Origin of the sequence: Flavobacterium pokkalii, assembly GCF_014596575.1 — a bacterium.
GTDB classification, from domain to species: domain Bacteria; phylum Bacteroidota; class Bacteroidia; order Flavobacteriales; family Flavobacteriaceae; genus Flavobacterium; species Flavobacterium pokkalii.
The window spans coordinates 173,015-230,685 of the sequence record NZ_NASZ01000001.1 but is presented as its reverse complement, the minus strand read 5'-3'; the positions used below and the strand labels follow the sequence as shown (position 1 = coordinate 230,685).

Genomic DNA, 57,671 nt, shown 5'->3' with positions numbered 1-57,671 from the left:
CACGAATAGTGATTCGGTTTGTATTTAATGCGCCTTGTTGCATATACAAACCGGGAATAGTGTTCAAAATTGGAGTCAAAATCACGCCGTTATTTTTGGTAAGATCGTTTTGACTTACTATCGCAACTGCCGATGCTGTATTTTGAATCGTAGTTTGAATAGGAGAAGTTTGGATTGGTAAATCCGAAAGCGTGATCGTATCTTTCTGAATTTGTCCATAAAGACTTGTCTTTAGTAAAAAGAGCAAACAAAGCGCCTGATAGCGGACAAATTTCTTGAGATTCATAGCTTTTGAATAAAAAATAAAGATATTCATTTGTATTTAAAAGGACAAAATCTACAGGCAAATGAAAGACTGCTTTTTATAAAAACATAATTTCCAATACTATCGGGCAAATCATTAAATTTGTAGCCTTATTTAAAGACATGTTAGAAAAAGAAGTAATCAATTTTGAGAAATCGGTCATTGTAGGTATTGTGACCCAAAACCAGAGTGAAGAAAAACTCAATGAATATTTGGATGAATTGGAGTTTTTAACCTTTACTGCCGGCGGACAGGTAGTGAAGCGTTTTTCGCAAAAAATGGACAAACCTAATCCTAAAACCTTTTTAGGAACCGGAAAAATAGATGAGATTAATTATTATGTGAAGGAAAACGGAATCTCGACCATTATTTTTGATGACGAATTAACACCTTCCCAACAAAAGAATATTTCCAAAATTATCGATTGTAAAATCCTCGACAGAACCAATTTGATTCTGGATATTTTTGCTCAAAGAGCCGAGACTTCCTATGCGCGAACACAGGTCGAATTGGCACAATGCCAATATTTGCTGCCAAGACTTTCCGGATTATGGACGCACTTAGAACGTCAAAAAGGGGGAATCGGGATGCGTGGTCCGGGGGAAACTGAGATTGAAACCGACCGTCGTATTGTGCGCGACCGAATTTCGTTATTAAAAGACAAAATCAAAACCATCGACAAGCAAATGGGCGTACAGCGCAGTAACCGCGGTGCAATGGTACGTGTGGCTTTGGTAGGTTATACCAATGTGGGAAAATCTACGCTGATGAATACCATTGGAAAAAGTGATGTTTTTGTCGAAAATAAATTGTTCGCGACTTTAGATACTACCGTTCGAAAAGTGGTAATCAAAAATTTACCATTTCTGTTGTCGGATACGGTTGGATTCATTCGAAAATTACCTACACAATTGGTAGAATCGTTTAAAAGTACACTGGATGAAGTTCGCGAAGCCGATTTATTATTACATGTCGTTGATATTTCACATCCTGATTTTGAAGATCATATTGCTTCGGTAAATCAGATTTTGGTAGACATCAAAGCCAGTGACAAACCTACTTTGATGGTGTTTAACAAAATCGATGCGTATCGTCATTTAACTATTGATGAAGATGATTTAATGACCGAAAAAACAACCAAACATTATACGCTTGACGAATGGAAATCGACCTGGATGAACCGCGTGGGAGAGCAAAATGCTTTGTTTATTTCGGCGGCACAAAAGCAAAATTTCGAAGAATTCAGAGAACGAGTTTATGAAGCCGTTCGTCAAATTCATATTACACGTTTCCCATACAACAAATTCCTGTATCCGGATTATAAAGACGCTTTTGACAAGGAGGACGAATAACATTGGTCTTAAATCATAAAAAATCCCTTTTTAGAACTGATTCTTAAAAGGGATTTTTATTTTGGAAAAAAAACTAAAAACCATAATTGATTCCCAGTCCGAATATTTCTTTCACCTGAAAAGCTTTGATGGCATTGTCATCGTAAATGGTTTGCACATTAATATTAGCCGAAAGGTATTTGTTGATTTTCATTACCAAATTCATTTGGTAGTTGATATCTACATTTTGAGCATCTTCTAAATAGTTAGAATACAAATTCAGAATATTTTCAATGGATACATTAGTTATAGGGCTAACTTTATAGTAAGCCGAAACACTGGCTCCTAATTCAAAACGGGTATTATCTCCCTGTAAAACTCCGAAAGAAGGACCTAAATCAGTGAAATGTTTGTGCACCAAAATCAATTTTCCGGCAGCCGGAGCAATATTGATACTTAGATTATTGTCTTTTTTCCATAAAAAACCAGGACCAAACTGAAAATAAGCCGGAGAGAAAAAATGAGATATTTTTAAACCATCTTTGTCTAAACCGGTATCCATTTGTGATTTGAAATTAAAAAACATGGAATAGTACCAGTTTTTAACCGTAGATTTTTTTCCCCAAAGTGAATTCAGTTCAATACGGTCATCAGTTTTAGCCATTCTTTCGTTACCTTTTATTTTACTCAGTCCGTAAGCCAGAATGAATTTGTTATCCCAAACAACATTCCCTTTTTTGTAATTGAAATCATAGTTTAAATTAAAATTTCCCGCCACGTTAGAAGTTCCGCCACCCAGCCATTCTTTGTTGTATGCCGACTGACTTAGTAATAAAGAGGCATTACCTTTAGTTGTCCAGATTTTTGTGGTGTCTTTTTGCGTTTCCTGAGCGTTTATGGAAAGGACAGCAAACGTAAATACGATGAGTAGAAATAGTTTTTTCATAACTTTCAAATGATTGATGAATAGTAAATATAAAAAAAATGCTACTTAAAAAGTAGCATTTGATTTAATAAATATGTGGTTAATTGCTTTTAGGCGCTTTGTATAATGGCACTGCCGAGCAGGCTTCGCCATACATAATACTTCGGGCAAAAGGCTGTAAATAATGAGCCGCCAGAATATAAGCCCGCATTGGAACAGGTTTTTTAGAGCAGCCTTTGATAATTACAGGCTTGTTTACGTAAACGCTGTAATCAATTTTTGGAAGCAATTCTTCATAGAGTGCCGCATCCATATCTTCATTTTTCCCATTAATGATTTTTTTGGCAAAAGGGGCTAAATGAACCGCTACCAAAATAGATGCCCAAGCCGGAACTATCGCATCGGTACTACAAAAAACAGATACATATTGATCCTGATATTGCGTCCAATCGTGATTTTTTAGCTGTTCGCGAAAGTCTTTTTCTTTTAACAATAAACCTTCCAGAAGCCATTGCGAAATATCAATTTGTGCGCGAATTCCTTTTGGATAGTAATCTTCTAAATCGAAAACTTCCAAAACGCTGTTGGCTACTTTGTTTACTATTTCTTCCATTTTTTCAGTATTCAGTAATCAGTGTTTAGTAATCAGTGCAGACGCTGGTATTTTAGACTGCTAACTGCTCGCTCACTGAATACTAATTAAAGCATTCCCAATTCTAATTTAGCTTCTTCGCTCATTAAATCTTTGCTCCAAGGCGGATCGAAAGTAATTTCTACTTCGGCTCCTTTTACATTTGGAATAGATTTAATTTTTTCTTCAACTTCTCTTGGTAAACTCTCCGCTACCGGACAGTTTGGCGAAGTCAATGTCATTAAGATTCTTACTTCATAATCCGTATTTATCATTACATCATAAATCAAACCTAATTCGTAAATATCTACAGGAATTTCAGGATCGTAGATGGTTTTTAATTTCATTACGATTGCTTCTCCTAATTCGTTAGTGTCTATTTCTTGTTCCATTTTGTTTTATTTTGAGTTTAATACATGCTTTTTAAAAACATATAAGTCATGTAAGTTTTTTAAATTTATTAAGTCTAATATAAGTTCATTTAAGTTGTTTTACTTAAATAACTTAATCATCAAGTTTATTATAAAAATCATTTACCAAAGTTTTTTGCCCTTCATAGAAAATGTTTTTCACATTAAAATTAATCAACAACCCAATTGGAGCTTTCAATAAATTCATGTAAGTGAGTAATTGTGCTTCACAAATTGGATTCATCTCATTAACAGATTTTAATTCAACTACCAGACAATTTTCTACAAATAAATCACATCTGAGTTTTGAATCTAAGTCGTATCCTTTGTATTGGAGCGGAATTGATAATTCAGATGAGAAATTGATGTTTCTTAATTCTAATTCTTTTTTAAAACATTGATGATATACACTTTCCAAAAGTCCGGGACCAATACTTTTATGTACCTCAATAGCTGCACCATTAACCTGATAAACTAAATCTTTGAGATAACTTCTTGAAATAATCATCTTTAAAAAATTAGAATTACTTATATCACTTCTTTCCTTGCTTTAACAATTTAGTAAAAAACTTATATGACTTATATGTTTAAAATATTAAAAAAATTATTTCTTAGCATCAAATGCTAAAGCATACATTTTAATATTCTTAATCATCGAAACCAAACCATTGGCTCTGGTTGGTGATAAATGCTCTTTTAATCCTATTTCATCTATAAAATCCATTTCGGCATCAATGATGTCTTTTGGAGTTTGGTTTGAAAAAACGCGAATTAATATCGCAATAATTCCTTTGGTTAAAATGGCGTCACTATCGGCTGTAAAAACTATTTTGTCGTTGTCTTTTTCGCCTTGAAGCCAAACTTTAGATTGACATCCTTTAATCAAATTTTCATCAACTTTGTATTCTTCTTTGATAAGCGGAAGATTTTTTCCTAATTCGATGATGTATTCATAACGTTGCATCCAATCGTCAAACATCGAAAATTCGTCCACTATTTCGTCTTGTATATCTTTAATTGTCATTGTCTTATTTTGCAAATGCATTGATTTTAGTCACTATTTTTTTTATTGCTTCGGGAGGAAAACCATGGTCAAAACTTTGGGACTCATAGTTTTTTCCGTCATAATTTATTTTTAGTTGCGCTATGGCAGCGCCGTCATAAAAACGTTTTTCGGTAGGTGATTTTAAGTTTTTTATTTCGTCTAAATTCACTTCCTGAAAAAGCTGTACCAATTCTTTCCAGTCGGCATCGGAAATTTTTGACTGAACGGCTTTACGTTTTCGGTCTTTTTTTATACTTAGCTTATGATTTTCAATTACTATTTCCTGAAAAAAACCTCTGGAATTGGCAGTGTAAATCAGTTGCGCCGTTTCCATTTTCTTTTGCGCTTCACTTTCGCAACTTTTACCCAAAAACAAAGTCAATATAAATAAAGCCAGTACTTTCATTTTTAAGACAGCATCATTTTAGCTTTTTTAACCGCTTCTACAAGAGCGTCAATTTCTTCTTTGGTATTATAAAAAGAGAAAGAAGCTCTTATGGTTCCCGGAATACCAAAGAAATTCATAATCGGTTGCGCACAATGATGTCCGGTTCTTACAGCAATACCTAATTTATCAATAATAGTACCGATGTCATAAGGATGAATGCCTTCAATATTAAACGAAATTACCGATGTTTTGTTTTTTGAATTTCCATAAATACGCAAACCTTCAATTTCCGATAAACGCTCGGTAGCATAAGCTAATAATTCTAATTCCTGTTTTTGAATGTTTTCAAAACCTACTGAATTCAGATAATCGATTGCTGTCCCAAGCACAATTCCACCGGCAATGTGCGGAGTTCCGGCTTCAAATTTATGAGGCAAATCAGCGTAAGTGGTTTTTTCAAAAGTTACTTCCTTTATCATTTCGCCACCACCCTGATAAGGAGGTAATTTATGCAACCATTCTTCTTTTCCATACAAAACTCCGGTTCCTGTCGGACCGCACATTTTATGTCCTGAAAATGCATAAAAATCGCAATCCAATGCCTGAACATCCGGTTTTAAATGTGGTACCGATTGCGCTCCGTCAATCAGGATTGCTGCTCCTACTTCATGCGCTTTATCAATCATGTATTTCACCGGATTGATGATTCCTAAAGCATTCGAGATATGATTTACTGCTACGATTTTAGTTTTTCCCGAAAGTAATTTGTCATATTCCGTCATAATCAACTCGCCATTTTCACTCATTGGAATGACTTTTAGCGTAGCTCCGGTTTTCTCGCAAAGCATCTGCCAAGGCACAATATTACTATGATGTTCCAAATGGGAAACAATCACTTCATCACCCGGTTTTAAAATGGCCGCAAAACCATTGGCAACCAAATTAATCCCAAAAGTAGTCCCCGAAGTAAAAAGTACTTCGTGGGCGTGCTTGGCATTAATATGATGTTGTACTTTGCCACGAGCTACTTCGTAAGCATCTGTTGCCAGTTGGCTCAAAGTGTGTACGCCACGGTGAATGTTGGCATTGATTTCCTGATAATATTTTGAAATGGCATCAATAACCACTTGTGGTTTTTGTGATGTTGCCCCGTTGTCGAAATATACTAATGGTTTTCCGTTTACTTTTTGATTTAAAATAGGAAAATCAGCTCTTATCTTTTGAATGTCTAGCATAACTATTTAGAAAAATTCTATTTTACAAAAGTACTAAAACTAAAATTGTTTTTTGTTCTTTATTTAACCGAAGTGCTTTTGTAGAATTTAGTTTTAACAGAAAATTATATTGTTGGTTTTAAAATCACAAAGGGCACAATGTTACCGGAATAAACTTTGTGCCCTTTGTAGTAAATAGTTTTGAAAACTATAAGTCAAATCCTAATTTCACTCCTAATTTGTTAGCAATGATTTTTGTGATTCTTTGTTTCAATTCTGGTATTTTGATGTTTTCGATAACGGCATTTGAAAAGGCATACATCAACAAAGCTTTGGCTTCTTTTTTAGGGATTCCGCGTTGTTGCATGTAGAATAAAGCTGTTTCGTCCAATTGTCCTACGGTACATCCATGCGAACATTTTACATCATCAGCAAAGATTTCCAATTGCGGTTTTGCATTGATACTGGCTTTATCGCTCAACACAATGTTGTTGCTTTGTTGGAACGCATTGGTTTTTTGAGCTTCTTTTTCCACGAAAACTTTTCCGTTGAAAACTCCTGTAGAACGGTCAGAGAAAATCCCTTTGTAATCCTGGAAACTCTCGCAATTTGGCTGCGCGTGATTTACTAAAGTATAGTGGTCTACGTGTTGTTTTTCACCAATGATAGTGATACCGTTCAAAGTACTGGTCAATCTTTCTCCAAAGTGGTAATAGTTCAGGTTGTTACGAGTTAAATTTCCACCGAATGAAAAAGTATGTACCGAAGCATGACTTTCTTTTTGTTGTGAAACATAAGTGTTGTCAATCAAATTGGCTTCGTGATTGTCATTTTGGATTTTGTAATAATCTACAATCGCACGTTTTTGAGCAAAAATCTCAGTTACGGCATTGGTCAAAACCGGATTATCGCTTAAACTTTGGTGACGCTCAATAATTTGTACGTGTGAATTTTCACCTACAATTACTAAGTTTCTTGGTTGCACCATCAAAGCAGCTTCGTTACCGGTTGAGAAATACATGATTTCAATAGGTTTGTCGGCTACTTTACTTTTTGGGATATTGATATAAGCTCCTTCGCTGGCAAAAGCAGTATTTAAAGTTGTTAAACTTTCGTCTTTGCTGGCAATTTTGTTGAAATAAGCATCAATTACCATTTTGTATTTAGGCTTGGTTAATGCCGCAGACATTAAGCAAACATCAATTCCATCATGAGTTGTTGACGAAAGGTTCGAACTGAAAATTCCATCTACAAATACAACTTTGTAAGTATCAATTTCATGAAGAAAGTATTTTTTTACCTGGCTAAATTCGATTGCGTTTTCTTTTTTAGGAAAAACGGTAAAGTCATTCTTAAGAATCGCATTCAAAGAAGTATATTTCCAAGCTTCTTCTTTTTTTGTTGGGAAACCTTTTTCTTCAAAGTTCTTTAAAGCCGAAGTTCTAACGTCGTGAAGTTCGGTTTGAACATCTACGCGCTCTTCAAAGGCCATGAACGATGAGATTAATTTTTCTTTTAATTCCATTTGTCTTTTTAGTTATGAGTTGTGAGTTATGAGTTATGAGTTTTGTAAACTGCTAACTGTAAACTGCAAACTAATTATACTTCTTGTTCTTGTTTAATCCAGTCGTATCCTTTTTCTTCTAATTCTAAAGCCAGGCTAGCGTCACCGGATTTTACAATTTTTCCGTTGTATAATACGTGAACAAAATCAGGAACTATATAATCTAATAATCTTTGGTAATGCGTGATTACAATAATCGCGTTTTTGTCGCTTTTTAATTTGTTTACTCCATTGGCAACAATTCTTAAAGCATCGATATCCAAACCAGAATCGGTTTCGTCCAAAATAGCCAATTTAGGCTCTAACATGGCCATTTGGAAAATCTCGTTACGTTTTTTCTCTCCTCCTGAGAAACCTTCGTTCAAAGAACGCGATAAAAATTTACGGTCAATTTCTAATAATTCTGATTTTTCACGAATTACTTTCAACATTTCGTTCGCCGGCATTTCTTCTTGTCCGTTTGCTTTACGAGTTTCGTTGATTGCCGTTTTCATGAAATTAGTTACCGAAACACCTGGAATTTCAACAGGATATTGGAACGAAAGAAAAACTCCTTTGTGCGCTCTTTCTTCAGGAGCTAATTCAGAAATATCTTCATCTTGTAAAAGGATTTCTCCTTCTGTTACTTCATAATTTTCGTTTCCGGCAATAATGGCAGAAAGAGTACTTTTTCCGGCTCCATTTGGTCCCATTATCGCGTGAACCTCTCCTGCTTTTATTTCAAGGTTAATCCCTTTAAGGATTTCTTTATCGCCTACCGTGGCGTGTAGATTTTTTATGCTTAACATTTTTCGAATGTGTTATTTTACTTTAATTTATGACTATCCTACTGAACCTTCTAATGAGATTTCCAACAACTTCTGAGCTTCAACGGCAAATTCCATTGGTAATTTGTTCAATACATCTTTACTGAAACCGTTTACGATTAAGGCAATCGCTTTTTCAGTTGGAATACCGCGTTGGTTACAATAGAAAACCTGATCTTCACCAATTTTGGAAGTCGTCGCTTCGTGCTCGATTTTAGCCGATGGATTTTTACTTTCGATATAAGGAAAAGTATGAGCCCCACAATTGTTACCCATTAATAAGGAATCACATTGCGAGAAGTTACGAGCGTTTTCGGCTCTTGGAGAAATCTGTACCAATCCTCTATAGCTGTTTTGTGATTTTCCTGCCGAAATACCTTTAGAAATAATAGTCGATTTAGTGTTTTTACCTAAATGAATCATTTTAGTTCCGGTATCCGCTTGTTGGAAATTATTAGTTACCGCAATCGAATAAAACTCACCTACCGAATTGTCTCCTTTTAAGACACAGGAAGGATATTTCCAGGTTACAGCCGAACCGGTTTCAACCTGAGTCCAGGAAATTTTAGCGTTGGTTTCACACAAACCTCTTTTGGTTACAAAATTGAAAACCCCACCTTTTCCTTCTTTATTTCCAGGAAACCAGTTTTGAACCGTAGAATATTTAATTTCAGCATCGTCCAAAGCGATTAATTCCACTACCGCTGCGTGTAATTGATTTTCGTCACGACTTGGTGCTGTACAACCTTCAAGGTAAGAAACATAACTTCCTTCATCGGCAATAACTAAGGTTCTTTCAAACTGACCTGTTCCCGCCTGATTGATACGGAAATAAGTTGAAAGTTCCATAGGACATTTTACGCCTTTTGGAATATAACAGAATGAACCGTCAGAGAAAACAGCTGAGTTCAAAGCCGCATAAAAGTTGTCTTTTTGCGGAACAACAGTTCCTAAATATTTACGCACTAAGTCCGGGTGTTCTTTGATAGCTTCAGAAATACTCATAAAGATAATTCCTTTCTCAGCTAATGTTTTTTGGAAGGTAGTAGCCACAGAAACAGAATCCACAACAATATCCATCGCAATGTTGTTCATCTTTTTTTGCTCATCAACAGAAATTCCTAACTTTTTGTACATTTCTAAAAGTTCCGGATCTACATCGTTCAAAGTTTTATTTGGATCCACTTTTTTAGGAGCCGAATAATACGATATTGCCTGAAAATCCGGTTTGGCATATTTTACATTAGCCCATTCCGGTTCTGTCATTTCTTCCCAGGCTTTGAAGGATTCAATGCGCCAGTCGGTCATCCATTGTGGTTCTCCTTTTTTTTGTGAAATGGCACGAACAATGTCTTCATTTAACCCAACAGGAAACGTCTCCGATTCTAAATTGGTGTAAAATCCGTACTCGTACTCTTTCGTTTCGAGTTCGATTTTTAAATCGTCTTCTGTATATTTACTCATTTTGTTTATTTAAAATTGAAAAATTAAAGAGAGAAACTTTCCCCGCAGCCACAGGTTCTGCTTGCATTTGGATTGTTAAAAACAAATCCTTTACCGTTTAATCCTCCGGAAAATTCCAAAATTGTTCCGGCCAGATATAAAAATGATTTTTTTTCTACAGCAATTGTTATGTCATTGTCTATAAAAATCTTATCATCTTCTCCTGTGTTTTTGTCGAACTTTAATTCATAAGATAAGCCCGAGCATCCGCCGCTTTTAACACCTACTCTTACATAATCTGTAGCGGCATCAAAACCATCCTCTTTCATCAAATCGATGATTTTCTTTTTGGCAGTATCAGAAACCTTTATCATTGTGTGTTGATTTTGTCTAAATTAACTGCAAAGATAAGGCATAAAAATGGTATTCCATAGCGGATAACATTTTTATAACTAATATAGAAATAGATATTATTTATTTTTTCTGTTTAGTAAAAAAAATATTATATTTTTATAGCCTATTTTTTAACCGGAAAATCTTAATAATTATGGAAAAGTCTTTAGAAAAGAGAGTAGAGTATGCTTTAAATTATAACGGAAAAGGAAGCGATTACTTTGGAATTATTATTGTTAATTGGCTATTAACGGTAGTTACTTTAGGAATTTATTATCCTTGGGCCAAAGCCAAACAGCTACAATACATTTACAATTCAACCTCATTAAACGATGATTCCTTTGAATTTCACGGAACCGGAAAGGAAATGTTCAAGGGTTTTCTCAAGGCAATATTAATATTCTTAGTTTTATATGGTGTTTTAGGGCTTTTCATCTATTTAAAAATGCCAATAACAGCGCTTTTATTGTTTTACGTGTTGTTAATTGCAATTTTCCCTATTGCCATTCACGGTTCTTATCGTTATCGAATGTCACGCAGCTCCTGGAGAGGAATTCGTTTTGGATACCGAGGCGACAGAAAAGAATTCACCCTGTTATTTTTTAAATGGATTTTCTTTACCATTATTACTTTAGGAATTTATGGTCCCTGGATGGCTATGAATATGCGAAATTATTTATTAGGAAATGTTCGTTTTGGCGATGTAGAATTTGAATATGACGGTGACGGAACTGATTATTTTGCACTTAATATTAAAGGCTATTTATTAACAATTGTTACTTTGGGTATTTATGGTTTCTGGTGGCAAAAAGATTTGTTTGAATATTATGTAAACAATTTAAGTTTAACCCGGGAAGATGGAAAAATTCGTTTTAATTCAACTGCAACTGGTGGAGATTTTTTTAAATTAATCACATTAAATCTTTTAATTTTAATTTTCACACTAGGGTTAGGTTACGCATGGGTGGTTACCCGAACGCTAAAATTTGTTTTCGAACATGTTGAAGCCGAAGGAAATATCAACTTAGACGCTTTGACTCAAACAGAGGAAAATTACAAAGATGCAACAGGTGAAGATTTAAGCGATTTCTTAAACTTAGACAGTGTAATGTAAAAGTGATGAATAATAAAACTACAGCCGTTTTTTATGATGGCAACTCATCGGTTCCGCAACAAATAGAGTTGTCGTTGAATAAATTAAATGCAACTTTAGAGTTTCAAATATCTGATGGTACACATTGTAAATGGCTCGTTAAAGATGTTTTTTTTGACAAAAGAGCAACAGGACTCCACTTAAAGTACGGTTCTGAAGTCATACAGCATATCAAAATTAAAGATGACCATTTTATCAATATTATTCATCATTTCAGGAGAGAAAACGGCCATATAAGTTGGTATCAAAAATTGCTGGATTTAGGATTTCCCGCTCATTTTGGTATTGCTGTAGTAATTTTGGGGATTATTGGCTTGTGTTATGTTTATGTGATTCCCTGGGCAGCCGAGCAATCGGTAAATTTGATTCCTGAGGAATATGATAACAAATTAGGCAACTCAGCCTGGGCAGGAAATGAGTATTTCATGAATGTCGACTCGAAGAAAACAAAATTATTGAATGATTTTGCCAAACAACTAAATCTTAAAAACACTAAAAATCTTAAGTTTATTGTTGTAAAGTCGGATGAAATCAACGCTTTTGCTTTGCCAGACGGAAGGATAGTTGTTTTTACGGGCATTCTCGAAGAAATGAAAAATTATGATGAACTCGTGGGATTATTAGGTCACGAGGCTTCGCATGTTAATAATCGGCATTCGATGAAAATGCTTTGTCGTAGTTTGTCTGGTTATTTGTTTATCTCGGTAATTTTAGGAGATGCCAATGGAATTATGGCAACAATTGGCGACAATATAAATAGTTTCCAGTCTTTATCTTTTTCAAGAGAGTTTGAACATCAGGCTGATGTTGATGGTTATAAAATATTGTTAGCAAATAAGGTAAATCCTCAGGGAATGTCTAATTTGTTTAAACGATTGCAAAAACATCAAAGCATTTCGATTCCGGAGTTTTTAAGTTCGCATCCGGTAACAGAAAATAGAATTGAGTATATTGATAAAATGATTAAAAATCAAAAATTTACAAATACAAACCATCCTCAATTAGAAATTTTATTTGCTAAATTGAAGCAATAATAATTTTTGGATTAAGATTTACAACAAAAAAATCATACTGATTCAACAATGAAACTACAATTATTTAGTAGTTTTATTGTTGAATTTTTTATTTTACAATTTAATGAAATTATATCCCATCGAAACAGGAAATTTTAAATTGGACGGAGGCGCCATGTTTGGTGTAGTTCCCAAAAGCATTTGGAACAAAACCAATCCGGCCGACGCCAATAATTTAATTGATATGGCAGCCCGAAGTTTGCTGATTGAAGACGGTAATCGGCTGATATTAATTGATACCGGAATGGGAAACAAGCAATCGGAAAAGTTTTTTGGCTATTATTCGCTTTGGGGGTCGCATTCTTTAGACACTTCATTGGCAAAATACGGTTTTCATCGCGATGATATTACTGATGTTTTTTTAACGCATTTGCATTTTGATCATTGCGGAGGTGTTATTCAGTGGAATAAAGACAAAACAGGCTACGAACCGGCTTTTAAAAATGCTAAATTTTGGACGAATGAAAATCACTGGCAATGGGCAACCGAACCCAATTCCAGAGAAAAAGCGTCTTTCCTGACCGAAAATATTTTGCCTATGCAACAAAGTGGCCAACTTCATTTTATCCCGAAAAATGACAGTGATTTTTTGGAAAAATCAGCACTGGATTTCGGGATTTTCTTTGTGGATGGTCATACCGAAAAACAAATGATTCCGCATATTCAATACAAAGGAAAAACCATTGTTTTTTGCGCCGATTTATTACCCACCGCCGGACACATTCCGATTCCTTATGTTATGGGTTATGATACGAGACCACTTTTGACCATGGATGAAAAAACAAAATTCATGCATGCTGCCGCCGACAATAATTACTATCTGTTTTTAGAGCATGATGCGCATAACGAAATTATAACAGTACAACACACCGAAAAAGGAGTGCGATTGAATGAAGTTTTTAGCTGTGCGGACATTTTATAAAATAAAAGAGTTCCTGAAACAGGAACTCTTCATATTAAAAAAAAATTAGCTTTATACTAATTTTCGAATTGCCATAATCACACCTATATGAAGTCCTTCGTGGAAATTATTAAATTCCATCGAATCCTGATTGCTTTTTAATACAAATCCGGTAGAAGTTGGATATTCGTTGAAATTTTGGAACAAATTATTTTCAATATCTTTCTCGGTTTGCGCAACCGTAGCATGCAACAAAGACAGAATTTCGTCAACTTCTTCCTGAGAAGCCTGATTTTCCGTTTTTGTCCCTTTTCTATATTTTTCAACTAATTCTTCCGAAATCATCATTGGCAAACCCGCCAATTTATAAACCAACAACTGCTGTGTCACAATGATATGCGCCACGTTCCAAATCAAATTGTTATTAAAACCTTCAGGAACTTTGTTCAACTGCTCTAAAGTGTAACCCTGAATCAATTTAGAAACCATGTTTCTACTAGTTTTAGTAATCTCTAAAATCTCTTTCATTGTATTGCTTTTGTAAAATTTTGCGTAAAAATACGCATTTAAGCTCGCAAATGATTTTTCTTTGCATAAAAGAATCAATATTATGACAAATAAAGTATACCATCTTTCCTCTTGCGACACTTGTCGAAAAATTATCAAATCTTTACCTGAGAATCACAGTTTGGAATTGCATGACATCAAACAAAATCCGATCACCACAGAACAATTAGAAGAAATGCACCAACTTTCAGGGAGCTACGAAGCCCTTTTTAGCAAAAAAGCGCAGCTGTATAAATCATTGGGATTAAAAGACCAAAATTTAACTGAAGCTGATTTTAAGAAATATATTTTAGAACATTATACTTTCCTGAGCCGACCTGTTTTTATTATTGAGAACAAAATTTACATTGGCAACAGCAAACAAAATGTGGAAAATGTAATTCAGGCACTAAACCGATAGCATTTTCAATTTTGAAACCAAAATGAAATTCACCATTAAGAAATTAAGGTATTTTAAGCTTAATATACTTAATCTCTTAATGGTTAAACAATCCATTAATCTCTCTTAAAGTTGAAATTTTTCACTTGAAAAACTGAAAACTGACTACTGCGAACTTTTTCCTATCTTTGACCACTTTTTAGAAAATGATATGATACAATCAATGACCGGTTTTGGTAAGGCTACTTTGCAGTTACCAACCAAGAAAATTACCGTTGAAGTTAAATCTTTAAACAGCAAAGGCTTAGACCTAAACGTTAGAATCCCTTCCTTATATCGTGAAATGGAATTAGGTTTACGCACCCAAATTGCCGCCGCACTGGAAAGAGGAAAAGTAGATTTTTCAATTTATATCGAAAATACTGCCGAGCAAACTTCAACAAAAGTCAATGTACCTATCGTAAAAGCTTACATCGCTCAACTTAGAGAAATTTATGCTGATGCTGATGAAACCGAATTGATAAAAATGGCCGTTCGAATGCCGGACACCCTAAAAGTGGAAAGAGAAGAAATTGACTTAAACGAATGGGCTCAGATAAAAAAAAGCATCGATGAAAGTCTGAACAACATTCGCTCTTTTAGAAAAGATGAAGGACTTTCACTGGAAAAAGAGTTCCAATTGCGTATTGCCAATATCCGTCAATACATGAATGACACACTGGCTTTAGATCCGGAGCGCATTCAAAATATCAAAGACCGTTTGCAAACTGCAATTTCAGAATTAGAAGCCAACGTTGACCAAAACCGTTTCGAACAGGAATTAATCTATTATTTAGAAAAATTAGACATTACTGAAGAAAAAGTACGTTTGACAAACCATTTGGATTATTTTCTGGAAACCTTAAACGGAACAGAAGCCAATGGTAGAAAACTGGGTTTCATCACCCAGGAAATGGGTCGCGAAATCAACACTATGGGTTCTAAATCCAATCACGCACAAATGCAAAAATTAGTCGTGATGATGAAAGACGAATTGGAAAAAATAAAAGAGCAAGTCTTGAATGTTTTATAAAAGTTTTTAGTACCTAGTCCTTAGTCCCTAGCAATGAAAACAACTAAGGACTAAGGACTAAAAGCTAAGGACTAATACTAAAAAAATGAAAAAAGGAAAATTAATCGTATTCTCGGCACCATCTGGTTCCGGAAAAACAACTATAGTTAGACATTTACTAAAACAAGCCGACTTAAATCTGGAGTTTTCTATCTCGGCAGCAACACGCGCAGCCAGAGGTGAGGAAGTAAACGGTAAGGATTATTATTTTATCTCTTTGGAGGAATTCAAAAACCACATCAAAAACGAAGATTTCGTAGAATGGGAAGAAGTGTACAGAGATAACTTTTACGGAACTTTAAAAAGCGAAGTAGAACGTATTTGGGCCATGGGAAAAAACGTCATTTTTGATATTGATGTTGCCGGAGGATTGCGTATCAAGCACAAATTCCCTGAAGAAACATTGGCTGTTTTTGTAAAACCTCCAAGTGTGGACGAATTGAAACGTCGCTTAAAAGAACGCTCTACCGAAAGTGAAGACAAAATCAACATGCGAATAGCCAAAGCTCACGTAGAACTGGCAACTGCTCCACAATTTGATGTGATTATTAAAAATTATGATTTAAGCGTAGCTTTGGAAGAAGCAACTGAATTGGTTAGGAATTTTGTAAATAATTAAAAAAGTGAAAAGATTTAAAGATTGAAGAATTCTAAAACAAACCAATCTTTAAATCATTTCATTTTTAAATCTTTAATCACAAAAATGAAAATCGGACTCTATTTCGGTACTTTTAACCCCATTCACGTGGGGCATTTGATTATTGCTAATCACATGGCAGAACATACCGATTTAGACCAAATTTGGCTGGTGGTTACACCACACAATCCTTTAAAGAAAAAAAGCACTTTACTGGACGACTACCACCGCCTGCAAATGGTTTTTCTCGCTACGGAAGATTATCCAAAACTCAAACCTTCAGACATCGAATTCAAACTTTCGCAGCCAAACTATACCGTGAACACGCTGGTGCATTTGGAAGAGAAATATCCCAGTCACGAATTTTCCCTGATTATGGGCGAAGACAATCTGAAATCGTTTCACAAATGGAAAAACTACGAAGCCATTTTAGAACATCATAACATTTATGTGTATCCGCGTATTTCGTCAGAAGTCGAAAATGTTGAACTTAAAAATCACCCAAAAGTACATCTTATCGATGCTCCTGTCGTAGAGATTTCTTCGACTTTTATTCGAAACAACATCAAATCAGGCAAAAATATTCGTCCGTTATTAACCGAAAAAGTCTGGGAATACATCGACCACAATTTGTTTTACAAGAAATAACTAAGCTAAAGATTCTTTTAATTCGTTAGAAATTATTTCAAAAAAAGAATTCAGATTATTATTTTTTGCTGTTAATAAAAACACATCTACATCCGGCATCTTTTCATTTTCCCACAACAATTTTAATTTATTTTCTTTGATAAATTGATTCGCATTACAATTCCAGGTGATTGCAATACCGGAATTTTTCGATAATATTTCAAGCATTTCGTAAACAGAAGGAATAATATAATTAGCAACCATAGATGGTCTTTTTTTATTAAATGCATGCAACCAAAACAATTTAATATGAGGTATTCTTGCATCATGGCTGTACCATTTTTGTTCATTTAACCATTGCTCTATTTCGATGAGATTATCTGATTTTAATTTTTCATGAAATGTAGCTACATCCTGTTGTAGAGAAGTTACCATAACTAATTTAATTTTTCCTACCAATTCATAAACGGTATCGAAAGTATCAAATCGTTTGGAAACAATTGCAAAATCAAGCTTTTTAGAATCTATCAATTCAAAAAGCGTCTCATTTTCAGAAAATGTAAAGTCGATAAAATCAAATTTTGAAATCAAACTATTTCCTAAACTGCTAAACAGGTTTTTTGAAATTCCAACAGAGATTAGCCGTTTTGAATTCTGAGCCTTAGATCTAAATCCATTTTCAACATTTTCCAAACGATCCAATGCGTCAATAATTAAGTTGTTGAGTAACTTGGCATATTCTGTCGCCTCAACTCCTTTTGATTTTCGATTAAATAATTTATATCCCACATGTGCTTCCAACATTGATATTTGTTGACTAACTGCCGGCTGGCTAATAAACAACTCTTTAGCAGCCACTGAAAAATTTCCGTTTTTATACACCGATTTAAAAGTCCTGTACCATTCTAAATTCACCATGATATAAATATTTTTATCACAAACATAGTTTAATTTATTTTTACAAATATCACTTTGGTCGTAAATTCGCCTAAAAATAAATCTTATGAAAAAAATAACATTCTTTGTAATTATAGCATTTACAATATTCAACAGTTCAGCTTTTGCTCAAAAAAAAGTATTATTTGTCCTTACCAGTCATGACAAATTAGGAAACACAGGAGAAAAAACAGGTTTTTGGACAGAAGAATTTGCAGCTCCTTATTATGAATTAGCTGATAAAGGAATCCAAATTGACATTGCAACTCCTCTGGGAGGTCAACCCCCAATTGACCCAAGAAGTGCTGATCCTGCTTCGGCAACTGAAGACACTAAAAGATTGGATGCCGACACTGCATTATTGAACAAACTAAAACACACTCTAAAATTAACCAATGTAAAAGAAGCTGATTATGATGCTGTTTTTTATCCCGGAGGACATGGTCCGTTATGGGATTTGACTCAGGACAAATACTCTATCAAATTAATCGAATCTTTTTACACCCATAACAAGCCTGCAGCTTTTGTTTGCCATGCTCCTGCTGTACTTAAAGATGTAAAAGTAAAAGGTAATTATTTAGTAAAAGGCAAAAAATTAACCGGATTTTCAAATACGGAAGAAGCTGCGGTAGGATTGACGAATGTCGTTCCGTTTTTGCTGGAAGAAGTACTTCAGGCACATGGCGCCATTTATTCTAAATCTGAAAATTGGCAACCTTATGCCGTTGAAGATGGTTTATTAATCACAGGACAAAATCCCGCTTCTTCAAAACTGGTAGCACAAAAATTATTAGGTCAATTAAACAACAAAAATTAATATGCTCAACTTCGAATTATACAACCCAACCAAACTGGTTTTTGGTAAAGGACAAATAGAAAAATTATCGGAATTAGTTCCAAAAAACGCTAAAATTCTACTGGCTTACGGTGGCGGAAGTATTTTTAAAAACGGAATTCACCAACAAGTAACCGACAATCTCAAAGGATTTGAAATTGTAGAATTTGGCGGCATTGAACCCAATCCGCATTTTGAAACTCTAATGAAAGCCGTGACGATTATCAAAGAACAAAATATTGATTTTATTCTGGCTGTTGGCGGTGGTTCCGTAATTGATGGTGTAAAATTTATTTCGGCCGCAGTTCACTTTGACGGAAATCCGATTGATATTCTGCAAAAACGCATTCTGATAACAGAAAATGCGATGCCATTTGGAACCATTCTGACACTTCCGGCAACCGGTTCTGAGATGAATTCCGGATATGTCGTAACAATCGAAGCCACTCAGGAAAAATTAGCTTCAGGCGGAAGTGCTTTATTTCCAAAATTCTCTGTTTGCGACCCAACCGTGATTCAATCTTTACCTAAAAGACAATTGCAAAACGGAGTGGTCGATGCCTTTACCCACGTGATGGAGCAATATTTAACTTATCCACACGATGCTTATTTACAAGACAGAATTTCAGAGGGAATTTTGCAAACTTTAATCGAGGTTGGTCCAAAAGTAGTCGAAAATCCAAACGATTACGCTCTGGCTTCTAACTTCATGTGGTGTTGTACCATGGCACTGAACGGACTGATTCAAAAAGGCGTTCCCAGCGACTGGGCGACACACATGATTGGTCACGAATTAACCGCTTTATACCACATTGATCACGCCCGAACTTTAGCCATTATTGGCCCTAATTTATACCGGGTTTTGTTTGAAACAAAAAAAGCAAAACTGGCGCAATACGGAAAACGTATTTTTAATTTAAACGGTACCGAAGAAGAAATTGCTCAGGAATCTATTAATAAAACGGTTGCCTTTTTCCACCAAATGGGAATGGACACCAAATTATCTCAATATACCAATGATTATACCAAAACCGCCGATTTTATCGTAAACCGATTTGAAGAAAGAGGCTGGAAAGGATTGGGAGAAAACCAACAGGTTACCCTTGAAAAAGTAAAAGCAATTGTTGAAATGAGTTACTAAAAACACTCTACAAGACACAAAAAAAAGGCGTCTACATTTTTTGAAGACGCCTTTTTCATAACACCAAAACTAAATTAACTAATTCTAACAATATTAGAAAAACACAAATTATTTATATACAGAAACTTACAACGAAAAAAAACAAACCTTTATTATAAAAAAATCAAAAAAATTAATTTTTTTTCACCAACAGCCTCACACTAAAAAACGATTAATCTTGTTTCATTACTGCATTTTTAAGTATTTTTGAATAAATTCTAACAAAAGATGGATCAAAATAAAAAGTTTGCAGTAATTGGTGGCGGAAGTTGGGCAACAGCTATTACAAAAATGCTCTGTGCAAATCTTAATGAAGTGGCTTGGTATATGCGTAATGAATCTGCGATTGAACACATCAAAAAATACAAACACAACCCAAACTACATCAGTTCAGTTGAATTTGACACCAAAAAGTTATTGCTAACTAACGACATCAACGAAGCTGTAGCTTATGCCGACTATGTTGTCTTTGCTATTCCTTCGGCCTTTTTAGATGCCGAATTGCAACAACTTAACGTTTCCCTTAAAGACAAAATTATTTTCTCAGCTATCAAAGGAATTGTTCCGGAAACCAGTTTGATTGTTGGTGAACATTTCCATTTTCAATACGAAATTCCATATTACAATATCGGTGTAATCACAGGACCTTGTCACGCCGAAGAAGTGGCACTGGAACGTTTATCATACTTAACAATTGCCTGTGGCGATCCTGAAAAAGCCAAAACAGTTGCTAAAAGTCTCAACAGCAATTACATCAAAACCAAAATTACCGATGACATCATTGGAACGGAATATGCCGCGATGCTTAAAAACATTTATGCTATTGCTGCCGGAATTGCTCATGGCTTAGGTTATGGTGATAACTTCCAATCGGTGTTGATGAGTAATGCCATTCGTGAGATGAAGAAATTCATTCGAAAAGTGCACAAAATGAAACGCAACATCAATGATTCGGCTTATCTGGGTGATTTGTTGGTAACGGGTTATTCGGTGTTTTCAAGAAACCGAATGTTCGGAAACATGATTGGAAAAGGCTACACCGTAAAAAGCGCCATGATGGAAATGAGCATGGTTGCCGAAGGTTATTATGCCGCTAAAAGTGCTTACAAACTCAATCAGGGTTATGGTGCCAAAACGCCAATTATAGATGCAGTACATGAAGTTTTATATGAAGGTAAAAACGCCAGAACTGTATTTAAAAAACTGACTGAAAAACTGGATTAATGTCATTGCGAGTTCCGATAGCTATCGGAACGAAGCAGTCACATAACGAGAGCAACCGCAAATTGCTTCGCCTATTCGCTATCGCTCGGGTCGCAAATTATAATAAGTGAATTTGCGGTTGTTTTTTAATAACCAACCTAATTCTTTTTCAACTTCCAAATCAGTTAACCCAAAACTTGTCATTCCGACGAAGGAGGAATCTCCACAATCAAAGTTTATTCAAATAAATAATTAAGAAACACTAAATCTGGATTCATAGTTTTGATTAAATCTATTTTTTTCTCTCTACGCCAACCTTTAATTTCTTTTTCTCTGGTAATTGCTTCTTGAATCCAGGTAAATTTTTCAAAGTACAATAAATAATGTACCTGATATTTTGAAGCAAAAGTTTTATTATCTAATTCTATGTTCTCTTTATGTTGCTGCAATCTAATTTTTAGATGATTCGTCACACCCGTATACAAAACCGTTTTAACTTTATTTGTAATAATGTATATGTAATAGGTGTGATAACCTTCCTGAAATTGCATAACTAATCTTTGGGTTAATTCCTTTGCGGAGATTCCTCCTTCGTCGGAATGACAAAACTGTGTGTTTATTCTTTATCTATGGTAAATATGCGATGTCAAGTATTAATTATTTAAGTTTAATTTTTGAACTAATTCATTAAACTTTTTCAACTCAACTGAAGGAAAATCTGTAATTATCATTGAGGAATCACTAAGCATAATTCGGTTAAATATTCCACTGTGAGATGGATATTCTTCTCTATCCATTTTGTTTTTACAAAGCTCATTAATACTTTCAACAATTAAATTATTTTCTTCTTCGGTAATCTTTATACGCTTAATTAATTTAGTAATTTTCGATTCACTTCCATTACCACAAGTTTTAGTTTTTTCGGAATAATCGGCTAGAAGTTGACCTTTAAAATCATCTCGATAAATTATTAATTGCTTTTCATTGCCACCCCATTCTCCACAATTATCGTCTACAGTTAGTAATTCCAACTTATTGACGTGATTTATATAAAGCAATGTATTTTGTTTATTTTCTGTTTGGCATGAACTGATTAATACAATTGTTCCAATTAAGCTATATAAACTTTTCATAATCATATTTTATAATTAATATCAATCCATTAATAAATGTGAAAAACAATCTCATTTTATATAGATAAATCTTTTAAACGCAATACATTATTCAAATATACAAAACAATACTTACAAAAACAGAAAATAAAAAAACCGCAAACTCACATTTATAATCTGTGAATCTACGGTCATTATTTTTTTTTAGCAGCTTATCGGACAATCACCCCATCCACAAACAAAATAGGCACTTCTTCGGTGTTGTTTTCGTTAATGGAATTGGCTTTAAAAATAAATTTCTTGTCGTATAAAGTGTTTCCAATGAAATAAGTCAGCATAAATTCGTTATTCAAGGCCAAAAGACTTTTCTCAACTAATTCAATTTTAATGACAGAAACAGCCGGAACCTGTACAAATGCATGACGCAAAATAGAAGTTTTCTTCATTTCGCCATCAATAGTCCCAAAAGCTTTTGAAACCACCATCACGCTGTCGATATCAAAATCGCTGTCGTTTACTAAATAAGCATACCACACTTTCTCCATAAAATCGTCACTCCATTCCTGAACGGCTGCAATGAATACGTTTTCTACTTCGGGGATTGTTATGTCTTTTTTCATTTTTAAAAAAGAGTCCCTAGTACTTAGTACTCAGTCCTTAGCAATATTTTAAACTAAGGACTAAGGACTACCAACTAAGGACTTATAAATTATATTATCGATTTGAATTGCTCTAAGAAACGAACATCATTTTCATAAAACATACGGATATCACCTATTTGATACAACAACATCGCAATACGCTCTACTCCCATTCCAAAAGCAAATCCGTTGTATTCATCTGGATTGATTCCACAGTTTTTCAAAACATTAGGATCTACCATTCCGCAACCTCCAATTTCTAACCAACCTGTTCCTTTGGTAATTCTGTAATCAGTTTCGGTTTTCAGTCCCCAGTAAATATCAATTTCGGCACTTGGCTCCGTAAATGGAAAATAAGAAGGACGCAAACGGATTTTAGATTTTCCAAACATCTCTTTAGTGAAATACAATAAAGTTTGTTTCAAATCGGCAAAAGAAACCTCTTTATCAATGTACAATCCTTCCACCTGGTGAAAAATACAGTGCGAACGGGATGAAACGGCTTCGTTACGGAAAACACGTCCCGGAGAAATCGTTCTGATAGGCGGTTTATTATTTTCCATATAACGCACCTGCACCGACGAAGTGTGGGTACGCAATAAAATATCAGGATTTGTCTGAATGAAAAAAGTATCCTGCATATCACGCGCCGGATGGTATTCCGGTAAATTCAAAGCGGTAAAGTTATGCCAGTCATCCTCGATTTCCGGACCTTCAGAAACATTGAAACCAATGGTAGAAAAGATATCGATAATTTGGTTTTTCACAATCGAAATCGGATGACGCGAACCAATAGTCACCGGCTCGGCAGCGCGGGTCAAATCGCCATAAACGCCTTTAGCTTCTTCCTTACTTTCTAAAGCTTCCTGGATGGATTTTACTTTGTCTTCGGCAGAAGTTTTAAGCAAATTAATTACCTGACCAAATTCCTTTTTTTGTTCGTTAGGCACATTCTTAAATTCAGCGAAAAACTCTTTTAGAATTCCTTTACTTCCTAAAAATTTAATTCTGAATGATTCTAATTCGGCTGTATCCTGCGTAGAAAAAGCCTGTGCTTCACCAATATATTCTTTAATCTTATCTATCATTTTCGTCCAATAATTGAGAGTGCAAATTTAAGTAAAAGTTGTGAGTTATGGGTTATGAGTTATGAGTTTTTAAAGCAAATCTAAAATGCTTCGCCAGTTCGCTATCGCTCGGGTCATCAATCGTTACTCCGCAATCATCAATCAATAAGTTCTTTCTCGATAAAATAATTCACAATGGCCTCTTTCATCAAAACCGATTGTTCTCCTGCTTTTAACGAAGGTAATTGTTCTTTTACTTTGTAATGCGGCCAGCCTTCGGCGTCAAAAAAATCAAATTCGTAATAGCCATAAGGCTCCAGCAAACGACAAATGGCAATATGCATCAGGTTTACTTTTTCATCTTTTTTAAATTCCCGATGTAATTTCCCTAATTCCTGAACTCCAATTAGAAAAATAATGGCGTCCAAATCCAAATCTTCTCCCTGCGAAAATTGGTTTGAAAGTATATCGACGAGCTTTTCCCAACGCTCTTTAAGTTTTATATCTCTTGACATTTTTTTGGTTATGAGTTATGAGTTATGAGTTATGAGTTCATAAAACATAAAATTATTTCCGGCAAAGATACCAACATAATTCTTTTATCTTTGCTCTTTATACTATTCTCTTATTTTATGGGTTTTTTAGATATTATTTTAGGCGCTTTACTCGTTTTTGCTTTATACAAAGGAATTGCTAACGGACTTTTTATCGAATTAGCATCCTTTCTTTCCTTACTGGTTGGAGTTTATTTTGCCGTAAAATTCTCGGTTGTAACCAAAGATATTCTTGCCAATCACGTTCACTGGAATCCAAACAGTATTCAGGTTTTTGCCTTTATCCTGACTTTCTTGGCTGTTGTTATTGGCATTCATTTTTTAGCCAAAATCCTAACCGGACTGGTTGATTTTGCTTTCTTAGGATGGATTAATAAATTAGGCGGAGGATTATTTCGCGTGCTAAAAACCGTTTTAATCGTGGGGATGATTTTTACTATTTTCGAAAAAATCAATCACAATCATTTTTTTGCTAAAAAAGAAACGCTGGACAAATCCATATTTTACTATCCGATTCAAAAAACAGCCGCTTTTATGTATCCTTCAATTGCAAAATGGTACGGTGATTTGAAAAAAAGTGATCAGTAATCCGTATTCAGTGTTCAGTCACAATTAACAGAAATCTGTAATCTTATTTTACTTCCCGAATGGCTTCGCTGTCAATCCAACCTTCGGTTCCATCGGTTAATTGTACTTTTTTCCAATTATCAACAGTTTCTTTGACAAAAACTTTGGTTCCTTCGTGCAACACCACGACATCCGCACCCATTTTTTGTGGTTCGCTTTTTACTTCGGTCATTTCAGCAAAAACAATTGCCGGTCTTTCGTTTTTAAAATAACTTTTTTCAAAAGCAGCCGAAGAAACACTTATCGCTACAGCTACTAACATTACAAACATTCCGAAAAAGAACAGTCTTTTATTTAATGTTAAAGCTGAAAAATAATAGCCTAAAAAACAAACTAAAAACAATACCGAAAAAGCTACGGCAATCCACGCCCAACTGTTGTAATGATACATTCCTGTAAAATCACGCAATAACTTGGCAAAACCTACTTTTGGCACCACTTTGATTTCGTCAACGGTGCGTTTTTGAGCAAACTTTAAATTATTCTGAATATCGCCATCATTCGGATTCAAAACCAAAGCTTTTTCATAGTTATAAATAGCCGGCGCAACTTTGTTGAGTTTGTAATAGCAATTTCCTAAATTAAAATACAATTCCGCCGATTGTTTATTGGCACTTAAAACCGAATTATAAGCATCAATCGCCTGTTCGTATTTACCATTTTTATACAGCTCATTTCCTTTGTCAAAAGCTTCCTGAGCAAAGAAAATTTGGCTAACTAATAATAATATATAAAGTATATTTTTCATAAAAAAAATTTAAACACTAAGAACACAAAGAAGGCGCAAAGAACACCAATTAAAGTACTCCGTTAACCACTCTTCTAACTCCTTCTTTAAGTAATTTGACATTAAAATTAATTAATAATCCTAACTTACATTCTGACAATCTTAAATACGTCAATAATTGAGCTAAATGAACATTATTTAATGTTTCAACAGATTTAACTTCAACAATAAATTTATCTTCAATAATAATATCTATTCTATAACCAACATCCAACTTTACTTCTTCATAAATTAATGGCAATGCTTTTTGTTTTTCAACTCTTACATTATACTTTTTAAGCTCATAGAATAAACATTCTTCATAGGCACTTTCTAACAAACCAGGACCTAAAGCTTTGTGAACTTTCAAAGCACTTTCAAAAACTATTTTTGATATTTCATTTTCAGTCATAAGCATTGTGTCCTTTGTGCCTTCCTCGTGTCCTTCGTGGTTATTCGTCTAAGAAAGTTGTTTTTCCAAATCAGAAATTATCATAACCGCTTTTTCATAATCATTATGAATTGTCGCACTCGACGAAGGCGCATATCGGGCAATTTCACAGTTTTCCGTCAGAGCAATAAACTCGTTTACCGATTCCGGATTTGCTTTTTTAGATAACAAAATTTCTTTGATATTTTCCTTACTCATTTCGGAAGTTTCGATATGTAATTTTGCTTTTAAGAAATTGTGCATTGCTTTTTCAAGAGCCACATAAAACGGTTCTTTGTTATTGATTTGTTTTTTAGCTTCTGATAAATATTTCTTCGCCAATCGGTTATTTCTCTTGATTCTGTTCCCCACAACATCGCCGTCAATCGCTTCTTTTTTCTTCTTAGCCAATACAATTATTGGTAATAATCCAAAAGGAATCAGCAATAAGCTGTAGAATAATTTAGACCCAAAAAAATCTTTCGGATGAATTGGTTCTAAATGAGTTTCCAACTTGATATACTGAAATTGTTCATTAGCAACCACCTTATTTTTAGCCACTCCGGAATTTGGTGTAGCACTTGCCACAGCCGTTGGACCATCAAGCACTTTGACAATAATTTCCTGAGAACTTATGGTTTTATACCTTCCTGAATTTAAATCGAAATACGAAAACTGCATTGGTTTAATAGGATATTCCCCTTTGTATTGCGGAATAATCGTATAACTGTCGGATATCTTCCCAGCCATTCCCGAAAGCGGCGTATTCACCTGTTCGTTATGTACCGGATCATACATTTCCAAAGCATTTGGCACCACCGGTTTAGGTAAAGTAAACAATTTTAAATTTCCTTTTCCGGCTACACTTACCACTAAATCCAGACTTTCTCCACTTTTCAGAACGGTTTTACTTGGAGTGACTCTAAAATCAAAACTACCTACTGCTCCCGTAAAATCTTCCGGTTTCCCGGCTTCAGGCAAAGCTTTTACAGCAATAGTTCTGGCTCCGGCCGAAACTCGCTTACTGTCTTCTTTGATAAGCATTTGTCCAAACATATTTCTACGATTCGTAGGTAACTCAACATCAATATCCATCGAAAGTGGTTCTATGGATAATTTTCCAGATTTTTGAGGATATAAGACCGTTTTTTTCAACACCACATAACGAAACTTTTCGCCCTTGAACATGCCTTCTTCAGGAACTAATTGCCTGATTTCAATATTCTGACTCCAAAAATCATTGTATTTTGGTTTACTCAATTCTCTAAAATTCTTAATTCCGATATTGTAACTAAAATACAGCTTGTAAACTACCGTTATAGGCTCATTTACATAAGGATTGGTTTTCGAAATATCGGCAACCAAATACAAATTGTCATCTACAGAAACACTAATATCATTTGGATCTTTAGGCTGTTCGACAGCATTAGTAACGGTTACTCTAACCGGAGACGTTTTATACACCTGACCATTGTACTCAATAGTTGCCTGTTTAATTAACAAACTTCCTTTGCGTTCCGGCATCAGATAATAGGAATAGATTTTTTCAAACGAACTTTTTCCATTAATCCAGGACTGACTTACCTGCTGACTCGGTCCTGCAATAACCCGAAAACCTTCAAAAGAAGGTTCGTCAAAATTATCTCCGTCAATATTCATCACAAAATCAATACGAAGTCTTTCGTTAAGACCCAGCGTGTTCTTGCTTACCTTAGCCTCAAAATGCACCTGAGCCCAAAGTCCCTGAAAACTTAACAGTAATACAATTAAATATCTTTTCATCGAATTGTTTAAATAGTTTAACTGCTTAATCGTTTAATCATTTCTGTAAATACAAAAAGCGATTAAACGATTAAACTAAATTTTACCAATCTTTATCGGTTTGAACAGGTCTTCCTTTTTCTTTTCTGGCTTTTACTTTATCCTGAATTTTCTTCTCTTCGTTATTTACCGCATCCAATAAATTCTCTAAGCGGTCTTTAGAAATTCCACCCGGTTGTGGTTTTGGCTGCTGATTTTGATCCTGTTTGTCTTTACCGTCTTTTTTATCTTTATTAGGATCGTTTTTGTCTTTGTTTTTATCGTTTTTGTCCTTGTTATCCTTATTCTGATCTTTGTTATCCTTATTATTTTTGTCTTTGTCCTTATCCTTGTTTTTATCTTTATTCTTATCGTTTTTATCTTTATTATCCTTAGGCGGATTTTCTTTCAGCATTTTTTTAGCTAAGGCAAAGTTGTATCGGGTTTCCTCATCCGAAGGGCCGTTTCTCAAAGCATTTTTATACGCTTCAACAGCTTCAGAATAGTTTTTCTCCTTCATAAACACATTTCCTAAATTGTGATAAGCCTTGTGTTTTTGAACTCGCGAACGGGCATTTTTTAGTGCTTTTGCATAAGCGTATTTAGCTTCCGAAGCTTGATTTTGCTTATAAATTGCATTTCCTAAATTGTAAGGCGCCACAGAACGATTAGGAAATTTTGAATTCGATATTCTGTAATCCGCTTCTGCCTCTGCATATTTATTTTGATCATATTCTTCATTAGCTTTAGGCAGGGTCTTATCTTTTTGCTGCGCCATAGCAGTTCCCAATCCGATAAAAAGGAAAGTAAAAAAAGTAAATCCGTATTTGCTACAATTCTCCATTTTCATTTTTTTATGTTCTTTCTCTAAACCGAGAAATGCCATTTATTTTTCTTCGTTAAATAAGTTTAACTTCTTCACCCAATTGGTTTTTTTCTCCAAAAGGAAAATATCCACAAACAACAACAGAAAAGCAAATCCTAAAAACCACTGAAATTGAGATTCAAAATCGGCCATTTGTGTCGATTCAAATTCGGTTTTCTGAATATTATCCAAGGTTTTTTTGATGTAATCCAATACTTCTTTGGTATTATTTCCATTCACATAACCGCCTTTCGTTGCTTTGGCAATTTCTTCAAGCCCGGACTGATTTAACTTAGTTACTACTACCTCATCATTTTTATCCCTCTTGTAACTTTGAACCACTCCGTTGACTTTTAACGGAATCGTTCCACCTTTTTCAGTCCCGATTCCTACCGTAATAATGCGCATTCCCATTTTATTGGCTTCTTCGGCAGCGGCTTCGGCACCTTCCGAATGGTCTTCTCCGTCCGAAAGCATAATCACCAACTTGGAAGTTTTGCTTTTATCATCAAAATAAGTCCCTGACAATCTGATGGCTTCATCCAAAGAAGTTCCCTGCGAAGAAACAATATCGGTATTCATGCTTTGCAAAAACATTTTGGCTACGCTGTAATCGGTCGTGATGGGCAAAACCGGGAAAGCGCTTCCGGCATAAGCCACAATTCCGATGCGGTCGCTTCCTAACTGATTGATAATTTGCGAAACAATTTGCTTGCTCTTCTCCAAACGATTTGGAGCAACGTCTTCTGCGAGCATACTTTTAGAAACGTCCATTGCAAAAACAATGTCGATTCCTTCGCGTTTTACCGTTTCTAATTTGGTCCCGATTTTTGGATTGACTAATCCGATAATCAAAGCTAATAAAGCCAACAAAAGAACAATCAATTTTAAAACGGGTTTAAAAACCGAACGTTCCGGACTAAGTTTATTGATGATTTCCAAATCGCCAAATTCCTTTTGTTTTTTCTTTTTCCAATACATATTCATCAGAAAAAGTAAAACCACAAGAGGCAATACAATCAGTAAGTACAAATATTTTTTTTCGTCTAATTCCATAATAATTTTTGATTGTTGATTAACGATTTTTGATTGCTGAAGTGCCAAATCAAAGATCAAAAATCGTTAATCTTCATTCAATAAATCTTTTTATATAAAGCTTCTGTAAACTGTATTTCGCAATCCAATTTCGATTAAAACTAAAATACCGGCTAACCACACAAAAGGGCGGTATTTTTCATCATAATCATAAAACTTTAATTCCTGTATTTCGGTTGTTTCCAGTTTGTTGATTTCGTTATAAATCTCTGCTAATTTACTGTTACTCGTTGCTCTGAAATAGGTTCCGTCCGTTTTGGCAGCGATACTTTTCATCAGTCTTTCATCAATTTCCACCTTCATCATTTGGAACAAAAATTGTCCGTTTGGAGCTACTGCATAAGGAAACTCCGCCATTCCGTTAGTTCCAATTCCGATGGTATATACTTTTATACCGTATTGTTTGGCGATATCAGCGGCCGTTTCCGGCTCGATAAATCCGGCGTTATTTACTCCGTCCGTCAATAAAATAATCACTTTACTCTTAGCCTGACTGTCTTTTAATCGGTTTACGGCTGTTGCCAATCCCATTCCTATTCCGGTTCCGTCCTGTAAAACATTATCATATTTAATACTTTCAATCGCCTGTTCTACAATGGCTTTATCACTGGTTACGGGCGTTTTAGTATAAGCTTCAGAAGCATAAACCACTAATCCAATTCGGTCATTAGGTCGTTGTTCAACGAAATCAGTAGCTACTCTTTTTAAAGCTTCCATACGGTTAGGCTTTAAATCTTTGGCCAGCATACTTCCTGAAACGTCCACTGCCATTACAATATCAATTCCTTTAGTAGTTTTAGTTCTATTGCTAATATCCACTGTTCTGGGTCTCGCCAGTGCCACAATTAAAGAACTTAAAGCCAAAAGACGCAATACATTTAAATAAGGTTTTAGCTTTGCTAAAGTAGATTGCTTGGTTTTAAAACCTTTTATCGAACTCACTTTTAAAGTTGCCGATTGCTGATTTCTTTTTAAAACCAGCCAAATAATGGCCAATGGAATCAAAAGAAACAACCAAAAAAACTCCGGATTTAAAAAAGTTATTTTTACCATTATCTGCCTTCATTTTTTAATTCAACGGAACTTAACACTCTTTCCGAAATTTCATTTGCATACTTGTCTCCTTCCTGATGTAAAATCAATATCTGTTGTAAACCACCTTCCTGACTAAACATCAAAACTTCATAATACATTCTTTGCTGATCATTAGTTATCGGACTTACTCTGGAGAAAGTTCCATAAGCTTTTAAACCCGTAATTCCCTCCTTAGTCTCATAGTCTTCCTGTTTCACAATCATATTTTGCGCGCCTTGGGACTCCATAGCCTGTAATGAACCATCCATCGATTTTTTCAAATCTATTTGTCCTTCTTGTTTGTACTTGAGAGTTGAAACCATCAAATAAAAATCATCAATCAAACTTCCATAAACAAAAGATTGCATTTCTTTAATTAATGCCATTCCCTCTTTAGGCAAGGATTTTGTCAAATCGGTACGCACCAAAACTTTAGGGGTTTCTATCTGAACGGCCGGATTTCCGTATTCACTTTTTACCCATTCACCTTCCAATAATTCTTTTGACGGATGACCGATAAGATTGTCTTTTACATAATCAAATCCTCTGGTTGCCATCAAATAAAAAGTAGTGGCTAACAATAAAAAAAGAACAGAAGCTACACTGATAACAATACGATTGTTTCTTTTTTTCTTTAATTGAAGTGCAATTTGTTTTTGTCTTTGAACTTCATTCAGTAAAACATCTTCTTCCTCCGGAATTTCAACCGGAATCGAACTATCCAGTGTTAAAATCGCTTTTTGTATTTTATTTTTATCCTCGGTAATTTCATATTCCAAAGGTTTTGATTTGGCAAATTTTACTAAATCGGCCTGTTTTAAAACCCTTTCTAAATTTTCGATTGTCTCAGCCGTAACGGTCATTTTCTTTTTTACCGAAGCCGCTCTCAATCCTGCAATCAATTCAGATGTGGTGCTTTCCATTGCCGGAATTTCTATCGCTTCTTCGATATAATTTCGGGCAATATCAGTCAGTTCGCTATAATATTCCTTTATTGCTCCTTTTTGCCAAAGCTCTTTCTTTTCCAGATTATTCAATAAACTGGTTGCTTTTTCAATTGGCGTTTTATAAACTTCTTCTTCTATTTTTTTCTTTTGCTTATGCTTTAAGAAGAAATATACCCCCGCAGCAATTATATGAATAAGCAAAAATCCCAAAAGATATTTCCACCAATTACCTATTGAATAAGTAGCCGGCTGAATATCCTTAATGTCATACATTTTTTGCTTTAAAGTATCCACGGGAACATTGGCCACCTCAACCGCAATCGAATCACTCAAATACGGTTTGTTGTTAATTACGATTTTCACCGCCGGAATCACATAACGTCCGGAGTCAAACTGTGTTAAGCCATATTTTTTAATCAACTCATAACGGTCGTTATTTTTTACCGTATCAATAGGATAAGACTGGATTACTTCAAGAGCACCAAGGCTTTTTAAATTTGGAAAAACAACCTTAGACAAAGTATCTACCGAAGTTTTTAAAGTCAGTTTGAACTCGGCTCCTATTTTATTTTTAGTGGTATCGATACTTGTTTCTACTCTTTTTTGAGCAAAAATGGCAGTAGAAAACAGAAGTAATAAGAAGAATATTTGTTTTTTCATGTTTTTAAAACATTTGTTTTTCAACTCCTTTCCTTTGTTGGAAGGCTGAGAGAATGCTTTATCTCGATTTGAAATAGCCCAGTAATTTGGTTACGTAACTTTCGTCAACTCTTGTATTTACTACGCCTGAACCTGATTTACTGAAAGTTTCTTTGAAATAATTCAATTGGTCATGATAATATTTTTCATAACTCATTCGAACGGCTTTTGAACCGGTGTCTACCAATTGCATTTCGCCGGTTTCAGCATCCAGCATTGGAACCATTCCCAGATTTGGCATTTTCTCTTCGCGAATATCATAGACACGAATTCCCGTCAAATCATGTTTTTTAGACGCAATTTTCAGCGTTTGCTCATAATCGCTCGCCATGAAATCGGAAATCATAAAAACAATCGCTTTCTTTTTTTGTGTACTCGACAAAAACTTCAAGGCCTGAGCAATATCCGTTTTATGACTTTTGGGTTCAAACTCGATTAATTCACGAATAATTCGCAATACGTGCGAACGTCCTTTCTTGGGCGGAATATACAATTCGATTTGGTCCGAAAACAAAATCAAACCAATTTTATCATTGTTTTGTGTAGCCGAAAAAGCCATCGTGGCAGCAATTTCTGTTACGATGTCTTTTTTAAATTGATTTTTGGAACCAAAACTCTCCGAACCTGAAATATCCACCATCAGCATCATGGTCAATTCGCGTTCTTCTTCAAAGACTTTTACGTGAGCTTCGTTATAACGGGCGGTAACATTCCAATCAATGTTTCGAATATCATCACCATATTGGTATTGACGTACCTCACTAAAAGTCATTCCACGCCCTTTGAAAGAAGTATGATATTCCCCGGAGAAGATATGATCGCTCAGTCTTCGGGTTTTGATTTCTATTTTTCGTACTTTTTTTAAAAGCTCTTTTGTATCCATTTTTTTCAGTTGTCGGTTGTCGGTTGTTTGTTGTCAGTTAAACAGATTACTGTCAACTGACAACTGATAACTGCAAACTAAATTAAGGTACTTCTACTTCGTTTATAATTTTATTGATGATATCAACCGAAGTAATATTTTCAGCTTCTGCCTCATAAGTCACTCCAACTCTGTGACGCAACACATCATGAACCACAGCACGAACATCCTCAGGAATTACATAACCTCTGCGTTTGATAAAAGCATAACATTTTGCCGCTGTTGCCAAATTGATACTTCCACGAGGCGAAGATCCAAAACTGATTAAAGGTTTTAAGTCTGCCAATTTATATTTCTCCGGATAACGTGTCGCAAAAATGATATCCAGAATATATTTCTCGATTTTTTCATCCATATATACTTCACGAACCGCCTGTTGCGCACGCAAAATTTGTTCGATAGAAACCACCTGATTTACTTTGTCGTAATTTCCGGAAAGGTTTTGACGAATTACCAAACGCTCTTCGTCCATTTTTGGATAATCAATAACCGTTTTCAGCATAAAACGATCCACCTGAGCTTCCGGCAATTGGTAAGTTCCTTCCTGCTCAATTGGGTTTTGTGTAGCTAAAACCAAAAATGGTTTTTCTAATTTAAAAGTAGTATCACCAATGGTAACCTGTTTTTCCTGCATGGCCTCTAACAAAGCAGATTGTACCTTAGCAGGAGCACGGTTGATCTCATCGGCAAGAACGAAATTAGCAAAAATAGGTCCTTTTTTAATCGAGAATTCATTTTGCTTAATATTGTAAATCATCGTTCCAATAACATCGGCAGGTAATAAATCCGGTGTAAACTGAATTCGGCTGAATGAACCATGAACCGCTTGCGAAAGGGTATTAATAGCTAAAGTCTTAGCCAATCCCGGAACTCCTTCAAGCAAAATATGTCCTTGCCCTAATAATCCAATCAATAATCGTTCAACCATGTGCTTCTGACCCACAATCACCTTATTCATTTCCATAGTAAGAAGGTCTATAAAAGCACTTTCTCTTTCTATCTTTTCATTGATCGCTCTAATGTCTAAAGTCGCTGTATTCTCTTCCATAAAATTATTTTTAATTCCTTGAATTTAATGCCTTAGTTTTGAGAGTGCAAATTGAATTTTTTTTTAAAGGTAAGATGTTAAAAAATGGTTAAAACTTCTGCCAATACTGCAATTTTAAGGACGAATTATGATACAATTTCCATAATTTTAAGAACTTTAAAAATTAGTCTTTGAAAAAAAGCAAAATCTCTTTTATTTCAAAAAAAAGCAAATCTAAACAACAGAAATTAAAGCCTTTAGAAATAAATCTGACATTTGTTCCTTTCCGGAAATTTATTCTGCTGTAATATTTTATTTCTTCGCAAATAAACAACAGCAACTTATTTTTAGAATCGACAAAAAATACTTCAATTAAATCATGAATAAAACAGCATTAATAACCGGAGCCACCAGCGGAATTGGAAAAGCAACGGCTCAACTTTTGGCACAAAATAATTACAACCTTATTCTTTGCGGAAGACGCAAAAACCGACTGGAAGAGCTGGAAAAAGAATTAAGTCAACTGACAAAGGTTTACAGTCTGGAATTTGATGTAAGCGACAAAAAAACCGTTCTTGAAAAAATAAATTCCCTACCCGAAGCCTTCTCTAAAATTGATATTTTAATTAATAATGCCGGAAATGCACACGGTCTGGATCCAATTCAGGACGGCGATTTAGACGACTGGGAAAATATGATTGACATCAACCTGAAAGGACTTTTATATGTTTCGAAAGCAATAATTCCAAAAATGATTGCTCAAAAATCAGGTCACATCATCAACATCGGTTCCACAGCTGCCAAACAGGTTTATCCAAACGGTAATGTGTATTGCGCCACCAAACACGCTGTAGATGCGTTGAACAAAGCAATGAAAATGGATTTAAACCCTTACGGAATTCGTGTGGGAGCTATTCACCCCGGACTGGTTGAAACCGAATTCAGTCAGGTACGTTTTAAAGGTGATATCGAAAAAGCGAGTAATGTTTACAAGGGTTTCACCCCGTTAAAACCAGAAGATATTGCCGACATTATTCATTTTGTTATCTCCAGACCTTATCACGTAAATATTTCTGATTTGGTTGTCATGTGTACCGCTCAGGGTTCAGCAACTATGATTCAACGAGAAGAATAAGCATAAAAAAAAACAGCTCCGTAAAGAGCTGTTTTTCTTAATTAGCTATTATAATTTTTAAAATTATGGTAATGCAACTAACGTAATAGTTCCCAAATCATTTACCTCTCCATTTTCAACGACCACACCTTCTATTGTTTTTACAGCTTTCCCTGAACCTTCCTCAGGAGTTAAAGTAACGGTATAAGTTCCAGCTGGCACACCATCTAATTGGAACATTCCTGTTTCTTCATTAACATATGCTTCTATAGTGGTATCACCTACTGGCACCGAAGCAACAACCTGATAACCTTCAAGGATTGGGTCAATTTTACCTTTAATCACTCCCGATGTAGCCGTAGCTGAAACGCGAATAACCGGTTTTAAATTAAAGCTTCCGGAAGTTCCTGCCGTCACAATAGATTTAGAAACATCAAAATCCAACACAAACTCATACGTAGCTCCTGCCTGTAAAGTTTGATTTACCTGCAATTTCAAGCCGGATTGCATAGCACTTGGCGTAGCCAATGGATAATCTACTCCATCTTTAACAAAATAATTTCCATCTCCTAAAATTAATCGGATTTGTCCCAATTCTCCTGCCGGAACAACATTATCAGCCAATAAGAGACTTACTCCTCCTGTTAAATCCAATAAATTTTGTTCACCGGGAACAAATTCATCACTAGCGATACTTACCCAACCTTCCTCTCCGGTATCAGTTGAAGCCTTTATCTTTATATCCTGAACATTGATATATACTGCATCATAATCTCCGGGAGCATCGGTCATTCGAACCATCATTCGCGCAGTTTGATTACTGTCGTCATTATCATTACAAGCAGTAAAAAAAGTAGCCAGAAAAACAATGATAAAAAATAATTGGGGGCGAAATTTAATCTTTTTCATTTTTTCTTATTTATTTAAAATTAGTATATTGACAACGCAATAAAAACAACAATATTGCCAAATAACTGTTGTTTTTTATTCAAAACTCAAATCGTAAATCTTTTTTTCAGATGATTAACAAACGACTTTTAATAAAGAATTTGCTGGCTCATAATGATGAAAATAGTTTTTACGATAAAAAACGCCAATTAAATTTACACACAAAAGAAGGTAAATCCAAATTTTTAAAGCATATATGTGCTTTATCCAACTCTAATCCGGCAAACAACTCTTATATTGTCGTAGGCGTTGAAGATCAGGACAATGAAATTATTGGCGCCGACTTTTTTGACGACAGTCACATTCAAAATCTCATCAATGCCTATTTAGATAATCCTCCGAAAATTCAATACGAAAATGTGCCTTTTCCTAACCTGCCCAAAGACAAAGTAATCGGACTGGTTACTATAAAACCTAAGAATAAAATTTCCTCTTTCAAAAAAGGAATTCACACCATTCCTGCTCACAGTACTTTTATCAGAATAGGAAGCAACACCACTCCCACCGAAGACAAAATCGAAAAAAACTATCTGAATACCGCAACGGTTATTGACCTTGAAAACAATTCGCGAAATAATATCAAATATACGCTGGACGGTTTTTTTGATTTTATGAATTACAGGCACAAAGACATGGATCCCAAATACAAGGTTTTCAAAGAATTATTTGTCATCTGCTGGGCCGGAATTCCCAAAACAGTTCGCGAAAAAACCTTCTTATCCCGCGTGGATATTGAGTTAATTAACGAACACATCAAACTTTTTTATTCTGCTCAGGATGTTATCACTATTTCCTTTGACGAAAACAGTTTTACCATTATCGAATATGTTCCCCTCGGATTAAACGACAAAACCAGTTTTTATCCTTTAGAACAACAAACCATCTTTTTCTTTGAAAACGGCTATTACAAAATTGAGAGCAAAATGCTTTTTGAACCTCCGGCTTTCAATAAAAAAATGCTTTTCCACATTTACAACAACAATCTGGCAATTGTAAGCAAACTAAAAAAAGACATACAGCTTAGCTCCAGAGAACAAAAAGATTTGGAAAACCTGCCTTCAACATTTATGATTTGTTACCTCAACGGTTTTGAAGAGGCCAAACAAAAACTAATCGATGCCAAAACACACCTAAAACCCTTTCCTTCAGTCTATTTATCTTTCAAAGAAGCCATGCGGATTTTAAGAAAAATGAAATACGACGTCCAATAATTTGACAAATTCATTTTTTAGCTAAAAGAAAAAAGCATTCCTTTTTTGTCTGTCAATCAATTTTTATTAAATTGGGAAAACAAAAGCAGCATTCAAAAAAATGAGAACATTAGTTATTGGAGATATTCACGGTGGTTTACGCGCCTTACATCAAATTCTGGAAAGAGCTCAGGTTAGCTCAAAAGACAAACTGATTTTTCTGGGAGATTATGTGGATGGCTGGAGCCAATCACCGCAGGTATTGGATTTTCTAATCGAGTTAAACACCAAAAACAACTGTGTTTTCATCAGAGGCAATCATGACGAACTGCTTTTACATTGGTTAAAAGACAACAAAGATAATTTGTTGTGGTACAATCACGGAGGTGAAGCAACCGTTATTGCTTATGAAGAAGTAAGCCACGAAAACAAACAAAGACATATTGAGTTTTTACAATCCCTGCAGGATTATTATCTGGACGAACAACAACGTCTTTTTATTCATGCGGGTTTTACCAATATGAACGGCATCAACTTTGAATATTTTCCCAAACTGTTTTATTGGGACAGAACCTTATGGGAAACCGCTCTGGCATTAAACCAAAATTTAAACCCAGGCGACTTATCCTATCCCAAAAGATTAACCTTATACCATGAAATTTACATTGGCCACACTCCGGTTACCCGAATTGGAAAAACTGTTCCGGTAAACAAAGCCTGTGTTTGGAATATAGACACCGGAGCTGCTTTCAAAGGACCTTTAACCATCATGGATATTGACACTAAAGAATTTTGGCAAAGCGAACCTTTGCACCAATTATATTTTGACGAAAAAGGAAGAAATTAAATACATTTGCAATAAAAATAAAATTATGAGAAAAATTTTCACATTACTTACAATGCTAACAATCAGCTTTGCAAATGCTCAGGCTTTTAACGGAAAAGGAGATACTAAATTTGATGTGGCAGCCAATATTCAGGAACATGGTTCGGGAATAAGAGTTTCTACCGATTTTGGTTTGGGTGAAAATATTTCCGTGGGCGCAACAGCCTCTTATTTACTATCTGTTGACAAAGACGGATTAGGCAACAAACCTGATTTTGGTGACAGAGCTGATCTTAAAGTCCGTTTTAATGCAAATCTGGGCAATGTTTTTAATGTAGATGAAAAGGTCGATATTTATCCGGGATTGGATTTAGGACTGAGAAACTTTGGCGCACATTTGGGGGTTCGTTATTTCTTTACAGATGGTTTTGGAATCATGAGTGAAATTGGTTTCCCTATTGCCAAATACAAACCCGAAGCTACCGGATTTGAACGTTTAAACAATCAGTTCACCTTTAATATTGGTGCTTCTTTTAATTTATAAAACCATACTTTTTAGAATAAAAACGGCTATTTGAGTTTCTCAAATAGCCGTTTTTATATTTATCACTTCTTACGTTTTTCAAAACAGAGACTAATTTCTCATCGTAATGAAGAAATTTTAAAACTCCCGTTTTCTTCAACAACAGTAAGATAAATATTTATTGCTTTCCCCGAATATTTATCGAGATATTGCACGTTAAATTTATTTTCTAAACCTGATAATTTACTTACGGTAAAAGTTTCTATCCAATCTAATGATACATCCTGAGCTTTAACAAATGGATTATAATCCAGTTCATTATGCTCAAATTCATTTGAAATACTGTCTAATAAAGATTTCGTACAAAATTTAATTTCAATTGAATCTAATTTTCTTTCCGATTCAGCGATATTTTCGTTTGCAAATTCTTTTATGTAAGCACTATAAAATTCCTTTAGCATTTTTTGAATGGCAGCACCCTTATCAATTTCATTTTTAGAACTTTCAATGGACAATTGTTTTTTAGATTCCAACGGTTCTTTTTTACAACTGTATAAAAAAGACATTAGCAACATACAGACAAAAACAGTTTTCTTAGTATTCATATAAAACAAAACATTTACAAATCAAATTTTATTCCCTGCGCCAAAGGTAAAGTACTACCATAATTGATGGTATTGGTTTGACGACGCATATACACTTTCCAGGCATCCGAACCCGATTCGCGACCGCCGCCCGTTTCCTTTTCTCCTCCAAAAGCACCGCCAATTTCGGCACCGGAAGTTCCAATGTTTACATTCGCTATTCCGCAATCCGAACCTGCAGTTGACAGGAATAATTCGGCTTCGCGCAAATTGTTCGTCATAATTGCCGAAGACAATCCCTGCACCACATTATTCTGAATCGCAATCGCATTTTCAACGGTTCCGCTATATTTTAGCAAATACAAAATCGGGGCAAAAGTTTCGCATTGTACGATTTCAAAACTATTTTCAGCTTCTACAATCGCCGGCTTCACATAACAACCACTTTCGTAATCTTCTCCCGAAAACACGTCTCCGTTCACAAGAATTTTTCCGCCTTCAGCAACTGCTCTTTCTAATGCTTTATTGTATTTTTCAACCGCATCGGCATCAATTAACGGTCCCACATGATTGTTTTCATCCAGTGGATTTCCAATGCGTAATTGCTGGTAAGCCGCCACCAAAGCTGCCGCGACTTTATCATAAATATTTTCGTGAATAATCAATCTTCGGGTTGAAGTGCAACGCTGTCCGGCTGTTCCCACAGCACCAAAAACAGCTCCGATAACCGTCATTTTAATATCGGCATCCGGAGTAACAATAATAGCGTTGTTTCCACCCAATTCCAACAATGATTTCCCTAATCGGGCAGCCACGGTTTGAGCTACTATTTTCCCCATTCGGGTAGAACCGGTTGCTGAAATTAACGGAATTCGGCCATCATTAGTCATTAATTCCCCCATCGTATAATCACCGGTAATTAAACAGGAAATGCCTTCCGGCAACTTATTTTCCTGTAAAACCTGTGCTAAAATATTTTGGCAGGCAATTCCGCAAAGTGGTGTCTTTTCAGATGGTTTCCACACGCAAACATCACCACAAACTAATGCCAATGCCGCATTCCAGGACCAAACTGCCACCGGAAAATTAAACGCAGAAATAATTCCGACTACACCTAATGGATGATATTGCTCATACATGCGGTGATTGGGTCTTTCGGAATGCATGGTCAAACCGTGTAACTGACGGGAAAGTCCAACAGCAAAATCGCAAATATCGATCATTTCCTGAACCTCTCCGTAGCCTTCCTGCAGGGATTTCCCCATTTCGTAAGAGACTAATTTTCCGAGAGCTTCTTTATTTTGACGTAATTTTTCCCCAAACTGACGCACGATTTCGCCTCGTTTTGGAGCCGGAATCAAGCGGAAAACTTTGAAAGCTTCGGTGGCAGCCTGCATTACTTTTTCATAATCAGCTGCTGAAGTCGTTGTTACTTTAGCAATTAAAGCACCGTCAACAGGTGAAAAACTTTCCAGAATTTCTCCTGACGAAAAATTGTTTATTCCTGTTGATGTTCCTTCATTTATTTCCTGAATTCCTAATTGCGTTAATGCTTCTTTGATTCCAAATTGTGTTGCGATTGTTGACATGATATTTAATAGGTTTCGTGTTTTAGCCCCGGTAGCAACATCATTTATGGCCTTTCTTTAAGAACATAAAGATAGAGCGGATAACGGGTCCCGATAGCTATCGGGAAGCTCCTGAAAAAAATTATTTTTTGGCTGTAAATCTTGGGTCGGTGTCCATAACCGTTCCGCAATTTTCACAAGTGCGAAGACTTTCTGAATTGTAAAAATGCTCAAAATGAGGCAGGAAATCTTTTTCGATATTGTTCAATTCAAAATAAACTTCGTGCAACTTGTGATTGCAGTTGTCACAATACCACAGCAAGCCATCTGTAAAACCCTGTTTGGCTCTTTTTCGCTCAATAACCAAACCGATAGAACCTTCGGAACGCACAGGCGAATGCGGTACTTTAGCCGGATGCAGGTACATATCGCCGGCATTGAGCTGCATAATTTTTCGCTCGCCCTCTTCCTGAATGTGTACTTCAATTGTTCCTTCTAACTGATAAAACAACTCTTCGGTTTCATTGTAATGAAAATCCTTTCGGGCGTTAGGTCCGGCCACAATCATCACGATATAATCACCGGAATCCACATAAAGATTTTTATTACCAACAGGTGGTTTTAACAATTGACGGTTTTCGTCAATCCATTTGGTCAGGTTAAAAGGTCTTGAAATTGCCATGGCAGCTTATTTTAATAACAGCTAAGTTACAAAATCTATTTGGCTTCCTTTATCAAATAAACATAAACCGGAAAATGATCGCTAAAACCTACTTCGGTTGCCGAATGTCGCTTGGGATAACCTTTGTAGTTACCGGAATTTTGAATCAGATAACTTTTGTTGAAAATGCCGGCTTTCCAATATTGATAGCCTGAAAATTCCTTTTTTATCAGGGTTTGCGAAACCATAATCTGGTCGAAAATATCCCAGGAATCTCTAAAAGCAATAGTTCCCAAACCTTTTTTAGCCATTTCTTCAAATGGATTATAAATCCCCAATTCCGGAACTTCCTGTTGATTTGCTTTGGCTCCCAAAGCTTTTTTAATGCTGTTATTAAAAGGTCCGTCGTTCAAATCACCGAGGGTAATTACTTTGGCTTTCGGATTTATTTTTTGCAAAGAATCAATGATTTTGCGGTTTAACATTCCGGCAGCTTCCCGGTACGGACTGGATTTTTTCTCTCCGCCCGAACGCGACGGCCAGTGATTAACAATAATGTGTATTTCCTCTCCATCCAAAAAACCGCTTACTAAAAGTTGGTCCCGGGTAAAAATCCTGTTTTGATAATTATTTTCAGACAAGTCATCATCATTGTCTTCCACTGCTACAGCTTCCGGTTTCCCTTTGCTATAAATATACAAGGGAATATTCGTATAAGAAGTAGGCATGAAAAATTTCTTTTGAAACAACAAAGCCACATCAATTCCTCTTTTGTCCGGCGAATTAAAATGAATAATGCCATAATCCTGCATGGCTATATTAGGCTGTTGCACCAAATCTTCCAGTACATCCCGATTTTCAATTTCGGAACAACCAATCAAAGTAGGCGAATTAGTATTTTCAGGTTTTCCAATATCTGCGAGAACCCGCGCTAAATTTTGCAGTTTTTGATGGTATTTTTCAGCAGTCCAATGCTGACTTCCCCGCGGCGTCCATTCGTCATCGTACGTATCCGGATCATTAATTGTATCGAAGAGATTTTCAAAATTATAAAAAGCCACTGTGTGAATCCGATAGCTTTTGGGTTGTGAGAAAAACATTTGAAACCAAAACAGCAAAACAATAACAATCCCTTTTTGCATTTGCATAACTAATTCAATTTAAAGCGTTTTAGTAAATTTAAACCATTTCATACAATTTGCAATCATTTATTTTTTGAATTTCTTTATCTTTGTTTGGATGCTTCGCCAAGGCATTGCAACTTTATTTATTCAGGAAAAAAAGCCCTATGTTTACTTCTCAATTTTCAACATTTAATCTGCGATTTTGCTTTTCCCTGATTTTATTTTTTCAATTTTTCAATAATAGTCAAGCCCAAAAACAGATGATTACACCAGCCGCTTTACAAAAAGGAGACACCGTTGCCATTGTTGCCACCGCCCGAAAATATACCGACAACCAACTACAACCTGCGATTGATTTATTACACAGTTGGGGACTGGAAGTTGTTATTGGAAAAAGCATTGGATTAGACAACAATCAACTGGCAGGAACAGATGAAGAAAGAACTGCCGATTTTCAAACCCAGCTGGACAACCCGAATATCAAAGCGATTTGGTGTGTAAAAGGCGGTTACGGAACCGTGAGAATTATTGATGCTTTAGATTTTACCAAATTCAAAGAAAACCCAAAATGGATTGTAGGTTTTAGCGATATTACCGTTTTACACAATCACCTGAACACTTTGGGTTATAAAACCATTCACGGCATTATGCCGGTGAGTATTCCCAGAGCAACGGCTGAAGCCAAAGAAACTTTGAGAGAAGCCTTGTTTAACGAATCCATAAGCTATGAAGTTCCTTCTGACCCGATGAACCGCACCGGAGCAGCTAAAGGTGAATTGGTAGGCGGAAACCTCTCTATTTTATACAGTTTATTTGGCTCTCCATCGGCTATTGATTGTCATGAAAAAATATTATTTATCGAAGATTTGGACGAATACTTATACCACATCGACCGCATGATGATGAATTTAAAACGCAATGGTTGCCTGGAAAGCATCAAAGGAATTGTGGTGGGTTCGATGACCAAAATGAAAGACAACGAAATTCCCTGGGGGAAAAATGCAGTTGAAATTATTCAGGATGTGATTAAAAATTACAAAATCCCGGTGATTTATAATTTCCCGGCAGGACACATTCAGGACAACAGAGCCTTGATTTTGGGAAGTCAGGTTTCAATGGAAGTTACACTGGAGAAAAGTACGTTGAAATTTGAAAATTAATTTTTTACCATATAAGTCATATAAGTTTAAAAACAATATTACGAACTTATATCTCTTACTTTTAAGTAGTTTCTAAAAGAACAAATAAGACAAGAATAAAAACTTATATGACTTATATGTTTAAAAAAATCAAATAGTAATAAACAATGGCTGAGCACAACGAATTAGGAAAACTGGGTGAAGAATTAGCTGTTGAGTTTTTACAAAATAACGGCTATTCGATTTTAGAAACCAATTGGACTTTTCAAAAGGCCGAAATAGACATCATTGCCCAAATAAATGACACGCTGGCAATTATAGAAGTCAAAACCCGTTCTTCGATCGAATTTGGTCTTCCTCAGGACTTTGTAAACCAGAAAAAAATAAAACTACTTACGAAAGCCGTAGATAACTACGTAGTTGAAAAAGATCTCGACTGCAACGTTCGATTTGATATTATTGCCATCCAAAAAACCAATAAATCTTTTGTAATTGAACACCTTACAGATGCTTTTTATCACTTTTAACGTTAATTTTTCATGTTATTTTTGTAACAAATTGTTTTTTTAATTATATTTGCCCATATTTTTAACGATTTAACTAAGTAAATCGATATAAAAACTAAGTAAAAACACCTATATAATTATGAAAACTGTTTCCTCAATAGTCGAAAATTACATCAAAACAAAACCCTTTTTATTAAACGCCTTGTCACTGGGAATCATTAATTTAACTTCATTATCCAGGAACATCATGGCCGAATTAGAAAGCGAATTTGGTAAAGAAGTAAAACAGGGTGCTGTGGTAATGTCTTTAAAACGACTAACCGAAGAATTGGATTTCAGACTCAACCACAAAATCAACAAAGTAATTAAAAATATAGGTGAAATTACCGTTCGTTCTGCGCTGACTGATTACACTTTTGCGGTTTCGGAAACTGTTTTAAACAAACAGGCCGAATTAATTTCGGACATCAATAGTTTTCCGGATGTATTTTATACTTCTTCAAGAGGCGTAAATGAAATCAACATTGTAGTAAGCAATACCGTAAACAAACTGGTTGACAAACATTTTTCGAACGAAAAACTGATTCAAAAATTAGACAATTTAGCTTCCATTACAGTAAAATTACCAAAAGAAAACATTGTAGTTCCGGGAATTTATTATTTCATTTTCCAACGTTTGGCCTGGGAAGGAATCATCATCAACGAGGTAATTTCGACTTCTAACGAATTTACCATTTTAGTAGGTGAAGATCAGGTTGATGTGGCTTTCAAAGTAATCAAAGATTTGAAAAACTAAAACTAACATAACTCTTTTAGAAAGCAGGTTTTTATCTAAATTCCTGCTTTTTTATGCTTTCTTTCGAAATTAAAAAACTGAAAGAAAGTTTCATTAATACCCAAAACTCACTCCGGCCACCAGGAAATTTTTTCCGAAAAAATCAGTGTTTTTTGTCGCTCCGTTATGGACATAATTCAGCGAAACAGGCATCAACAAATTATCGCTCAAACTTATCTCTTTAGTTGCTTTTAATGACAAATTAACAAATGACGGCTTATTATAATTGGCAAAATTATAATACTCAGCTTTGTTATTTAAAACTACTCCCGAAGAAGCTAATAATTCAATATTTTGAAACAAATTAAAAGTATAACCTAATTCCAAATAAGTAGTGTAGTTGTGTCTTGGAATTTCATTTTTGGTGTAGCGATAATCGTTTCCACCAATTAATGTACTGATGGTCGCATTGAAAGGAAATCGATAACCCTCTGAAAAATCAAAATACAAAATCGCATCAACTGTTTGCGAACTCGTAGGACCGTAATTAAAAAACCGATTACTCACCCCCTCGACCCTCGAAACCGAGGGCCAGTAATAATCCCAAATCTGAACTTGCAAAAAATCAGTAAGCTGATAACTGGCGTAAAAATCTATTTCGCGATAACCTTTATAGTAGTTTTCATTATCCGGATAAAAATAATCCTTTTTAAAGTTAGTCGTAGCCCAACTTCCAATGGATAATCTTGAGGTTATTGCATATTCAGCCGAAGGTTGCACAGCCATATAATTTCCACCCCAACATTGGCCTCGCCACAAATACCGACTCACAATATCCACATTCAAACTCAGCTTTTTTTCTTTTAAAACGGAATCTGTCACTTGCTCCTTTTGCGAAAAACCAACAACTGAAACCAACAGCAACAAACCTAAAAAACCTGCTTTTACTATTTTCATCTAAATCAATACTTATCCATTAATTCAAACAAACGTTCTCTGCTCAAAGGTTTGGTAATGTAATCATCAAATCCTGCCTGCTCTATTTTAACCTTATCTTCGGAAGAAGAATAAGCCGTTTGAGCAATTACAGGCAGTTGTGGCCGGAAAACCCTAATCTGTTCTATGGCTTCAAAACCGTTCAAAACCGGCATTTTGATATCCATCAAAACCAAATCAATCGCAGCATTATGAGAACAAATATCTACCGCCTCCTGTCCGTTGACCGCACGGATAATTTGATAAGCCTTGTCTTTCATCATTTTTTGAAAAAGTAAAAAATTGATATTATCATCTTCCGCAATCAAAATCACTTTATTTTCTGATTTGGTCAATTCTTTTTCCCTGATAGATTTCACCTCAACAGGCTCATCCTTGGCATATTTCAACGGAATTGAAAAATAAAAACTGGAACCTTCCCCTATTTTTGACTCTAGTCGAATGCTTCCGCCTAAAATTTCGATATAAGCTTTTGAAATAGAAAGTCCCAAACCTAAACCTCCCACTATTATTGATTTGTCGTTTTCGACCCGCTTAAAACGATCAAAAACATGCTGATGCTGCCCTTCTTCAATTCCCAAACCTGTATCCTGAATGGCAAAATGAATCAGATTTTGTAACTCATCAATTTCATATTTAAACCGCACCATTCCCTCATCGGTATATTTAATGGCATTAGTAAGCAAATTGATGATGACCTGTTTTAGCTTAATTTCGTCCGTTACGATATTATTAGCAGCCGGAATGCTGCTCTTAATCAGTTTAAATTTCAAAGGTTTGCTTGGCGGAATGGTAACTTTAATGGTTTTATAAAGTTCGTCAATACAGGATTCCAGATTAATTTCGGTAAAATTAGGCGCAATCTGATTGGCATCAATCTTAGACATTTCAATCAAATCATCGATAATGGAAACCAGATTTTTTCCGTTTTGCTGAATAACATTCAAATATTCGATTCGCTCTTTTTCATTGAGTTCTGTATTCAAAATCAATTCGGTAAAACCGTTAATGGCATTCATTGGAGTCCGAATCTCATGGGATAAATTAGCCAAAAAGGAAGCTTTCAGCAAATCGCCTTCTTCGGCTTTTATCTTGGCTTTTATCAAATCTATTTTCTGATTGTTATTTTCTTCAAACAAATTACCAATATAACTGAACTCTCCGCTGGATTTTTTCAATTCGGCTATCGCGCTTTTACTTCCTTTTTGTAATGCTTTCCGAACCAAAAACAACGGGCGGTAAACCAGTTTTCGGGTGTAGTAAATACTGACCCCTAAATACAATAAAAACACCGCAATAATTACATATAAAATCCGGGTGGTGTTTTCAAAATAAACATCAAATTTTCTTTCGAAAAGCAATCTTCCTATCAGTTTACCTCTGGAATTTTTCAATGGAAATACAGAACTTACCATGTGTCGCTGTTCAGCAACAGCTTCATTATCTCCAATAATTTTAATGTTTGAAGAAGTGATTTTCTCTAAATTTATAAGAAATTTCGAATTGATTAAACGTACTGCAAAAAAATAACCGGAAACTTTAGTCTTCTTTTTAAAAGGATCATCAGAAGGGTGAATCGTTGCTCCGGTAACTTCAACAATACCTTCAGGGATTTTTATATAAAACTTTGCTACACCTTTCTTATCTAAAACTTCCATAGCCTGTTTGGGTATAAAATCGACCGTTTTAATTACAGGTGTAGGTGTACGGGTTATGAATTTCTTATTTTTATCGTAAACCCCTAAATAATCGGCACCGTAAATTTCCAATTCATTACTAATGGTTTCATCATACCAGGATTGATTTTTTGTAATGGTAAAATCGACAAACTCATCCCAATTGGTATCATTTTTCAGCGCGGTTAAAATAGGTTTAGACTCTAATAATAACAGCTGATTGATTTTACTTTCGAACAATTCGACCGAATTTCGATAAGCATCTTTCTCCGTTTTATTGATATAATACAACAAAACAGCATAGAGCATTAAGAAAACCACACTGGAGGAAACAATTAAAAAAAATATTTTTGGGGACGTTTTTTTAATGGTCATAAATCTTAGTACAAATCGGCTAAAATCATAAAAAAGCCTTACGGCTTTTTACAAATTATTCTTTTTTACACTAAAGTATATAAAAATGCCATAAAAAATTAAAAAACATTAAGAAAACCGATGAACTACAATTATTTTGACAAAAAACTTACTTAGCCTTCTTTCCCTCCCAATAGCTCCATCAATTCCAAAGCTCTTCTGGTCGATTTTACATTGTCAAAAGTCAATAACAAACGTAAACCGTTAGCGGTTTGTTTTTCTTTCATTTTACAAAGTGTAGGTTGTTTTTGAACAAATTGCAACACCTTATGAAAACGATTGGATTGATAAAAATCCGATTGTTGATCGGAAACAAAATAACCAATCATTTTGCCTTGTTTCATTACCAGCTTTTCAATTCCTACATGCGTCGCTACCCATTTGATGCGGATGCTGTTCATTAAAGCATTGGCTCTTGGAGGTAACGGACCAAAACGATCAATTAATTTATTTTGGAAAACCTGCAATTCTTCCTCGTTTTTAATCGTGGCCAATTCGTTATACAAATTCATTCGCTCCGAAATATTATTGATGTATTCATCCGAGAACAGCAATTCAAAATCGGTATCAATTTGTAAATCTTTTACATATTCCTTAGTTTCAATATCATTTTCAGCCGGATACAAATCCTTAAATTCGTTCTCTTTCAATTCTTCAATAGCCTCATTCATGATTTTTTGATAGGTATCAAAACCTATTTCGTTAATGAAACCAGATTGTTCTCCACCCAATAAATCTCCCGCACCACGAATTTCCAAATCCTTCATCGCAATATTAAATCCGCTTCCCAGTTCGCTAAACTGCTCCAAAGCCTGAATACGTTTTCTGGCTTCCTCAGTCATTGACGAATAAGGCGGACAGATGAAATAACAGAAGGCTTTTTTATTGCTTCGACCTACTCGACCACGCATTTGATGCAAATCAGACAGACCGAAATTATTGGCATTATTGATAAAAATGGTGTTTGCATTGGGTACATCCAAACCGCTTTCGATAATGGTTGTGGCTACCAGAACATCAAATTCTCCGTTCATAAATGCCAACATCAATTCTTCAAGCTTTTTCCCATCCATTTGTCCATGACCAATTCCTACTTTAGCATTTGGCACCAAACGCTGAATCATTCCGGCTACTTCCTTGATATTTTCAATGCGGTTATTGATAAAATACACCTGACCATTTCGTTGAATCTCATACGAAATCGCATCACGAATCACTTCTTCATTAAAACCTACTACATTGGTTTCAATAGGATAACGGTTGGGCGGAGGCGTTGTAATAACGGATAAGTCTCGAGCCGCCATTAACGAAAACTGTAAAGTTCTCGGGATTGGCGTGGCTGTCAAAGTCAGCGTATCTACATTGGCAGCAATAGTTTTGAGTTTGTCTTTTACGTTGACACCAAATTTTTGCTCTTCATCCACAATCAGCAAACCTAAGTCTTTGAAAACAACATTTTTGTTGACCAATTGATGGGTTCCAATCACAATATCCAGTTTGCCTTCGGCTAAATCTTTTAAGGTTTCTGCTTTTTGTTTCGCCGTTCTAAAACGGTTCAGATATCCAATTTTAACCGGCATGTCTTTTAATCGCTCTGAAAAAGTACGGAAATGCTGGTACGCCAAAATAGTCGTAGGCACTAAAACCGCCACTTGCTTGCTATTGTCCACCGCTTTAAAAGCAGCACGAATGGCAACTTCGGTTTTTCCGAAACCTACATCACCACAGACCAAACGATCCATCGGACGATCGCTTTCCATATCGGCTTTGACTTCTGCTGTGGATTTAATTTGGTCCGGAGTATCTTCATAAATAAAGGAACTTTCTAATTCGTTTTGCAAATAACTGTCCGGAGCATATTGGTAGCCTTTTTCCAAACGCCTTTTAGCATACAACTGAATCAAATTGAACGCAATATGTTTGACTCTGGCTTTGGTTTTTTGTTTCAAAACCTTCCAGGCATTCGAACCTAATTTGTAGATTTTTGGAGGCGTTCCGTCTTTGCCGTTGTATTTTGAAATTTTATGCAACGAATGAATACTCACATACACAATGTCATTATCGGCATAAACGAGCTTAATGGTTTCCTGAGTTTTACCTTCAACCTGGATTTTTTGCAAACCGCCAAACTTCCCAATTCCGTGGTCAATATGCGTTACATAATCGCCTACCGAAAGCGAAGTCAGTTCTTTAAGCGTAATATTCTGTTTCTTCGAATAGCCGTTTTTGATACTGAATTTATGATAACGTTCAAAAATCTGATGGTCGGTATAACAGCAAATTTGATTTTCTTCGTCCACGAATCCCTCATACAAAGGCAAAACGATGGTATTGTATTGCTTGCGGATATTCTCGGAATTGGCCTCATCTAATGTTTCAAAAATATCATGAAAACGTTTGGCCTGAGAATCATTCGAACAAAACAAATAATTTTTAAAACCGTTGAAATGATTTTCGCTCAAATTATTCAACAACAAATCAAATTGTTTGTTGAACGATGGCTGTGGCTGAATATGAAACTCAAATTTTTTAGTAGTTTTGAAAATCGCTTTTGAGTTCAATTCCACAATTGAAAAATCCAAAGCACGTTTTATAAAGGCCTTTTGATCCAAAAACAATTGTTCCGGAGTGGCATGCTTAATATCTTTGGATAACTTCTCAAAAGCTTCTTCGGCGCGGGCAAATTGCTTGTCTAATTGCGCCAAAACATCTTCCGTATTTTGAATAAAAAGTACGGTTTGTTCCGAAATATAATCCAGAAAACTTTCGCGGTTTTCCTGAAACAATTTGTTTTCTACATTGGGAATAATTGTAATTTTCTTTTGTTGCTCAATCGACAACTGCGTAGCTACATCAAAAGTTCGAATACTATCCACTTCGTTACCAAAAAACTCTATTCGGTACGGATTATCATTGGAAAACGAAAAGACATCGACGATTCCGCCACGAACAGAAAACTCTCCCGGTTCAGTAATAAAATCCACTCTTTTGAATTCATATTCGAATAAAACTTCATTGATAAAATCAATCGAAATTTTATCGCCAACATGTACTTTTAAAGTATTTTTATCCAAATCCCTACGAGTTACGACTTTTTCAAAAAGTGCTTCCGGATAACTCACAATTACCGCTGGTTTTTTGCGGGAATTAATGCGGTTTAAAACCTCGGCACGTAGCAACACATTAGCATTGTCAGTCTCTTCAATCTGGTAGGGACGACGATACGAACTGGGATAGAATAACACATCTTCCTCACCCAACATTTGCTCCAAATCGTTCAAGTAATAAGCTGCTTCTTCCTTATCGTTTAAAATCAGCAAAAAAGGCAATTCGGCTTTCTTGAAAACCGAACGAAGCACAAATGAAACCGCCGAACCCAGCAAACCGCTAAGCTGTAATTTAGCCTGATTTTTTTGCTGTAAAGCAGCCGAAATTTGTTGAATTTTAGGCGATGAATCGTAAATAGTGTATAAGGCTTTCTTACTCAACTCGGGCATCATTAGGGTTAATAATTGCTCTCGTGCCGGCCGGAAGAACAGACGGATTAGGCATCATCGGTGTATTAGGAATGGCTCTCGCCGAATCCAATAACATGCGTCTCATTTCATCTTCTCCTTCTTCCACCGGAATTTTACTTTTCTCGGTCAAAATATCAATCTGACGTTGCAAAGTAGCCAACTCTTTATTGACTTCGCCCACTAATTGCACCACTTTTTTATCAGGAATATTATCCAGATGAATGTACATATCCATCAATCGCACCTTAGTAATCAAAACCTGAATACGGCTTTTGATTTGCGGTTTATTGAACATTTCAGGGATGTTGTTACTCAAAGCTATGGCTTTTTTAGCAATAGCATCCGATTTTTGCTGAAAAGCGCCAATAGTCTTTTTAGGTTTTTGATGTAATTCCTGCATGAACAAACGCAATTCATTCCATGTTTTTATGGTTTCTTCGGTAGCCTCATTGATGGGTTCGTCATAAAAATCCCAGCCTTTTTGAATATTTTCAAAAATAACTTTTTTCTTCTTAGCGTCTTTGGCATTTTCAGCTAACCTCATTTGATTGTTTTCCTGATTACAGGAAGCCAATAAAATCAGCAAACCAAAAACATATAATAGTTTGTTATTCATCTTATTTTTCATTGAACCGCAAAGTTACAAAGTAAATGCTATTTCGTACACTTCTTTAAGTAAAGAATAACAACGGAGGAATGTAAGAACTTTTTTATTAGATTTGTTTAGAAATTTAATGAACACGAACAAGATGTTCGCACTATGATTAGAAAATAAACGAAATAAAAATGAATGCTACTAGAGACTTTGTAAAAAATAATTGGTTATTTCATTTGAGTGCATATTTAAGTAAAAGCGATAATAATTATGTTGGTGGTAGAATATTATGGGAACAATGGATGTTAGATTCCGCAGGAAATTTACTTTGGTTAAGCATAGAACAGTTGGTTAAAATCATTGTTGTACAGGACGAAATTGATTTTCAAGTATATTTAAAACAAAAAGAATATACTACATTAGAAAGAAACTTAAATAATACACAAGAGTTTTGTAAAACTATATCTAGTTTGTTTCGAAGAATAAATGGAAATCATAGTGTTCAAGGTCTATTAGATAGTACTTCTGAAAACCTAAATAAATTATTGAATAACAACATTAATTTACTCAATAACATTAACATTCTATATCAGAACCGTTATTATATATCACAAAACAGGACGACTCAATTAAATATGGTAGATGAAATTGATGAATTATATTTTAATTTGAGGTCAATGATAAATGAAAATATTCCAAGATCATATATTGATGAAATATTGTTTTACAAAGAATGTGCTAACTACTTTATTTTAGGAGGACATTTTTTGTATTCAGGAAATAAATTCATAAAAAGCAGAAAATATCCGTCAATTAATACAAGAATGGAAGATGGAACTATTATTAGTTATGATGGTAAAACTAAAAAGGTATTAGAATTGTAAAAACAAATCCCGATTGCTCATATCTCTAAGCAATCGTTAGGCAGACATTTTCCTATGCCTATAAGAAACAACCCCGACAGTTTTAAAAAAACTGTCGGGGTTCTATCTTAAGGAAGAAATAAAAACTACTTCACTTCATAAGTATTATTCTGTTGTTTTACATCCGCCATTAAACCGCTTGGGTCAATGGTAATTTTTTTGATAGCGCTTTTAGGTTTTGAAATAGTTAATTCGTATTTTGGGTTTGCCCAAGGCCAGTCATTCAAAACGGTTCTTTTAATTGCCGGATTAGGATTTTCTTTTTCAAAAAATAGCATTCGCAACGGAATGTAAAAACTTTCTACAGTTCCATCAGTATATTCAACTTGTAAGTCAATAGGCATCGGCATGCGACCCATTCGTTCTAAACTCACTAGCGTATTTGCTCCATTTTCAGTAACAGCGGTAATTCCGTAGTCAATGGTATTAGTCGTTTGTGTCCAATCGGTTAAATACCAATCGAGTTCTGCTCCCGAAACACGTTCGGCAGTACGTTTGATATCATTAGGGGTAGGATGTTTAAATTTGAAATCCTGATAATATCTTTTTATAGTTTCTGCCAATTTGTCCTGACCAATTAAATAACCCAATTGAGAAAGAAAAATACTTCCTTTGACATAAGACGCAATACTATACGAACGGTTAAAATCATAACGGTCACCATGTGTGGTTAGCGGCTGTTCTTTGCCGGAATTTACCAGCGAATAGTATACTTTATAATTCCCTTCAAAAGGATTCGCTGCCTTTTTTCCTGTGATTTCATTTACGGCCAAATCTTCTACATAAGTGGTAAAACCTTCGTCCATCCAAGGATGTTTGGATTCATTCGAAGCCAAAACATGCTGGAACCAGTTATGCCCTAATTCATGGGTTGCCGTTCCAAAAATGCCTTCCAGAGTTCCATTTCCTAAAATCAAAGTACACATAGCGTATTCCATTCCGCCATCACCGCCCTGAATAAAGGAATATTGTTTGTATGGATAATCGCCAATCATTTTATTGTAAAAATCCATCACCTTAACCATTAACGGCTGTAATTTTTTCCAGTTGTCTATAATCTTAGGATTGTTTTTGTATAAAAAATGTAAATCCACATTATTAGGTCCTTTGACTACATCATGCAAATATTCCTTATCGGCAGCCCAGGTAAAATCATGCACCATAGGCGCTACGAAATGCCAAGTTAGTTTTTTGGTTTTCTTTGGATATTTCACCTCAACACCGGCATCCTGATAGCCATGACCTATTTCGTTTGGATTTTGCAAATAGCCGGAACCTCCTAAAACATAATCCTTATCAATGGTAATTTTTACATCAAAATTTCCCCAAACGCCATGAAATTCACGGGCAATATATGGATCAGCATGCCAACCTTCAAAATCAAATTCGGCAATTTTAGGATACCATTGCGACATGGAGAATGCGATTCCTTCGGCATTATTTCGACCGGAACGACGAATTTGCACCGGAAGCTGTCCGTCAAAATTCAGCGTAAAAGTAGTTTGGGTATGAGGTAAAATGGGTTTTGCCAAAATCACTTCCAGAATAGTCCCAACAGTTCTTGTAGTAGCAGTAACACCGTCCTGTTTGAAATTAGAAATTTTCAGATAACCAATTTCGTTAGGTTTTAAATTTTGAATTCGGTTTTCTTTAATTTCCTTGTCTCCATCTTTGATTTTTTTCACCATTCGGGCATCAGGATCTGGAATATAATCGGCTCTTTCGGCCATTTCACTTCCCGGCTGAAAAGCATTGGGATACAAATGATAATACACTTTCTTTAAGGTATCCGAAGAATTGTTGGTATAAACCAATTCCTGTTTTCCTTTGTATTGAAAATGTTCCGCATCGACAGAAACTTCCATTTTATAATCTACAGCCTGTTGCCAATAAGAAGCGTTTTGCCCCATTACAGCAAATGCATTCGAAAAAAGTAGTGCTAAAAAAAAGATTTGTTTCATTTGATTATAAATAAAAAATGGAAGGATGATGTGTCCTTCCATTTGGTTACTATATTATAGTTTTATTTTTTTGACATTTCATTAGCCATTAAAATCGCATTGTAAGCATTTACTATTCTTCCTGTTTTTGACAATTCTTTAAACGGACGAACATCATTTGGATTCCCCCCTACAACCACATCTTTGTTTATAGCAACTCCGGAATCCATCAAAATATGTTTTACCTGGGAAGCTGTCAGTTTTGGATAATACGAACGGATTAAAGCCGCAACTCCTGCCACATTTGGTGCTGCCATCGAAGTTCCCTGTAAAAATCTATATTTATTATTTGGAACCGTAGCATAAATTTTCACACCAGGAGCAAATACGTCCACATTGATTTTTCCAATATTTGAAAAACGAGCCGGAAGATTTTCATCATATTCAAAATTTAATGCTCCAACTGTAATTAGATTATCTGAAATCTCCGTTTTTTTATCTTCGGAATCATTAGGAAAATTATCATAAAAATCTATATTTTTAGCATCATTCCCTGCTGCATGTACAATTAAAACATCTTTTTCAGCAGCGTATTTAATAGCATCAAAAACCCAGTTTTTATGTGGTGAAAATGATTTTCCAAAACTTCCATTAATTACTTTCGCTCCATTATCTACCGCATATCGAATAGCTAAAGCGATATCTTTATCATACTCATCGCCATCAGGCACGGCACGAACGGTAAGAATTGCAACATTATCAGCAATTCCGTCACCACCAATGTTGTTATTTCTCATTTGAGCAACAATTCCGGCTACGTGAGTTCCATGAAGAGCTTCTTCTTTATCAGGGCCTATCACGTTATTATTTCCATAATGCGTATCCGTAATATCGTTTGGTTTGTCACCCAGAACTTTTCTGTAATCAATATCAAGATTCTCTTTGTCATTCAACAATTCGTTTTGAGCATCGATTTGTTTTTGAATTTCTGCTTTCAAATCGGCAATTGGCATTCCGTATGAAAACATTCTTTGTAAAATAGTTTTACTTTTTTGAACCAAAGTATCTTTCGATTCCAGTGCTTTTATTTCTTCTGCTGAATAAACCTCTTTGCCTAACTGCTTTTTAATTACATTATCTGCGTTATCAAGACTGACAATCAATTTAGAATAATATTTTTGTTGATTTTCGGCATCTGATATTTTTTTATCGTATACTTTTTTAGCCTCCTGATAAGTCACCTCATCAACTAAACTTTTGTCTTTTAGAATTCTTTCGTATTCCAAATGCTCTTTAACGATATCACCCAGAAAATTCCATCCGTAAACATCATCTACAAAACCGTTTTTATCATCATCAATACCATTGTTTGGAATTTCTTTTGGATTAGACCATACCACTGATTTCAAATCTTCATGCTCAATATCTACTCCCGAATCAACAATTCCAACAATAACTTTTTGTCCTTTTCTGTTTTTCAACAATTCAGTATAAGCTCTGTCAACACTCATACCGGGAATGGTATCTTTTACGATATCTAAATGCCCCCAACGTTTTAATTGCGTTTCTGTTAACTCCTTATTTTTAGTAACATCTACAGGAGCTGTTATTGCAGTGAAAGCGCTATAATTGGGCAGATTTTTTTGTGCACCACATCCTGCCAATACCAACGCAGAAATAAGTGAAAGACCACTAATTTTTATATTATTCATTGACTACTCTATTATTATATATTTTACAAATATACCAAAAGTATGTTTTTTTGTTAACCAAATAACTTTCGGTTAACATTAAATTATGAATTCTTCGCATTTGAAAATTTCATCTATTTCAATCTTCTCATTGACGAATTATGAATATACTGAAAAAATGAAAATCAACCCCAACAAAAAAAGACTGTTTCTAAAACGAAACAGCCTTCTTCAAAAAAAATAAAAAAAACAAAGACCTAAATCTTTCTAAATTAATT

60 protein-coding genes (2 of these 60 running past the window's edge) are annotated in these 57,671 nt (G+C 35.2%); 20 read left to right on the top strand and 40 right to left on the bottom strand.

All coding sequences use genetic code 11. From position 1 onward, the window contains the following. A protein-coding gene (locus B6A10_RS01050) for a TonB-dependent receptor family protein (RefSeq protein ID WP_188219367.1) crosses the window boundary here: on the bottom strand, positions 1-286 show its 5' end (the start). 1,805 nt of this gene lie to the left of the window's left edge; 286 of the gene's 2,091 nt are visible here — the first part of the coding sequence; it begins with the start codon at positions 284-286; its stop codon lies beyond the left edge, outside the window. Positions 287-426: 140 nt separating this feature from the next. Between B6A10_RS01050 and hflX the strand changes: the two genes are divergently transcribed. Then, on the top strand, positions 427-1,656 hold the full coding sequence (hflX, locus tag B6A10_RS01045; protein ID WP_055091762.1) for a GTPase HflX: 1,230 nt from the start codon (positions 427-429) through the stop codon (positions 1,654-1,656). 73 nt (positions 1,657-1,729) lie between these two features. Here the strand turns inward: hflX and B6A10_RS01040 are convergent, their stop codons facing one another. The 11 genes from B6A10_RS01040 to B6A10_RS00990 all read right to left on the bottom strand — a co-directional run bounded on the left by B6A10_RS01040 (position 1,730) and on the right by B6A10_RS00990 (position 10,435). Next, positions 1,730-2,581: a DUF3078 domain-containing protein gene (locus B6A10_RS01040; RefSeq protein WP_188219366.1), complete on the bottom strand. Its 852-nt coding sequence runs from the start codon at positions 2,579-2,581 to the stop codon at positions 1,730-1,732. A gap of 79 nt (positions 2,582-2,660) precedes the next feature. Continuing rightward, complete coding sequence (locus tag B6A10_RS01035) at positions 2,661-3,173, bottom strand: DUF2480 family protein (protein ID WP_188219365.1); 513 nt, start codon at positions 3,171-3,173, stop codon at positions 2,661-2,663. A gap of 86 nt (positions 3,174-3,259) precedes the next feature. Beyond that, entirely contained in the window at positions 3,260-3,583 is a 324-nt protein-coding gene (locus tag B6A10_RS01030) for a DUF59 domain-containing protein (RefSeq protein WP_055091533.1), read from the bottom strand. A gap of 112 nt (positions 3,584-3,695) precedes the next feature. Beyond that, positions 3,696-4,109 (bottom strand): GxxExxY protein, encoded by a 414-nt coding sequence (locus B6A10_RS01025; RefSeq protein WP_188219364.1) that lies wholly within the window; start codon positions 4,107-4,109, stop codon positions 3,696-3,698. Between the two features lie 96 nt (positions 4,110-4,205). Beyond that, positions 4,206-4,625 (bottom strand): SufE family protein, encoded by a 420-nt coding sequence (locus tag B6A10_RS01020; protein ID WP_026713009.1) that lies wholly within the window; start codon positions 4,623-4,625, stop codon positions 4,206-4,208. Positions 4,626-4,629: 4 nt separating this feature from the next. Beyond that, positions 4,630-5,052: a hypothetical protein gene (locus B6A10_RS01015; RefSeq protein WP_188219363.1), complete on the bottom strand. Its 423-nt coding sequence runs from the start codon at positions 5,050-5,052 to the stop codon at positions 4,630-4,632. 2 nt (positions 5,053-5,054) lie between these two features. Next, positions 5,055-6,269, bottom strand: a complete 1,215-nt coding sequence (locus tag B6A10_RS01010; protein WP_188219362.1) for an aminotransferase class V-fold PLP-dependent enzyme — start codon at positions 6,267-6,269, stop codon at positions 5,055-5,057. 187 nt (positions 6,270-6,456) lie between these two features. Continuing rightward, complete coding sequence (gene sufD / locus B6A10_RS01005; protein WP_055091539.1) at positions 6,457-7,773, bottom strand: Fe-S cluster assembly protein SufD; 1,317 nt, start codon at positions 7,771-7,773, stop codon at positions 6,457-6,459. A 74-nt stretch (positions 7,774-7,847) separates the two neighbouring features. Beyond that, positions 7,848-8,600, bottom strand: a complete 753-nt coding sequence (gene sufC, locus B6A10_RS01000) for a Fe-S cluster assembly ATPase SufC (protein WP_055091541.1) — start codon at positions 8,598-8,600, stop codon at positions 7,848-7,850. A gap of 33 nt (positions 8,601-8,633) precedes the next feature. Next, positions 8,634-10,082 (bottom strand): Fe-S cluster assembly protein SufB, encoded by a 1,449-nt coding sequence (gene sufB, locus B6A10_RS00995; RefSeq protein ID WP_188219361.1) that lies wholly within the window; start codon positions 10,080-10,082, stop codon positions 8,634-8,636. A 23-nt stretch (positions 10,083-10,105) separates the two neighbouring features. Then, positions 10,106-10,435: a HesB/IscA family protein gene (locus B6A10_RS00990; protein WP_026713003.1), complete on the bottom strand. Its 330-nt coding sequence runs from the start codon at positions 10,433-10,435 to the stop codon at positions 10,106-10,108. A gap of 173 nt (positions 10,436-10,608) precedes the next feature. Between B6A10_RS00990 and B6A10_RS00985 the strand changes: the two genes are divergently transcribed. From B6A10_RS00985 to B6A10_RS00975, 3 genes are all read left to right on the top strand, one after another. After that, the gene (locus B6A10_RS00985) at positions 10,609-11,568 is read left to right on the top strand and encodes a YjgN family protein (protein ID WP_055091548.1); all 960 of its coding nucleotides are present in this window, start codon (positions 10,609-10,611) and stop codon (positions 11,566-11,568) included. A gap of 5 nt (positions 11,569-11,573) precedes the next feature. Beyond that, a complete protein-coding gene (locus B6A10_RS00980; RefSeq protein WP_188219360.1) occupies positions 11,574-12,641 on the top strand; it encodes a M48 family metalloprotease in 1,068 nt (355 codons plus the stop codon). A 103-nt stretch (positions 12,642-12,744) separates the two neighbouring features. After that, on the top strand, positions 12,745-13,602 hold the full coding sequence (locus B6A10_RS00975) for an MBL fold metallo-hydrolase (protein WP_188219359.1): 858 nt from the start codon (positions 12,745-12,747) through the stop codon (positions 13,600-13,602). A gap of 51 nt (positions 13,603-13,653) precedes the next feature. Here B6A10_RS00975 and B6A10_RS00970 read toward each other — a convergent pair whose 3' ends face one another. Then, positions 13,654-14,109 carry a DinB family protein gene (locus B6A10_RS00970; protein WP_188219358.1) on the bottom strand — a complete coding sequence of 152 codons (456 nt, stop codon included), beginning with the start codon at positions 14,107-14,109 and terminating at the stop codon, positions 13,654-13,656. An 82-nt stretch (positions 14,110-14,191) separates the two neighbouring features. Here B6A10_RS00970 and B6A10_RS00965 point away from each other — a divergent pair, with 82 nt between their 5' ends. From B6A10_RS00965 to nadD, 4 genes are all read left to right on the top strand, one after another. Then, positions 14,192-14,548, top strand: coding sequence for an arsenate reductase family protein (locus B6A10_RS00965; protein ID WP_188219357.1), 357 nt, complete (start codon positions 14,192-14,194; stop codon positions 14,546-14,548). 190 nt (positions 14,549-14,738) lie between these two features. Continuing rightward, positions 14,739-15,599 carry a YicC/YloC family endoribonuclease gene (locus B6A10_RS00960; RefSeq protein ID WP_188219356.1) on the top strand — a complete coding sequence of 287 codons (861 nt, stop codon included), beginning with the start codon at positions 14,739-14,741 and terminating at the stop codon, positions 15,597-15,599. A gap of 85 nt (positions 15,600-15,684) precedes the next feature. Then, positions 15,685-16,257 carry a guanylate kinase gene (gene gmk, locus B6A10_RS00955; RefSeq protein ID WP_188219355.1) on the top strand — a complete coding sequence of 191 codons (573 nt, stop codon included), beginning with the start codon at positions 15,685-15,687 and terminating at the stop codon, positions 16,255-16,257. Positions 16,258-16,341: 84 nt separating this feature from the next. Next, positions 16,342-16,923, top strand: a complete 582-nt coding sequence (gene nadD / locus B6A10_RS00950; protein ID WP_188219354.1) for a nicotinate (nicotinamide) nucleotide adenylyltransferase — start codon at positions 16,342-16,344, stop codon at positions 16,921-16,923. On the opposite strand, the gene B6A10_RS00945 is transcribed toward nadD, so the two are convergent. Further along, positions 16,924-17,820: a LysR family transcriptional regulator gene (locus B6A10_RS00945; RefSeq protein WP_188219353.1), complete on the bottom strand. Its 897-nt coding sequence runs from the start codon at positions 17,818-17,820 to the stop codon at positions 16,924-16,926. It lies immediately after the preceding gene. 85 nt (positions 17,821-17,905) lie between these two features. On the opposite strand from B6A10_RS00945, the gene B6A10_RS00940 reads away from it, so the two are divergent. The 3 genes from B6A10_RS00940 (at position 17,906) to B6A10_RS00930 (ending at position 21,077) form a co-directional block, all read left to right on the top strand. Further along, positions 17,906-18,655 carry a type 1 glutamine amidotransferase domain-containing protein gene (locus tag B6A10_RS00940; protein ID WP_188219352.1) on the top strand — a complete coding sequence of 250 codons (750 nt, stop codon included), beginning with the start codon at positions 17,906-17,908 and terminating at the stop codon, positions 18,653-18,655. A gap of 1 nt (position 18,656) precedes the next feature. Next, positions 18,657-19,814 (top strand): iron-containing alcohol dehydrogenase, encoded by a 1,158-nt coding sequence (locus B6A10_RS00935; RefSeq protein ID WP_188219351.1) that lies wholly within the window; start codon positions 18,657-18,659, stop codon positions 19,812-19,814. Between the two features lie 267 nt (positions 19,815-20,081). Next, a complete protein-coding gene (locus tag B6A10_RS00930; protein ID WP_055091569.1) occupies positions 20,082-21,077 on the top strand; it encodes an NAD(P)H-dependent glycerol-3-phosphate dehydrogenase in 996 nt (331 codons plus the stop codon). 215 nt (positions 21,078-21,292) lie between these two features. Here B6A10_RS00930 and B6A10_RS00925 read toward each other — a convergent pair whose 3' ends face one another. The 5 genes from B6A10_RS00925 to B6A10_RS00905 form a co-directional block, all read right to left on the bottom strand. Further along, positions 21,293-21,607 (bottom strand): GIY-YIG nuclease family protein, encoded by a 315-nt coding sequence (locus tag B6A10_RS00925; protein WP_188219350.1) that lies wholly within the window; start codon positions 21,605-21,607, stop codon positions 21,293-21,295. A 102-nt stretch (positions 21,608-21,709) separates the two neighbouring features. After that, positions 21,710-22,189 (bottom strand): hypothetical protein, encoded by a 480-nt coding sequence (locus B6A10_RS00920; protein ID WP_188219349.1) that lies wholly within the window; start codon positions 22,187-22,189, stop codon positions 21,710-21,712. A gap of 191 nt (positions 22,190-22,380) precedes the next feature. Then, a complete protein-coding gene (locus B6A10_RS00915; RefSeq protein ID WP_055091575.1) occupies positions 22,381-22,788 on the bottom strand; it encodes a hypothetical protein in 408 nt (135 codons plus the stop codon). A gap of 89 nt (positions 22,789-22,877) precedes the next feature. Beyond that, entirely contained in the window at positions 22,878-23,897 is a 1,020-nt protein-coding gene (gene pheS / locus B6A10_RS00910; RefSeq protein ID WP_188219348.1) for a phenylalanine--tRNA ligase subunit alpha, read from the bottom strand. A 137-nt stretch (positions 23,898-24,034) separates the two neighbouring features. After that, the gene (locus tag B6A10_RS00905) at positions 24,035-24,391 is read right to left on the bottom strand and encodes a hypothetical protein (RefSeq protein ID WP_055091764.1); all 357 of its coding nucleotides are present in this window, start codon (positions 24,389-24,391) and stop codon (positions 24,035-24,037) included. A gap of 117 nt (positions 24,392-24,508) precedes the next feature. Here B6A10_RS00905 and B6A10_RS00900 point away from each other — a divergent pair, with 117 nt between their 5' ends. After that, the gene (locus B6A10_RS00900; RefSeq protein ID WP_188219347.1) at positions 24,509-25,018 is read left to right on the top strand and encodes a CvpA family protein; all 510 of its coding nucleotides are present in this window, start codon (positions 24,509-24,511) and stop codon (positions 25,016-25,018) included. Positions 25,019-25,061: 43 nt separating this feature from the next. Here the strand turns inward: B6A10_RS00900 and B6A10_RS00895 are convergent, their stop codons facing one another. From B6A10_RS00895 to B6A10_RS00855, 9 genes are all read right to left on the bottom strand, one after another. Continuing rightward, the gene (locus B6A10_RS00895; RefSeq protein WP_188219346.1) at positions 25,062-25,805 is read right to left on the bottom strand and encodes a tetratricopeptide repeat protein; all 744 of its coding nucleotides are present in this window, start codon (positions 25,803-25,805) and stop codon (positions 25,062-25,064) included. Positions 25,806-25,854: 49 nt separating this feature from the next. Next, complete coding sequence (locus B6A10_RS00890) at positions 25,855-26,235, bottom strand: GxxExxY protein (protein ID WP_188219345.1); 381 nt, start codon at positions 26,233-26,235, stop codon at positions 25,855-25,857. A gap of 48 nt (positions 26,236-26,283) precedes the next feature. Beyond that, positions 26,284-28,035: a BatD family protein gene (locus tag B6A10_RS00885; RefSeq protein WP_188219344.1), complete on the bottom strand. Its 1,752-nt coding sequence runs from the start codon at positions 28,033-28,035 to the stop codon at positions 26,284-26,286. Between the two features lie 82 nt (positions 28,036-28,117). Beyond that, entirely contained in the window at positions 28,118-28,897 is a 780-nt protein-coding gene (locus tag B6A10_RS00880) for a tetratricopeptide repeat protein (RefSeq protein WP_055091768.1), read from the bottom strand. Positions 28,898-28,939: 42 nt separating this feature from the next. Then, positions 28,940-29,974, bottom strand: coding sequence for a VWA domain-containing protein (locus tag B6A10_RS00875; RefSeq protein WP_026712982.1), 1,035 nt, complete (start codon positions 29,972-29,974; stop codon positions 28,940-28,942). A gap of 90 nt (positions 29,975-30,064) precedes the next feature. Next, on the bottom strand, positions 30,065-31,066 hold the full coding sequence (locus B6A10_RS00870) for a vWA domain-containing protein (RefSeq protein WP_055091583.1): 1,002 nt from the start codon (positions 31,064-31,066) through the stop codon (positions 30,065-30,067). Beyond that, on the bottom strand, positions 31,066-32,694 hold the full coding sequence (locus B6A10_RS00865; RefSeq protein ID WP_188219343.1) for a hypothetical protein: 1,629 nt from the start codon (positions 32,692-32,694) through the stop codon (positions 31,066-31,068). The genes B6A10_RS00870 and B6A10_RS00865 overlap by 1 nt, the downstream gene beginning before the upstream one ends. A gap of 58 nt (positions 32,695-32,752) precedes the next feature. Then, positions 32,753-33,616, bottom strand: a complete 864-nt coding sequence (locus B6A10_RS00860; RefSeq protein WP_188219342.1) for a DUF58 domain-containing protein — start codon at positions 33,614-33,616, stop codon at positions 32,753-32,755. A gap of 82 nt (positions 33,617-33,698) precedes the next feature. Next, entirely contained in the window at positions 33,699-34,703 is a 1,005-nt protein-coding gene (locus B6A10_RS00855; RefSeq protein WP_055091589.1) for an AAA family ATPase, read from the bottom strand. 358 nt (positions 34,704-35,061) lie between these two features. Between B6A10_RS00855 and B6A10_RS00850 the strand changes: the two genes are divergently transcribed. Continuing rightward, a complete protein-coding gene (locus B6A10_RS00850; RefSeq protein WP_188219341.1) occupies positions 35,062-35,817 on the top strand; it encodes an SDR family NAD(P)-dependent oxidoreductase in 756 nt (251 codons plus the stop codon). 63 nt (positions 35,818-35,880) lie between these two features. Here the strand turns inward: B6A10_RS00850 and B6A10_RS00845 are convergent, their stop codons facing one another. Beyond that, positions 35,881-36,705: a DUF4382 domain-containing protein gene (locus B6A10_RS00845; protein ID WP_188219340.1), complete on the bottom strand. Its 825-nt coding sequence runs from the start codon at positions 36,703-36,705 to the stop codon at positions 35,881-35,883. Between the two features lie 110 nt (positions 36,706-36,815). On the opposite strand from B6A10_RS00845, the gene B6A10_RS00840 reads away from it, so the two are divergent. The 3 genes from B6A10_RS00840 to B6A10_RS00830 all read left to right on the top strand — a co-directional run bounded on the left by B6A10_RS00840 (position 36,816) and on the right by B6A10_RS00830 (position 39,304). After that, entirely contained in the window at positions 36,816-37,955 is a 1,140-nt protein-coding gene (locus B6A10_RS00840; RefSeq protein ID WP_188219339.1) for an ATP-binding protein, read from the top strand. Between the two features lie 100 nt (positions 37,956-38,055). Beyond that, positions 38,056-38,781 (top strand): metallophosphoesterase, encoded by a 726-nt coding sequence (locus tag B6A10_RS00835; RefSeq protein ID WP_188219338.1) that lies wholly within the window; start codon positions 38,056-38,058, stop codon positions 38,779-38,781. Between the two features lie 25 nt (positions 38,782-38,806). Next, positions 38,807-39,304, top strand: coding sequence for a DUF6646 family protein (locus B6A10_RS00830; RefSeq protein WP_188219337.1), 498 nt, complete (start codon positions 38,807-38,809; stop codon positions 39,302-39,304). Between the two features lie 98 nt (positions 39,305-39,402). Here the strand turns inward: B6A10_RS00830 and B6A10_RS00825 are convergent, their stop codons facing one another. The 4 genes from B6A10_RS00825 to B6A10_RS00810 form a co-directional block, all read right to left on the bottom strand. Further along, positions 39,403-39,888, bottom strand: a complete 486-nt coding sequence (locus tag B6A10_RS00825) for a DUF3828 domain-containing protein (RefSeq protein WP_188219336.1) — start codon at positions 39,886-39,888, stop codon at positions 39,403-39,405. Positions 39,889-39,902: 14 nt separating this feature from the next. Continuing rightward, positions 39,903-41,456, bottom strand: coding sequence for an L-piperidine-6-carboxylate dehydrogenase (gene amaB, locus B6A10_RS00820; RefSeq protein ID WP_188219335.1), 1,554 nt, complete (start codon positions 41,454-41,456; stop codon positions 39,903-39,905). 121 nt (positions 41,457-41,577) lie between these two features. Further along, positions 41,578-42,117: a 3-hydroxyanthranilate 3,4-dioxygenase gene (locus B6A10_RS00815; protein ID WP_188219334.1), complete on the bottom strand. Its 540-nt coding sequence runs from the start codon at positions 42,115-42,117 to the stop codon at positions 41,578-41,580. A gap of 35 nt (positions 42,118-42,152) precedes the next feature. Beyond that, the gene (locus B6A10_RS00810) at positions 42,153-43,244 is read right to left on the bottom strand and encodes an endonuclease/exonuclease/phosphatase family protein (protein WP_188219333.1); all 1,092 of its coding nucleotides are present in this window, start codon (positions 43,242-43,244) and stop codon (positions 42,153-42,155) included. 236 nt (positions 43,245-43,480) lie between these two features. Between B6A10_RS00810 and B6A10_RS00805 the strand changes: the two genes are divergently transcribed. The 3 genes from B6A10_RS00805 (at position 43,481) to B6A10_RS00795 (ending at position 45,661) form a co-directional block, all read left to right on the top strand. Next, complete coding sequence (locus B6A10_RS00805; protein WP_188219332.1) at positions 43,481-44,380, top strand: S66 peptidase family protein; 900 nt, start codon at positions 43,481-43,483, stop codon at positions 44,378-44,380. 146 nt (positions 44,381-44,526) lie between these two features. Then, positions 44,527-44,886 carry a YraN family protein gene (locus B6A10_RS00800; protein ID WP_026712967.1) on the top strand — a complete coding sequence of 120 codons (360 nt, stop codon included), beginning with the start codon at positions 44,527-44,529 and terminating at the stop codon, positions 44,884-44,886. Between the two features lie 118 nt (positions 44,887-45,004). Beyond that, on the top strand, positions 45,005-45,661 hold the full coding sequence (locus tag B6A10_RS00795) for an aspartate kinase (RefSeq protein WP_188219331.1): 657 nt from the start codon (positions 45,005-45,007) through the stop codon (positions 45,659-45,661). 93 nt (positions 45,662-45,754) lie between these two features. Here the strand turns inward: B6A10_RS00795 and B6A10_RS00790 are convergent, their stop codons facing one another. From B6A10_RS00790 to B6A10_RS00775, 4 genes are all read right to left on the bottom strand, one after another. Next, positions 45,755-46,597, bottom strand: coding sequence for a TorF family putative porin (locus tag B6A10_RS00790; protein WP_188219330.1), 843 nt, complete (start codon positions 46,595-46,597; stop codon positions 45,755-45,757). Positions 46,598-46,602: 5 nt separating this feature from the next. Next, entirely contained in the window at positions 46,603-48,687 is a 2,085-nt protein-coding gene (locus B6A10_RS00785) for a response regulator (RefSeq protein WP_188219329.1), read from the bottom strand. Between the two features lie 152 nt (positions 48,688-48,839). After that, complete coding sequence (gene mfd / locus B6A10_RS00780; protein WP_188219508.1) at positions 48,840-52,214, bottom strand: transcription-repair coupling factor; 3,375 nt, start codon at positions 52,212-52,214, stop codon at positions 48,840-48,842. Then, a complete protein-coding gene (locus B6A10_RS00775) occupies positions 52,207-52,860 on the bottom strand; it encodes a hypothetical protein (protein ID WP_238929346.1) in 654 nt (217 codons plus the stop codon). The genes mfd and B6A10_RS00775 overlap by 8 nt, the downstream gene beginning before the upstream one ends. A 170-nt stretch (positions 52,861-53,030) precedes the next feature. On the opposite strand from B6A10_RS00775, the gene B6A10_RS00770 reads away from it, so the two are divergent. Next, a complete protein-coding gene (locus B6A10_RS00770) occupies positions 53,031-53,723 on the top strand; it encodes a hypothetical protein (protein WP_188219327.1) in 693 nt (230 codons plus the stop codon). Between the two features lie 125 nt (positions 53,724-53,848). Here B6A10_RS00770 and B6A10_RS00765 read toward each other — a convergent pair whose 3' ends face one another. From B6A10_RS00765 to B6A10_RS00755, 3 genes are all read right to left on the bottom strand, one after another. Continuing rightward, positions 53,849-55,723, bottom strand: coding sequence for a M1 family metallopeptidase (locus tag B6A10_RS00765; protein ID WP_188219326.1), 1,875 nt, complete (start codon positions 55,721-55,723; stop codon positions 53,849-53,851). A 62-nt stretch (positions 55,724-55,785) separates the two neighbouring features. Next, positions 55,786-57,414, bottom strand: a complete 1,629-nt coding sequence (locus tag B6A10_RS00760) for a S8 family peptidase (protein ID WP_188219325.1) — start codon at positions 57,412-57,414, stop codon at positions 55,786-55,788. A 251-nt stretch (positions 57,415-57,665) separates the two neighbouring features. Beyond that, a protein-coding gene (locus tag B6A10_RS00755) for a tyrosine-protein phosphatase (RefSeq protein ID WP_188219324.1) crosses the window boundary here: on the bottom strand, positions 57,666-57,671 show its 3' end. 804 nt of this gene lie beyond the right edge of the window; only the last 6 of its 810 coding nucleotides appear in the window; its start codon lies off the right edge, out of view; its stop codon occupies positions 57,666-57,668.

What these genes read in the sequence shown, in the direction of transcription:
- hflX (WP_055091762.1), top strand. Translation starts at nt 427, where the DNA reads ATGTTAGAAAAAGAAGTAATCAATTTTGAGAAATCGGTCATTGTAGGT.
- B6A10_RS01040 (WP_188219366.1), bottom strand. Translation starts at nt 2,581, where the DNA reads ATGAAAAAACTATTTCTACTCATCGTATTTACGTTTGCTGTCCTTTCC.
- B6A10_RS01035 (WP_188219365.1), bottom strand. Translation starts at nt 3,173, where the DNA reads ATGGAAGAAATAGTAAACAAAGTAGCCAACAGCGTTTTGGAAGTTTTC.
- B6A10_RS01030 (WP_055091533.1), bottom strand. Translation starts at nt 3,583, where the DNA reads ATGGAACAAGAAATAGACACTAACGAATTAGGAGAAGCAATCGTAATG.
- B6A10_RS01025 (WP_188219364.1), bottom strand. Translation starts at nt 4,109, where the DNA reads ATGATTATTTCAAGAAGTTATCTCAAAGATTTAGTTTATCAGGTTAAT.
- B6A10_RS01020 (WP_026713009.1), bottom strand. Translation starts at nt 4,625, where the DNA reads ATGACAATTAAAGATATACAAGACGAAATAGTGGACGAATTTTCGATG.
- B6A10_RS01015 (WP_188219363.1), bottom strand. Translation starts at nt 5,052, where the DNA reads ATGAAAGTACTGGCTTTATTTATATTGACTTTGTTTTTGGGTAAAAGT.
- B6A10_RS01010 (WP_188219362.1), bottom strand. Translation starts at nt 6,269, where the DNA reads ATGCTAGACATTCAAAAGATAAGAGCTGATTTTCCTATTTTAAATCAA.
- sufD (WP_055091539.1), bottom strand. Translation starts at nt 7,773, where the DNA reads ATGGAATTAAAAGAAAAATTAATCTCATCGTTCATGGCCTTTGAAGAG.
- sufC (WP_055091541.1), bottom strand. Translation starts at nt 8,600, where the DNA reads ATGTTAAGCATAAAAAATCTACACGCCACGGTAGGCGATAAAGAAATC.
- sufB (WP_188219361.1), bottom strand. Translation starts at nt 10,082, where the DNA reads ATGAGTAAATATACAGAAGACGATTTAAAAATCGAACTCGAAACGAAA.
- B6A10_RS00990 (WP_026713003.1), bottom strand. Translation starts at nt 10,435, where the DNA reads ATGATAAAGGTTTCTGATACTGCCAAAAAGAAAATCATCGATTTGATG.
- B6A10_RS00985 (WP_055091548.1), top strand. Translation starts at nt 10,609, where the DNA reads ATGGAAAAGTCTTTAGAAAAGAGAGTAGAGTATGCTTTAAATTATAAC.
- B6A10_RS00980 (WP_188219360.1), top strand. Translation starts at nt 11,574, where the DNA reads ATGAATAATAAAACTACAGCCGTTTTTTATGATGGCAACTCATCGGTT.
- B6A10_RS00975 (WP_188219359.1), top strand. Translation starts at nt 12,745, where the DNA reads ATGAAATTATATCCCATCGAAACAGGAAATTTTAAATTGGACGGAGGC.
- B6A10_RS00970 (WP_188219358.1), bottom strand. Translation starts at nt 14,109, where the DNA reads ATGAAAGAGATTTTAGAGATTACTAAAACTAGTAGAAACATGGTTTCT.
- B6A10_RS00965 (WP_188219357.1), top strand. Translation starts at nt 14,192, where the DNA reads ATGACAAATAAAGTATACCATCTTTCCTCTTGCGACACTTGTCGAAAA.
- B6A10_RS00960 (WP_188219356.1), top strand. Translation starts at nt 14,739, where the DNA reads ATGATACAATCAATGACCGGTTTTGGTAAGGCTACTTTGCAGTTACCA.
- gmk (WP_188219355.1), top strand. Translation starts at nt 15,685, where the DNA reads ATGAAAAAAGGAAAATTAATCGTATTCTCGGCACCATCTGGTTCCGGA.
- nadD (WP_188219354.1), top strand. Translation starts at nt 16,342, where the DNA reads ATGAAAATCGGACTCTATTTCGGTACTTTTAACCCCATTCACGTGGGG.
- B6A10_RS00945 (WP_188219353.1), bottom strand. Translation starts at nt 17,820, where the DNA reads ATGGTGAATTTAGAATGGTACAGGACTTTTAAATCGGTGTATAAAAAC.
- B6A10_RS00940 (WP_188219352.1), top strand. Translation starts at nt 17,906, where the DNA reads ATGAAAAAAATAACATTCTTTGTAATTATAGCATTTACAATATTCAAC.
- B6A10_RS00935 (WP_188219351.1), top strand. Translation starts at nt 18,657, where the DNA reads ATGCTCAACTTCGAATTATACAACCCAACCAAACTGGTTTTTGGTAAA.
- B6A10_RS00930 (WP_055091569.1), top strand. Translation starts at nt 20,082, where the DNA reads ATGGATCAAAATAAAAAGTTTGCAGTAATTGGTGGCGGAAGTTGGGCA.
- B6A10_RS00925 (WP_188219350.1), bottom strand. Translation starts at nt 21,607, where the DNA reads ATGCAATTTCAGGAAGGTTATCACACCTATTACATATACATTATTACA.
- B6A10_RS00920 (WP_188219349.1), bottom strand. Translation starts at nt 22,189, where the DNA reads ATGAAAAGTTTATATAGCTTAATTGGAACAATTGTATTAATCAGTTCA.
- B6A10_RS00915 (WP_055091575.1), bottom strand. Translation starts at nt 22,788, where the DNA reads ATGAAAAAAGACATAACAATCCCCGAAGTAGAAAACGTATTCATTGCA.
- pheS (WP_188219348.1), bottom strand. Translation starts at nt 23,897, where the DNA reads ATGATAGATAAGATTAAAGAATATATTGGTGAAGCACAGGCTTTTTCT.
- B6A10_RS00905 (WP_055091764.1), bottom strand. Translation starts at nt 24,391, where the DNA reads ATGTCAAGAGATATAAAACTTAAAGAGCGTTGGGAAAAGCTCGTCGAT.
- B6A10_RS00900 (WP_188219347.1), top strand. Translation starts at nt 24,509, where the DNA reads ATGGGTTTTTTAGATATTATTTTAGGCGCTTTACTCGTTTTTGCTTTA.
- B6A10_RS00895 (WP_188219346.1), bottom strand. Translation starts at nt 25,805, where the DNA reads ATGAAAAATATACTTTATATATTATTATTAGTTAGCCAAATTTTCTTT.
- B6A10_RS00890 (WP_188219345.1), bottom strand. Translation starts at nt 26,235, where the DNA reads ATGACTGAAAATGAAATATCAAAAATAGTTTTTGAAAGTGCTTTGAAA.
- B6A10_RS00885 (WP_188219344.1), bottom strand. Translation starts at nt 28,035, where the DNA reads ATGAAAAGATATTTAATTGTATTACTGTTAAGTTTTCAGGGACTTTGG.
- B6A10_RS00880 (WP_055091768.1), bottom strand. Translation starts at nt 28,897, where the DNA reads ATGGAGAATTGTAGCAAATACGGATTTACTTTTTTTACTTTCCTTTTT.
- B6A10_RS00875 (WP_026712982.1), bottom strand. Translation starts at nt 29,974, where the DNA reads ATGGAATTAGACGAAAAAAAATATTTGTACTTACTGATTGTATTGCCT.
- B6A10_RS00870 (WP_055091583.1), bottom strand. Translation starts at nt 31,066, where the DNA reads ATGGTAAAAATAACTTTTTTAAATCCGGAGTTTTTTTGGTTGTTTCTT.
- B6A10_RS00865 (WP_188219343.1), bottom strand. Translation starts at nt 32,694, where the DNA reads ATGAAAAAACAAATATTCTTCTTATTACTTCTGTTTTCTACTGCCATT.
- B6A10_RS00860 (WP_188219342.1), bottom strand. Translation starts at nt 33,616, where the DNA reads ATGGATACAAAAGAGCTTTTAAAAAAAGTACGAAAAATAGAAATCAAA.
- B6A10_RS00855 (WP_055091589.1), bottom strand. Translation starts at nt 34,703, where the DNA reads ATGGAAGAGAATACAGCGACTTTAGACATTAGAGCGATCAATGAAAAG.
- B6A10_RS00850 (WP_188219341.1), top strand. Translation starts at nt 35,062, where the DNA reads ATGAATAAAACAGCATTAATAACCGGAGCCACCAGCGGAATTGGAAAA.
- B6A10_RS00845 (WP_188219340.1), bottom strand. Translation starts at nt 36,705, where the DNA reads ATGAAAAAGATTAAATTTCGCCCCCAATTATTTTTTATCATTGTTTTT.
- B6A10_RS00840 (WP_188219339.1), top strand. Translation starts at nt 36,816, where the DNA reads ATGATTAACAAACGACTTTTAATAAAGAATTTGCTGGCTCATAATGAT.
- B6A10_RS00835 (WP_188219338.1), top strand. Translation starts at nt 38,056, where the DNA reads ATGAGAACATTAGTTATTGGAGATATTCACGGTGGTTTACGCGCCTTA.
- B6A10_RS00830 (WP_188219337.1), top strand. Translation starts at nt 38,807, where the DNA reads ATGAGAAAAATTTTCACATTACTTACAATGCTAACAATCAGCTTTGCA.
- B6A10_RS00825 (WP_188219336.1), bottom strand. Translation starts at nt 39,888, where the DNA reads ATGAATACTAAGAAAACTGTTTTTGTCTGTATGTTGCTAATGTCTTTT.
- amaB (WP_188219335.1), bottom strand. Translation starts at nt 41,456, where the DNA reads ATGTCAACAATCGCAACACAATTTGGAATCAAAGAAGCATTAACGCAA.
- B6A10_RS00815 (WP_188219334.1), bottom strand. Translation starts at nt 42,117, where the DNA reads ATGGCAATTTCAAGACCTTTTAACCTGACCAAATGGATTGACGAAAAC.
- B6A10_RS00810 (WP_188219333.1), bottom strand. Translation starts at nt 43,244, where the DNA reads ATGCAAATGCAAAAAGGGATTGTTATTGTTTTGCTGTTTTGGTTTCAA.
- B6A10_RS00805 (WP_188219332.1), top strand. Translation starts at nt 43,481, where the DNA reads ATGATTACACCAGCCGCTTTACAAAAAGGAGACACCGTTGCCATTGTT.
- B6A10_RS00800 (WP_026712967.1), top strand. Translation starts at nt 44,527, where the DNA reads ATGGCTGAGCACAACGAATTAGGAAAACTGGGTGAAGAATTAGCTGTT.
- B6A10_RS00795 (WP_188219331.1), top strand. Translation starts at nt 45,005, where the DNA reads ATGAAAACTGTTTCCTCAATAGTCGAAAATTACATCAAAACAAAACCC.
- B6A10_RS00790 (WP_188219330.1), bottom strand. Translation starts at nt 46,597, where the DNA reads ATGAAAATAGTAAAAGCAGGTTTTTTAGGTTTGTTGCTGTTGGTTTCA.
- B6A10_RS00785 (WP_188219329.1), bottom strand. Translation starts at nt 48,687, where the DNA reads ATGACCATTAAAAAAACGTCCCCAAAAATATTTTTTTTAATTGTTTCC.
- B6A10_RS00775 (WP_238929346.1), bottom strand. Translation starts at nt 52,860, where the DNA reads ATGAATAACAAACTATTATATGTTTTTGGTTTGCTGATTTTATTGGCT.
- B6A10_RS00770 (WP_188219327.1), top strand. Translation starts at nt 53,031, where the DNA reads ATGAATGCTACTAGAGACTTTGTAAAAAATAATTGGTTATTTCATTTG.
- B6A10_RS00765 (WP_188219326.1), bottom strand. Translation starts at nt 55,723, where the DNA reads ATGAAACAAATCTTTTTTTTAGCACTACTTTTTTCGAATGCATTTGCT.
- B6A10_RS00760 (WP_188219325.1), bottom strand. Translation starts at nt 57,414, where the DNA reads ATGAATAATATAAAAATTAGTGGTCTTTCACTTATTTCTGCGTTGGTA.